The organism is Erythrobacter sp. RANMB8, from assembly GCF_056848235.1.
In genome coordinates this window covers 1-51,359 of sequence record NZ_JBREHG010000018.1, presented here as the reverse complement: position 1 = coordinate 51,359, position 51,359 = coordinate 1, and the positions used below count along the sequence as shown (strand labels likewise).

Below are 51,359 nucleotides of genomic sequence, written 5' to 3'. Positions count from 1 at the left end.
AGGTGATCGAACCCAGCAGCGAGTGGGTGCTCAGCTTGGTTTCAAGCGAACGACCGAGCGGATCGACGAGGCCGATGTCCGGCACGTTGAAGTAACGATACTTCAGGCCGACGTCCCACGAATCGCTCAGCGGTGCACGGATGCCCGCCAGCAGCTGCCAGGCGAGGCCGGTGTCCGAATCGTTCCAGACGCCCGGGCCGTTGGCGTTGACGCGGCCGTCCATGTCCACGCGGGCCACACCGATACCACCGCCGGCGAAGGCCTGCAGGCCATCATCCGAACCGAAATCGAACAGGCCGTTCAGCATGAAGCTGAGGGCGTTGACTTCGCCCAGTGCTTCGCGGGTGCCGGTGAAGGTCGAGAAGCCGCCCGGAACGTTCGGGGTCGGATTGAGGGCGAGGCCCTGGTTGCCGGCCTGCACGTCCTGAAGGTCAGCAGCGCGGTAGCTGGTTTCGGCTTCGAGGCGGAACGCGCCGAAATCGTAACCAACCGTCGCACCGAAGTCATAATCGGTGTCGTAGTTGGCTGCGGCGTTGGCGTTCACACCATTGACGTCGAGATTCTGGTCTTCGACGATCATGACGCCGCCATCACCCTGAATGTACCACTGGCCTTCACGGGCCATGGCGGGCGTGGTCAGCGCGGTCGAAGCCATCGCCATTCCGATGACGAGTTTGCGCATTCTAGTATTCCCCTTTGTATTGGACTTGAGGCACCGGTCGTCTCTATCTTTTCCACATGCCCGAGGCAAGCTAACAATGCCCCGCCGGTGTTGCAAGAATGCCGCTATGACAGCGATGTGTTAAAAATTGCAACGCAGACTCATCGTGCGGCGGATCCCCGCTCCGCCGTCCTTGTCAGGCAGGCGGTGCAACGATGCCCATTTCGCGAAGCACTTCGAGCAGAGATGAAAGGGCTGCGCGGGCCTCGATATCGACAACGGTTCCCCCGACCGGTGCCGGAACAGGGGCCGAGGTCTGCCAGCCGTCCCGGAACAGCAGGCTCTGGCCGGAGGCGAGATCGAACAGGCGCATTCCTTCGCGCGGGGGCACCAGGTGCCATGCGCCGGCGACCTGTACCGCGATGCGATCATGCGCACCCATTCGGCGCCCGTGCGGGTCTTGCCGAACCCGCGACCCGCCATGATCATCCAGATGCGCCAGTCACCCGGCGGCGGCAGCTGGGCAGGGCGGGCGGTGTATTCCCAGACGTAGCGGAATGTGTTCCTTTCCTCTGCCGTCATCCGGCGGACGAGCCGGGCCTGCGCCTTGGGGTCGGAGAGCAGCCAGCGGAACGGCTCGCCCATCAGGCGGTGTGTCCGGCCGGTTTGGCTCTGGCCATGCTGCGCCGGATTTCCTCGATCTTGCGGTCGATCGATGCGCGCACTTCGGCCGGGCTGACATCGCGTTCGCGGCTCTGCACATTCGATGCCGTGTCGCGGTGGGCGGCGAGCAGGCGGATCGCATTGGCAAAGTCGAACTTGTCGCCATCGGCGGTCTTGAAATCGCCTTCGCGCAGGCGCCGGACGACCTCCATTTCGAGGTGGAGATAGCCATCGGCAAGCGCGGCCTGCCACTGGCGGGCAAAGGCGGCATCGGTGCGCCGCACGCTGTAGGCGCGGCTGATGCTGATGCCGGCCTTTTCGGCCGAGCGGGTGACGTTCGAACTGATCGCGAGCGCATCGATGAAGCGCGTGCGCCAGTGGCGATCGGTCGGGTGCGGTTTCCCGGCGCTGGTTCGCGCAGGGTCGGGCTTTGCCATCGGCAGTACTCCCTTGGCGAACAGCAAAAAGGCGGCGCTTCCGATGGGGAAGGCCGCCAGCTGGCGAATCGCTATTTCTCGACTATGCCCTCTGATAACCAGAGAGCGTCACGATGTCAAGAAAAATAACCGTATTGGTTAAAATGACAAGGTGCAGATCCCGTCCTGCGCCCTATACGAAACCGGCCCCCTGCGCATTGCACAGGGGGCCGGTCTGTCAGTCGCAATGAGGCCTGTCAGGCGGTCAGATAATGCCGATCGCCTTGCCAGCGCGTTCGAACATGCCGAGGATCGTCTGCACCTGTTCGGCGGAATGTTCCGCGCACAGCGAGCAGCGCAGCAGGGTCATGCCGGCGGGCGTTGCGGGCGGACGGGCGAGGTTGACGTAGAGGCCTTCCTTCAGCAGCGCCTCCCACATCATCGCGCCGCGTTCCAGATCGGGCATGATCACCGCGATGATCGCGCTCTGCGGGGTTTCCGTGCCGAGCTTGAAGCCAAGATCGCGCAGGCCCTGGTGCAGCGTGCGGCTGTTCTCCCACAGGTGCGCGCGCTTGTTCCCGCCATGCATCAGCTTGCGGATCGAGGTGGCAGAGCTCGCCATCACGCTCGGCGGCAGGGCGGCAGTGAAGACATAGGGGCGGCACACCAGCCGGAGCACTTCGAACTTCGGATGGTTCGAGACGCAGAAGCCGCCCACCGTCCCGACGCTCTTGGAGAAGGTGCCGATGATGAAATCGACATCGTCCAGCACGCCCTGCTCTTCGGCGACGCCGCGGCCATGTTCGCCGATAAAGCCCATCGAATGCGCTTCATCCACGAGCACCATCGCGCCGTTTTCCTTGGCGATGCGCACCATTTCCTTGAGCGGGGCGACATCGCCCATCATCGAATAGACGCCTTCGAGCACCACCAGCTTGCCCGCGCCTTCGGGGATGCGCTTCAGGCGCTTTTCCAGCGCTGCGACATCATTGTGCTTGAACGGAACGACTTCCGCGTTGCCCATCGCGCAGCCGTCCCAGATCGAGGCGTGGCTGTCGATGTCGAGGATGATGTAATCGCCCTTGCCCGCCAGCGTCGAGATGATCCCGAGATTGGCCTGGTAGCCGGTCGAGAAGACCATGGCGTGGTCCATGGCGTAGAAATCGCGCAGCGCCGCCTCGACATCGCGGTGATCGCGGAACGTGCCGTTCAGGACGCGGCTGCCGGTGGTGCCTGCGCCGAAATCCTCCATGGCCTGCTTGCCTGCGGCGATGACATCATCGTCGAAGGTCATGCCCATATAGTTGTAGGTGCCGAGCAGGATCGTGTCGCGCCCGTTGCAGATCGCCCGCGTCGGCGAGAGCACCTGCTCCATCACAAGATTGAACGGGTCTTCCACGCCTGCGGCAAGCAGCTGCTCGCGGGTCTGGATGATCGGATCGAACTTCGCCAGCAGATCGACCGGCTGCGTCATGGTGTCAGTCATAGCGCTCGCCATTATCAGCTATCCTGCAGCTTGTGCACTGCCGCGACGAGCTGGCCCCAGTTTTCGATCTCGGCCTGCTGGTTCATCGAAATGATGATGTCGAATTCGTCCTCGATCGCGGCGACGAAATCCATCACCGTGAGGCTGTCGAATTCAAGGTCGCCGGCAAAGGTGGTGGCGTCCTCGATCGCGATGCCCTTCTTGTTGAAGGGTTCGACCAGAGTGCGGATGCGGGCGTCGACGTCTGCGGGGGTCATGGCGGGCGGTGCTTTCGGCGGTTGGTTGTTTGGCGGCTCTTGCCACGGTAATACGGCCGCAAAGCGGCGGTTGATGCAGCTTGTCAAGGTTTGGGCGTCCCGCGGGCGCGAATTGGGGGTGCGGTGTGAGCGGAAACGAGCCGGACAAGGCACCCCTTTCGCCCCAGAGCGTCCACCTGATCCGCACCGCGCAATCGAACACGCTGGCGCTGTCGCAGATGGCCGATGGCAAGGCCAACATCCTGATCGGCGCGACCTTCGTGGTGTTCTCGCTGGTGATCACCCAGGCTTTTTCCGATGATGTGCAGTGGTCGGTGATCTGCCTGGCGGTCACATCCTTCCTCTCGGCGATCTGCGCGGTGCTGGCGATCACCCCGCCGATGCGCGCCAAGGCGGTGCCGGAAGGGCAGTTCAACCCGCTATTCTTCAGCCATTTCTCCACCATCAGCGAAGACGAGTGGACCGACGGGATGCTGGAAAGACTGCGCACCGACGAAGCGCTCTACCGCGTGATGCTGCGCGATCTCTACCAGAACGGGCAGGTGCTTCACCACCGCAAATACCGCTATCTGGCGCTGGCCTACCGGATGTTCCTCGGCGGACTGGCGCTGACGCTGGCGGTCTACCTGTTCGAGAACATCGCCTAGGCGGGCAGCAACTCCCTGACCGCGGACATGAACGGGCTGATCGACACCGGTTTCGACAGATACCCGGCAGCGCCTGCTGCACGGATGCGTTCCTCGTCGCCCTTGGCGGCGAAGGCGGTTACCGCCAGCACCGGAATCGCGCTCAGCGCCCGGTCGCGCTTGGCCGCCTCGATCAGGTCGACCCCCGACACGCCGCCCAGCTGGATATCCATGATGATCAGATCGGGAGAGGTCGCCCGCGCCGTTTCCAGCACCTTGTCGCCCTCGGCCACCGGCTCGACCTCGAAACCGTTGGCGCGCAGCACATCGCAGAACAATTTCCGGTTGAGGTCATTATCCTCGACAACCATGATCCGCTTTGTCACACCGCGCCCCGTTAGCTGCCCGCGCTTTAACTAGACCGACCCGAAGGACACGGCAATCCCGCTTCGCCCCGCCCCCGATCCTGTCAACCCGCAGACGCTGGCGCTGGCGGCGCTCGGCTGGGTGCTGGAATGCGAGGATCGCGCTGCCCGCTATCTTGAATTGACCGGGCTTGATCCCGATAGCCTGCGCGCAGGGCTGGGCGATCCGCTGATCCTCGCCTCCGCGCTCGAATTTCTCGCCAACCACGAACCCGACCTGATCCGTGCCGCCGAAGCGCTGGCTGTGACGCCTGAGGAACTGGTCGCCGCCAAGGATCTTTTGCAAGCATGACCCGCCCGCTGATTATCTCCGATTGCGACGAAGTGCTGCTGCACATGGTCGCCCCCTTCAAGGACTGGCTGGAAGCCTCGCAGGGCGTCAGCTTCCACCTCGAAGGCCACAATTTCGCCGAGGCAATGCGCTGGAAGGACAGCGGCGAGCTGCTGGAACCGGCTGATATCTGGAAGATGCTGCGCCATTTCTTCGATAACGAGATGGATTCGCAAAAGCCGATTGCAGGCGCGGTGGAGGGGATCAACACGCTGGCCGAGAAAGCCGATGTGGTGATCCTCACCAACCTTGTCGATCACCACCGCGATGCGCGGGCAGAGCAGCTCGCGAAGGTCGGCATCAATGCCCGCGTCTTTACCAATCAGGGCCCCAAGGGCCCGGCGCTGAAGGCGATCATCGACGAATATGCGCCCACCCGCGCCCTGTTCATCGACGATCTCGCCCAGCACCATGCCTCGGTTGCCGAGATCACGCCGCATGTCACGCGGCTGCACCTGTGCGGCGAACCGATGATCGCCCACGCCATCGATTGCGCCCACAAGGCAGGCCACGCCCATTCGCGGATCGACCGCTGGGACGAGGCCCTGCCGTGGCTGCTGGAACAACTGGAGAATTGATGATGAGCTACACCGCACGCCTCGCCGAACTCGGCATCACCCTGCCCAAGGCCGCAGCGCCGGTCGCCAGCTATGTCCCCGTCGTGGTGCATGGCGGGTTCGCCCATGTTTCGGGCCAGCTGCCGTTTGTTGACGGGCAGGTGGTGAAGGGCCGGCTGGGCGAGGATGTTTCGGTTGCCGAAGGCCAGGCCGCGGCCCGCGCCTGCGCGCTGATGATCATTGCCCAGCTCGACGCAGCGGGTCTGCTCGACAAGGTGGAGCGGATCGTGAAGCTCGGCGCCTTTATCAACTGCACCGGCGATTTCACCGATCAGCCCGAAGTCGCCAACGGCGCCTCGGATCTGATGGAGCAGGTGTTCGGGCAAGCCGGCAAGCACGCCCGCGCCGCTGTCGGCGTGCCCGCCCTGCCGCGCGGCGCGGCGGTGGAAGTGGATGCGGTGATCGCGCTCAAGGCATGAACGGGCGGCGCGCTCCGGACTGGCTGACCGGGTGGGAATATGCCCACCGCGGGCTGCATCATCCGGGCGTGCCGGAAAACTCGCGGGCCGCAGCCGCAGGCGCGATTGCGGCGGGCATGGGGATCGAATGCGATATCCAGATGGCCCGCGACAATGTCCCGCTGGTGTTCCACGACTGGGAGCTTGACCGGCTGACGGCGGAGCGCGGCAAGGTTGCCCTGCGTCCTGCCGAAGACCTGTGCCGTATTCCGTTGATGGCAACGGGCGAAACCATCTGGCGGCTTGCCGACCTGCTGCAACTGGTCGCAGGCCGGGTGCCGTTGCTGGTGGAGGTGAAGGCCCAGCCGCATCTTGGCGTGGCCGAAGGCTGCATCGCGATTGCCAGGGCGCTGGCGGGCTATGCCGGGCCGCTGGCGGTGATGAGCTTCGATCTGCGCGTGGGCGAATGGTTCGCCAAACACGCGCCCGATGTGGTGCGCGGGCTGGTGATCACCGACACGCTCGATCACGGATACAGGGGCGCGTGGCGCTTGCCCCACGCGCTGGAGCGGGCGGCACCCGATTTCCTCGCCAGCGATGTGCGCGACATACCCAATGCTGTCACCGGCCTGTGGCGCGAAAGCGGGCGGCCGCTGCTGACATGGACGGTCCGCTCGCCCGAAACCCGCGAACGCGGGCTCGCCCATGCCGATGCGCTGATTGCCGAGGGAGCAGGGCTGGCGTGAGCGACGCCGAACTCACCGTCCGCATCGCGCCCTCGGTCGGCAGCTTTGCCTGCGGGGAATGGAACGCGCTGGGCGGGAATGACAATCCCTTCGTCTCCCACGAATTTCTCACTGCGATGGAGGACTCGGGTTCGGTCGGCCCCGGCACCGGCTGGGAACCTGCGCCGATTGCGATCACCGATGATGCCGGGCGGCTGCTCGCCGCGCTGCCATCTTACGCCAAGGGCCACAGCCAGGGCGAATATGTGTTCGATCACAGCTGGGCCGATGCATGGCACCGCGCAGGCGGGCGCTATTACCCGAAGCTCCAGATCGCCGCGCCCTTCACGCCTGCCACCGGCCCGCGCCTGCTGCTGTCCGATCCGGCGCTGGCCCCGCATCTGCTGAAGGGGGCCGAGGCGGTGTGCCTGCAAAACAAGATGTCGAGCGCCCACGCGACCTTCATCGCGCCCGAACAATTGCCGCTGTTCGAGGCCGGCGGCTGGATGCCGCGCGCTGACATCCAGTTCCACTGGTTCAACCGCGATTACAACAGCTTCGAGGATTTCCTCGGCGCGCTGTCATCGCGCAAGCGCAAGGACCTGAGGAAGGAACGCGCCGCCGCAATCGAAGGTCTGACCATCCGCCACCTCACCGGCAGCGAGATCCGCGAGGAGCATTGGGACGCCTTCTGGGTGTTCTATCAGGATACCGGCGCAAGGAAGTGGGGCAGCCCCTACCTGACGCGTGAGGCCTTCAGCCTGCTGGGCCAGCGGATGGGAGATCGGATCGTGCTGATCCTCGCCTGTGACGGGGATCAGGCGATTGCCGGGGCGCTGAACTTTGTCGGCAAGGATGCGCTCTACGGACGCTACTGGGGCTGCACCCGCGAGGTGCGCTTCCTGCATTTCGAGCTGTGTTACTATCAGGCGATCGACATCGCGATCGCGCGGGGTCTAAGCCGGGTCGAGGCGGGCGCGCAGGGCGGGCACAAGCTGGCCCGCGGGTATGAACCGGTGCAGACATGGTCGGCGCACTGGATCGCCGATCCCGGCTTCAGCAGCGCGGTCGCCGATTTTCTCGAACGCGAGCGGGCAGGCGTGGCGAGCGACCAGCTCTACCTCGGCAGCCGGACGCCGTTCCGGAAAGACTGATCAGGCCGCGCGCTGGCGACCCTCGGCGAGCCACTGGCGCGCACGGCGCTGGGCTTCGGCGATTTCGCGGGCGGTCATCTCGTCGGACACATCGGCACGGCAATGGGCCGCTTCCTCGTGACCGCGCAGCGCGGCAAGGTTGAACCACATATGCGCTTCAATGAGATCGCAGGGCGCGCCGTTGCTGCCGGTCGAGAAGGCGACGCCCAGATCGAAGCAGGCCTCGGCTTGACCCTCGCTTGCTGCCGCCAGCCACCGGCTGAGGGCGGTGTCGGCCTGTGTTTCACGTGAAACATTTCCGCTGATCGGAATGATTTTCATGTTGCAAGTCCCCGTGCTTCCCCGATCGCCCCCTGGCGACCGTCCCGGCAACAGAAGTCGGCTAACATGGTCAAAAATTGGTTAACGGCCCGCGCGATTTCTGTTGCGGCCGGCCTTGCCCCCACCTCATTCCCAAAGGCGCTTGTGCGCTTTCGGGCCCTTCCCTATAGGGCGCGCATTGCTTCACCTTGCTGGGACCAAGTGAGCCAATGGAAAAATTCAGGGCGTCAGGACGCGAAGGTCTTCCCAGCGGCTCACGGGATGAGAGAGCTTGATGCCTACAGCCGCGTCTGACGAAATCGACGTCCTCGAAAAGGCCAAGCGCCTGCTTGCTCCGGATTATGTCCCGAGCGAGGACGAGGAATACATGAACGACCGCCAGCAGGCCTATTTCAGGATGCTGCTGATCGAATGGAAACGGTCGATCCATTCCGCCGCCGGGCAGACGCTGCAATCGCTGCAGGACGGGCCGATCCGCGAAGCCGATCTGACCGACCGCGCCTCCAGCGAAACCGACTGGGGCATCGAACTGCGCACCCGCGACCGGCAGCGCAAGCTGATCTCGAAAATCGACGCCGCCCTGCGCCGGATCGATTCGGGCGAATACGGCTATTGCGAGGTCACCGGCGACCCCATCGGCCTGCGCCGCCTGATCGCCCGCCCGGTCGCGACCATGACGGTCGAGGCGCAGGAAGCCCACGAACGGCGCGAAAAGGTCTCCCGCGATGATTGATCCCTGCGCGGCGCAGAATTTCTGTGCCGTGATGGGACGCAGTCTTGATCGGCGCGGCGCGGGATGTGGAACTTTACCCACCGTTAACCGCGAATGCCGCACCAGCGGTGGCACGCGCCGGCACCACGCAATAACGCCTGCGCACCACCGATCGATTTGCAGCTGAGGAGGCAGTCCGGACATGACAGGGGTTGAAACACGCAGCGTTGCGCGTGACAGTCTGTTCCTGCTGGCCGAAATCCGCGTCGAGCAGCAAGCCGAAACCCACCGCGTGCGGGTTCGCAACCTGTCCGATGGCGGCATGATGGGCGAAGGCAACCTGCGCGTCCAGCGCGGTCACCGGCTGACCATCAGCTTGCGCAATATCGGCGAAGTCCAGGGCAGCGTGGCGTGGATCCAGGACAACCGCTTCGGTATCGCCTTCGACGAGGAAATCGATTCGCAGAAGGCGCGCCGTCCGCTTCAGGCGGGCGAGGCGGTTGCCATCAACGTGCTCGAACCCTCGCGCGCGCACCGTGCGCCGCCGCCGCCGGAACCCCGCCTGCTCCGCAAGATCTGATCGCATCCGGCGCTGACCGGGCGGTTTCAACCTGCTAGGCAGGCTGCGATGCGATTCTGGCTGCCTTTGCTTGCTGTGCTGGCGCTGACTGGCTGTGGCCCGTCGGGCGGCAACGGGCCGGTCGAGGTGGCGATCATCGGCGCGCCCGAACGCCTGTTCCAGCAAGGCATCCGCCTTCCGCCTGCGGCCCAGCACTTGCAGGCCGCCACGATCGAAGGCCTCGTCTCGCTCGATCCGGCAGGGCAGGTGGTTCCGGCGATTGCCGAACGCTGGATCGTCACCGATGACGGGATGAGTTACATCTTCCGCCTGCGCGATGGCACCTGGGCCGATGGCGACGAGATCACCGCGACCGAGGTTCGCCGCCTGCTGCGCGAACGCATTGCGCGCCTGAAAGGCACCTCGCTCAGTCTTGATCTTGCCAAGGTCCGCGATGTCCGGGCGATGACAGGGCGGGTGGTGGAAGTGCGCCTGACCTCGCCGATGCCCGATTTCCTGCGGCTGCTCGCGCAGCCCGAACTTGGCTTTGAACGGCGAGGCAGCGGGGCGGGGCCGATGGTGATGTCCCGCGACGAGGGCAGCATGGTTGCCCGCCTGTCCGCCATGCCGCCCGAAACCCGCGGGCTTCCGGCGCGCGAGGATTGGGAGGAGGTCGCCCGGCCGGTCAGCGCCCGGTCGCTGCCCGCGCGCGATGCGGTCGCCGCCTTTGCGCGGGGCGAGGTCGATCTGGTGCTCAATGGATCGCTCGCCGATTTTCCGCTGGCCGAGGCTGGCCCCCTGTCGCGCGGGACGGTTCAGGTCGATCCGGCCATCGGCCTGTTCGGGCTGGCGTTCCGGTCGGAAGAAGGGGTGCTCGCCGATCCGGCCCGGCGCGAGGCGCTGTCGATGGCGATCGACCGTTCGGCGCTGATCCAGCCCTTCGGGCTCAACGGCTGGCAGGCGAGCAGCTGGATCGTGCCGCCCCGGTTCTATGCCGCCGCGCCCTATCCCGATAACCGCTGGGACGGCCTGTCGATCGACGAGCGGCGCGAGATTGCCGCTGCGCGGATCCGGCAATGGACCGCCGGAACGGGCCGCGAGGCCGTGGTGAGCGTGTCGCTGCCACGCGGGCCGGGCAGCGATCTGTTGCTGCGGCAGTTGCGCGGGGCCTGGGCGCCGATCGGCGTCAGTGTCAAGCGCGCCGCGCCGGGGGAAAGCGCCGACCTGGAGCTGCGCGACACGCTGGCACGCTATTCCTCGCCGCGCTGGTATCTCAACCAGTTCAATTGCAGCCTGGAAGCCAGCCTGTGTTCGCCCGGTGCCGATGCACTGGTGCGCCAGTCACTGGACGAGCGCGACGCGGCGGTTCGCGAACGCCTGCTCGCCGAAGCCCATGCCGCACTGACGACGCGCGAGGCGTTCATCCCGCTTGGCGCACCGGTGCGCTGGTCGCTGGTGCGCGGATCGATCCGCAACTACCTGCCCAATCCGTGGGGGCTGCACCCCTTGTTCCCGCTGTCGCAACCCACCACATAGGGGGCATGGACAAGACCATGAACCGCCGCCCCGCTCCCACTGTCATCGGCCTCGCCCTGCCGACCGGCACCGATGCCGCATCGGTCCGTGCGCGGGTAACCGCGATGGAAAAGCTGCTGGAGCGCAGTTTCATGCTGCCCGGCATCAACACGCCGGTGGGGCTGGATGCGCTGATCGGACTGGTGCCGGTGCTGGGCGATATCGTGACGACCGCGCTGGGCGCCTATATCGTGTGGGAAGCGCGCAATCTCGGCATGTCGAAATGGACGCTGATGCGGATGGGCGCGAACGTGCTGTTCGACACCGCGATCGGCGCCGTTCCGGTGGTTGGCGATGCGGCTGACTTCCTGTTCCGGTCGAACAGCCGCAACCTCCGGATCATCCGCAAGCACCTTGACCGGCATCATCCGCAAACCCGCGTGATCGAGGGGTAGTTTCCTCGCGCGCTGCGCCGCGCTAGGAGCGCGGGCATGGCGGATAAAGTCACCTATTCGGGCTATCTCGATCTTGGTCGCATCCTTGCGGCGCAGCACCCTGCGTCGGATGCGCATGACGAATTGCTGTTCATCATCGTCCATCAGGCAAGCGAGCTGTGGCTCAAGCTGTGCCTGCACGAGCTGACCGCCGCGCGCGAGGCGATCGAGGCGGACAATCTGCGCCCTGCCTTCAAGATGCTGGCAAGGGTGGCCCGCGCCCAGTTGCAGCTGATCCAGAGCTGGGACGTGCTCTCCACCATGACTCCGCACGATTATTCGGCGATCCGCCCGCACCTGGGTGCATCAAGCGGGTTCCAGTCGGCACAGTACCGGATGATGGAATTCATGCTGGGCGGGCGCGACGGCAAGCATGTGAAGCTGCACAGGGACAATGCCGACTGGTCGGGGCGCCTTGAAGAAGAGCGCGGCCGGGCGAGCCTTTATGATGCGGCGATCGGGCTGCTGGCGCGGCGTGGTTTCGCCATCGATGCCGATGTGCTGCACCGCGATCCGGCTTCGGCCTATGCGCACAATGCCAGCGTCGAAAATGCGTGGGCGGCCATCTACCGCGATCCGCACGCACACTGGGACCTCTATGAACTCGCGGAAAAGCTGGTCGATCTCGAATATCACTTCCAGCGCTGGCGGTTCGGCCATCTGAAGACCGTGGAGCGGATCATCGGCTTCAAGCGCGGCACGGGCGGAACCCCCGGAGTGCCCTATCTCGAAGGGGTGCTGAAACAGGCGTTCTTCCCTGAACTGCTGAGCGTGAGGACTGCGATATGATCCCCGAACAACGCGCCCGCGAATTCGATGCGGCCGATCCTCTGGCGCCCTATCGTGACAGGTTCATCCTGCCCGAAGGCGTGATCTATCTGGACGGCAATTCACTGGGCGCGCTGCCCAAGGCGACGCCCGGTGCGATGCAGCGTGTGATCGCGCAGGAATGGGGCGAGGGGCTGATCCGGTCGTGGAACGCGAATGCCCTTGGGCCGGGATGGTTCGATGCCGCAAGCCGGATCGGCGGCAAGATCGCGCCGCTGATCGGTGCTGGCCCGCACGAGGTGATCGCCTGCGATTCCACCAGCGTGAACCTGTTCAAGCTGATCGCCGCCGCGCTCGACCTGCGGCCGGGGCGCAAGGTGATCCTGTCCGAACCGGGCAATTTCCCCACCGATCTCTACATGATCGCAGGGCTGGAACGGCAGGGACTTGCGACGCGCCGGCTGGTGGAGCGGGACAGGCTTGCCGGGGCGCTTGGCGATGATGTCGCGCTGCTGCTGCTGACCCATGTCCATTACAAGACCGGCGCGATGCACGACATGGCGGCCCTGACCCGCGCGGCCCATGATGCGGGCGCGCTGGTGCTGTGGGACCTGTCGCATTCGACCGGGGCAGTGCCGGTCGGGCTGAACGCGGCAGAGGCCGATTTCGCGGTTGGCTGCGGATACAAGTACCTGTGCGGCGGACCGGGGGCACCGGCCTTTGCCTTCGTGGCCGAACGGCACCATGCCGCGCTGGCGCAGCCGCTGACCGGCTGGTTCGGCCATGCCGCTCCCTTTGCCTTTTCGGACGATTATGCCCCGGCACCGGGCATCGCGCAGCTCCAGTGCGGCACCCCGCCCGTGCTGGGTCTTGCCGCGCTCGAAATCGGGGTCGATCTGATCGCCGAGATCGGGGTCGGGCGGCTTCATGCCAAGTCGCAGGCGCTGTCGGAGTTCTTTCTGGATTGCCTCACGGCGCAGGGCGTGCAGATCGATCTGGTCAGCCCGCCCGAAAGCATGGCGAGGGGCAGCCAGCTGTCGTTTTGCCACGCGCATGCCTACGCGATCTGTCAGGCGCTGATTGCCCGCGGCGTGATCGGCGATTTCCGCGATCCCGATGTGCTGCGGCTGGGGTTTGCCCCGGCCTATCTCAGCTTTGCCGATATGGCCGCTGCGGCGCGTCACTTGGCCGAGGTGCTGGCAAGCGGCGAATGGCAGCGGCCTGAATTCAACCGGCGCGCCGCCGTTACCTAGGCCTCAAGCTCGACATCCCAGTACAACCAGTCGCGCCAGGTTTCGTGGAGGTAGCCGGGCGGGAACAGCTTGCCGTGTTGCTGCAACTGCCAGCTGGTCGGCCGGATCGGGGCGCGGTGGACCGGCATGCCCGCCTGCTTCGGCGTGCGCCCGCCCTTTTTCATGTTGCACGGCGCGCAGGCGGTGATGATGTTCTCCCACGTCGTCCGCCCGCCCAGCCGGCGCGGGGTGACGTGGTCGAAGGTCAGATGCTCGCGGCTGCCGCAATACTGGCACTGGAAGCGGTCGCGCAGGAACACGTTGAAGCGGGTGAAGGCGGGAAATTCGCTCTGCTTCACATATTGCCTGAGTGCGATCACGCTCGGGATCTTCATGTCGAAGCTGGGCGAGTGCACCGCGCGGTCATAGCTGGCGACAATGTCCACCCGGTCGAGGAACACCGCCTTGATCGCGGTCTGCCACGGCCACAGGCTGAGCGGGTAATAGGACAGCGGGGTGTAATCGGCGTTGAGCACCAGCGCGGGGCAGGCCGAAAGGTTGCGCGTCGGGTCTTCATCGACGCCGCGAAACCGGGCTGCTTTCTCGATCAGTTCGGCATTGAACACGTTGAGCGTTCCTCCCTGATTGACGTGCATCCTGACGTTGCAAACCAAAGAGTCAAACCCGTGACAGGGTGGCTATCCACAGGCACAGCCAGTGGATAGGCTGTGGATAGCGCAAGAATATGTCCTGTGGCATGGCGCAAGGATGCCCGCCGACACCCCTCTTGTGACCCGTTTCGCACCGAGCCCCAATGGCCACCTGCATCTCGGCCACGCGCTGTCGGCGATTGTGGCGCATGATCTGGCGAAGGCAGGTGAGGGGCGTTTCCTGCTGCGGATCGAGGATATCGACGGGCCGCGTTCCCGCCCCGAACTCGCCGACGAATTCCGCCGCGATCTGGAATGGCTGGGGCTGGAGTGGGACGAGGTGCCCGCGCAATCGACCCGCCTCGACAGCTACGCCGCCGCGGCAGAGGCGCTGAAGGCGCGGGGTCTGCTTTATCCCTGCACCTGCACCCGCTCCGAAATCGAGGCGGCGGGCGCGCGGCACGGCTCTGACCCCGGCTCGGTGGCCGGGGCAGGTGGCCTGATCTACCCCGGCACCTGCAAACGCACCCCGCCCGATCCGTCGCGCCCGGCGGCATGGCGGCTGGATGCCGAAAGGGCGCTCGCCGAAACCGGCCCGCTTGCGTGGGAGGACGCGCTGGCCGGGCCGCAGGCGGTTGACCTTGCGGCCCTTGGCGATGTGGTGCTGGTGAGGAAGGACTTGCCCGCGAGCTATCACCTTGCCGTCACGCTCGATGATGCAGCGGACGGCGTGACGCTGGTGACGCGGGGCGCGGATCTGTTTGCCGCGAGCCATGTCCACCGCACGATTCAAGCCCTGCTCGGCCTGCCGGTGCCGGTCTGGCATCACCACCCGCTGCTGCTGGGCGACGATGGCGAAAAGCTCGCCAAACGCCGCGGTTCGCCTGCGCTGGCGGAGCGGCGGCTGGCGGGGGAGGACGGACGAATGCTTGCACAACAACTCCGGTTGCAACATTTGTCACTTGGAACCTGAGCGCCGCGCGTCCATTTAGGCCAGCATGAACTACATCCTCGTCCCCGTCCTGCTTGTCCTCATGGGACTGGTGGCCTTTTCGCTGATCCGCGGGATCATCGCCTTTCTCAAGACGACCAAGATCGATCTTGAAACCGGCAAGAGCGAAACCGCCACCGATATGCAGCTGCTCCAGAACAAGGCGATGTTCGCCCGCATCAAGTATCAGGCGCTGGCGATTGTCGTGGTGGCGATCATTCTGGCGGCCTCGCGCTGAGGCCTGATGGTCAAGCTCAACAGGATCTACACCCGCACGGGTGATGATGGCACCACGGGCCTCGTGGACGGCTCGCGCTGCCCCAAGCATTCGGCGCGGATTGCCGCGATGGGCAAGGTGGACGAGGCGAACAGCGCCATCGGCCTCGCCGCGGTCAAGATGACCGGCGCGCCCGGGGCCGAGATTACCCGCATCCAGAACGACCTGTTCGATCTTGGCGCAGACCTTGCGACGCCGGGAGAGGATTTCACCCCGTCCGAAATGGTGCTGCGGATCGTGCCTTCGCAGGTCGCATGGCTGGAACAGCGGATCGATGCTCATAACGAGAAGCTGGCGCCGCTCACCAGCTTCATTCTGCCGGGCGGGTCGGAACTCGCCGCCCGGCTCCACATCGCCCGCGCCACGACCCGCGCCGCCGAACGCGCAATGGTCGCGCTGGCAGCGCAGGATGCGGTCAATCCGGCGGCGCTGGCCTATATGAACCGGCTGTCCGATTACCTGTTTGTGCTGGCCCGCGTGGTTAACGACAACGGGCAGATGGACGTGAAGTGGGTGCCCGGCGCAAATCGCTAGCCAGCGGTCATCTTCCCCGTTAGGGCGGCGTTCTTGCTGCACTTGCGAAGGAATACCCTATGCGCAACATCGCCGTTATCGGCGCCGGTCAGATGGGAACCGGCATCGCCCAGACTGTCGCCGCCCATGGCATGAATGTCATGCTGGCCGATATCGACCTGCCCCGTGCCGAGGCCGGCAAGGCCAATGTCGAAAAGGCGCTGGTCAAGCTGATGGGGCGCGGCAAGATCGAAGCTGCCGAAGCCGAGGCGCTGCTTGCGCGCATCACGCCGGTGGCCGATTATGCGCCCTTCGCCGAAGCCGATCTGATCATCGAGGCCGCGACCGAGCGCGAGGAGATCAAGAACGCGATCTTCGAAAATGCCGGTAAGGTGCTCAATTCGGCGGCGATCATGGCGTCGAACACCTCGTCGATCCCGATCACCCGCATGGCCAACCACTCGCCTGATGCAGGCCGCTTCATCGGCTTGCACTTCTTCAATCCGGTGCCGGTCATGGGCCTGATCGAGGTTATCCCTGGCCTTGCGACCGCGCAGGACACCACCGACCGCGTGACCGCCTTTGCCAGGGGGCTGGGCAAGGAAGTGGTTCTCTCGCAGGACGAGCCGGGCTTTGTCGTCAACCGCATCCTGCTGCCGATGATCAACGAGGCGGTGTTCGTGCTCGGCCAGTCGACCGCGGGGATCGAGGATATCGACAAGGGTTGCCGCTTGGGCCTCAATCACCCGATGGGCCCGTTGCAGCTGGCGGACTTTGTGGGTCTCGACACCTGCCTCGACATCATCAAGGTGCTCTACAAGACCACCCGCGACAGCAAGTATCGCCCTGCGCCGCTGCTGGTGAAATATGTCGAGGCCGGCTGGCTCGGCCGCAAGACCGGGCGCGGCTTCTACGATTATTCGGGCGAAGTGCCGGTGCCGACGCGCTGAAGCGTGCGGCTCAGCGCGGCTCGATCACCATCTGGCGGGATGTGATCACCGGCGGCGGGGGCGGGGCATAGCCTACCTGCGGCTCGCCATTGGGGCCAACCGGGATGCCCTCGTTGTCGGCCACCACCGGCTGCGGGCCGGGAATGATCGCCGCGATCGATCCCGTCGGGCCCTTTGCGACCGGCGCTGGCGCAGCGCTGCCGGGCGCGTACTCGCCGAAAACCTCATTGTTGCTGCCCCAGCCCGCATCGGGTGCAGGGGGCGCATCGCCCACGCTGTGCGTTTCCGCAAACTGGCGCGCATCCTCGACAATCGTCTCGCGCTCGTCCGAAAAGCGGTCCACCGCCTTGTTGAGCACGCCCTTGTCGTCCGGCGAGCCGACCATCGCCACGGCGCCGAAAATCGTCATGCCCGCAAAGACGAGCGCGGCCTTGCTGTTCTGGAAGACGGATTTGTACATGGCGCTGGCATAGGCCGCGCGCAGTTAAACCTTGGTTGATGTCAGGCTTTGGCGCGGGGCAGGGCGCGCTTCCATTCATAGAGCAGATCGAGCGCCTCGCGCGGGGTCAGCGCGTCGAGATCGGCGGCACGCAGCGCCTCGGCGAGTTGCTGTTCCGGCGTCGCCTGCGGTGCGGGCCTCAATGCCGCGAACAGCGGCAGGTCGCCCAGCCCGGCAGCAATCCCGCCGGTTGCCTCGCGGGTGGCTTCGAGCTTTTCGAGCACGGCTTTCGCCCGGTCCACGACATCGCCCGGCACCCCGGCGAGGCGGGCCACGGCAAGACCATAGGAACGATCGGCAGGGCCATCGGCCAGTTCGTGCAGCAGCACCAGATCGCCCTGCCATTCCCGCGCCCGCACGTGGTGCAGCGACAGCGCCTCGCAGGTTTCGGCCAGCCGGGCGAGTTCGTGGTAATGGGTCGCGAACAGGCAGCGGCAGGCGATGCGCGAATGCACCGCTTCAGCCACGGCCCAGGCCAGCGCGAGGCCATCATAGGTCGATGTGCCGCGCCCCACTTCATCAAGGATCACGAAACTGCGGCTGGTCGCCTGCGCGAGGATCGCCGCGGTTTCGACCATCTCCACCATGAAGGTCGAACGCCCCCGCGCCAGATTGTCCGCCGCGCCGACCCGGCTGAACAGGCGGTCGACGAGGCCGATCCGCGCCGCGGTCGCTGGCACGAAGCACCCCGCCTGTGCCAGCAGCACGATCAGGGCATTCTGGCGCAGGAAGGTCGATTTGCCGCCCATGTTCGGCCCGCCGATCAGCCACAGGCGGTTGTGCTGCGCCAGCACGCAGTCATTCGCCACGAAGCGTTCGCCCGCCTTCGCCAGCGCGGCTTCGACCACGGGATGCCGTCCGCCGGTGATGGCGAGGCCTGCGTCTTCCGCAATCTCGGGCCGGCACCAGTCCCCTTCCGCAGCGCGCTCGGCATTGGCGGCGGCAACGTCGATCCGGGCAAGTGCGGCAGCGGTCGCGGCGATGGCTTCACGGGCGGCGGTGACCGCGGCGACCAGTTCTTCGAAATGGGCTTCCTCGGCGGCGAGCGCATGGCCGCCTGCTTCGGCAATGCGGGCGGCTTCCTCGTGCAGGGTCAGCGAGTTGAATCGCACCGCGCCCGCCATCGTCTGGCGGTGGGTGAAGCCGCTGTCCGGCGCCATCAGCGCGTCGGCATGGCGGGCGGGCACCTCGATGAAATAGCCGAGCACGCCATTGTGGCGGATCTTGAGCGCGGCAATGCCGGTCTCGTCGCGATAGCGGGCCTCCATCGCCGCAATCGCCCGCCGCGCATCGCCCGAAAGCTTGCGCAGTTCATCGAGCGCGGCGTCATAGCCATCGGCGATGAAGCCGCCATTGCTGCGCTCGGTCGGCGGAGACGGCACAAGCGCACGGCCCAGCCAGTCGCTCAGCGCGCCATGCCCGGTCAGCTTCACCAGCAGCGCATCGAGCAGCACCGGTCGGTCGGGCGCACCCGCCAGCCACTGGTGCAGCCGCATCGCTTCGGACAGGCCGTCGCGCAGCTGGCCCAGATCGCGCGGAGAGCCTCTGCCAGCCACCACCCGGCCCAGCGCCCGTCCGAGATCGGGAATGGCGCGCAGGGCATCGCGCAACTGTGCGCGTTCGATCGGACGATCCAGCCAGAACTGCACCAGCGCCAGCCGTTCCTCGATCCGCGTCGCATCGAGCAGCGGGGCGGACAGGTCTTCGGCCAGCAACCGCGATCCGGCACCCGTCACGCAGCGATCCACCGCGCCGATCAGGCTGCCGGCGCGACCGCCGGTGGTGGCCTCGAGGATTTCGAGGCTCGCCCGCGTCGCCTCGTCCATCGCCATGCCGCTGCGGCTCTCGCGCAGGACCGGCGGCAGCAGCAGCGGCAGCGATCCGCGCCCGACATGGTCGAGATAGGCGATCAGCCCGCCCGCCGCCGCCAGCATGGCGCGGGTGAAGGCGCCAAAGGCATCGAGCGTCGCGACCGCGTGGAGCGCCTTCAGCCGCTCGGCCCCGGCATCGCTCGCGAAAGTGGTGCGCGGGCGGATAATCGCTTCCCCGGCGCCGTGCTGCCAGTCTTCGGGCACCACCACCTCGCTGGGCGAGAGCCGCGCCAGCGCCGCGCCGAGCTGGTCCGCTGCACATTCCTCCAGCACCATTGCGCCGGTCGAAACGTCGCAGGCGGCAATCCCGATGGTGCCGCGCAGCTCTGCCAGTGCCACCAGCACATTGGCGCGGCGTGGTTCCAGCAGGGCTTCCTCGGTCAGGGTGCCTGCGGTTACCAGCCGCACGATCGCACGGCCCACCAGCACCTTGGACGAAGGCGTGCCTTCGCGCTTGGCCCGCGCCTTGGCTTCATCGGGCGTTTCCACCTGTTCGGCAATCGCCACGCGGCATCCGGCGCGGATCAGCCGGGCGAGGTAGCTTTCCGCCGAATGCACCGGCACCCCGCACATCGGGATCGGCGCGCCATCATGTTCGCCCCGCGTGGTCAGCGCGATATCGAGGATTTGCGCCGCGCGCCGGGCATCTTCGAAGAACAGTTCGAAAAAATCGCCCATGCGGTAGAACAGCAGCGCATCGCCCGCTTCTTCCCGCAGACGCAGGTATTGCGCCATCATCGGGGTGGGCTTGGAATCGGAAAGCGCGGCCATGCCGTCGGGCCTAGCCACGCCGGCGACGATTCGGAATGTCTGCCCTTACGGCTTTCCCCGAAGTTGCGTCATTTCCGCCCTATCGCAGCGGCGCGCTCCCCGCTAAGCGCGTGAACGTTCACGCCAAGCGCACAAAAAGAGGGATCTGGCACCATGGCCGACGAGAACGCCACGCCGAACAAAGGCGGTTTCACCACCCGTGAGGCATTGTTCTATCACGAGACGATCCGCCCGGGTAAGCTCGAGATCGTCGCGACCAAGCCGATGACCTCGCAGCGCGACCTCAGCCTTGCCTATTCGCCCGGTGTCGCCGCGCCGGTCGAGGCGATTGCCGCCGATCCTGCGCTGGCCGCCCGCTACACCGCCAAGGCGAACCTTGTGGCGGTGATTTCCAACGGCACCGCGATCCTCGGTCTCGGCAATCTCGGCGCGCTGGCTTCCAAGCCGGTGATGGAAGGCAAGGCGGTGCTGTTCAAGCGCTTCGCCGATGTGGATTCGATCGACATCGAACTCGCCACCGAAGACCCCGAAGCCTTCATCAACGCGGTCGCCCTGATGGAGCCGACCTTCGGCGGCATCAACCTTGAAGACATCAAGGCCCCCGAATGCTTCATCATCGAAGCCGCCTTGCGCGAACGGATGAAGATTCCGGTGATGCATGATGACCAGCACGGCACCGCGATCATCACCGCCGCCGGCCTGCTCAACGCCTGCCACCTTACCGGCCGCGACATTCGCGATGTGAAGGTGGTGGTCAACGGCGCGGGCGCGGCGGCAATTGCCTGCACCGCGCTGATCAAGGCGATGGGCGTGCGCCACGACAACGTGATCCTGTGCGACCGTTCCGGCCCGATCACGCCGGGCCGCGAAGGCATGGACCAGTGGAAGAGCGCCCACGCGGTGCAAACCTCTGCCACCAGCCTCGAAGAAGCACTGGTGGGCGCGGACATCTTCCTTGGCCTGTCGGCAGCGGGCGCATTGAAGCCCGACTGGGTCAAGCGCATGGCCGACAAGCCGATCATTTTCGCCATGGCCAATCCTGTGCCGGAAATCATGCCGGACGAAGCCAAGGCCGTGCGCCCCGATGCGATCATCGCCACCGGGCGCAGCGACTTCCCCAACCAGGTCAACAATGTCCTCGGCTTCCCCTTCATCTTCCGCGGCGCGCTGGATGTGCAGGCGACCACGATCAACGAGGAAATGAAGGTCGCCGCCGCGCAGGCGATCGCCGAGCTGGCACGCCAGCAGGTGCCCGAAGAAGTGGCGAGCGCCTATGGCAAGAACCACAAGTTCGGCACCGATTACATCATCCCCGCGCCCTTCGACCCGCGCCTGATCGAGGTGGTATCCTCGGCGGTGGCCAAGGCGGCGATGGATTCGGGCGTGGCCCGCGCGCGGATCGACGATTTCGAGGCCTATCGCCTGCAACTGCGCAGCCGCCTCAACCCGACCACCTCGGTGCTGTCGGGCGTGTACGAAGTCGCCAAGGCCAATCCCAAGCGGATGGTGTTTGCCGAAGCCGAAGAGGAAGTGGTGCTGCGGGCCGCGATCCAGTTCCGCGATTTCGGCTATGGCACACCGATTCTGGTCGGCCGCACCAAGGCGGTGCTCGACAAGCTGCACCAGCTTTCGGTCAGCGATCCCGGCAGCTTCGAAATCCAGAACTCGGCCGATAGCGAACACGTGCCGGCGATGGTGGATTACCTCTACAAGCGGCTCCAGCGGCGCGGCTTTACCGAGCGCGACGTGCGCCGCATGGTCAATCAGGACCGCAACGTCTTCGCCTCGCTGCTGGTCGCACTGGGCCACGGCGACGGGATGATCACCGGCATGACCCGCACCTTCGCCCAGACCGTGCGCGAGGTGAATCTGGTGCTCGATCCCAAGGAAGGCGCGCTGCCGTTCGGCATCCACATGATGATCGGCAAGAACCACACCACCTTCCTTGCCGATACCACCATCAACGAGAGGCCGAACGCCGCTGAACTGGCGCATATCGCCAAGGAGACCGCCGCGGTTGCGCGCCGCATGGGGCATGAACCGCGCGTCGCGTTCCTCAGCTATTCGACCTTCGGCAACCCTTCGGGCCAGTGGCTGGGCAGCATCCGCGAGGCGGTGGCGATCCTCGACCGCGAGGAGCCGGGCTTCGAGTACGAAGGCGAAATGGCGCCCGATGCCGCGCTCAATCCCAAGGTGATGGCGCTCTATCCCTTCAGCCGCCTTTCGGGTCCGGCCAATGTGCTGATCATGCCGGGGCTGCAATCGGCGAACCTGTCGGCCAAGCTGCTGCGGGAACTGGGCAGCAATGCCACCATCGGCCCGATGCTGATCGGGATGGAAAAGCCGGTGCAGATCGTGCCGATGACTGCGGCGGTGCCTGATGTGCTGACACTGGCGGTGCTGGCAGGCGCGGGGGTGGTGGGTTAGGTCGCTCCAGACCGGGCCCAGACCCCCGTTAGGCCCCGCCTAGGCAGGGCGGATGCGATGTTTCACGTGAAACATTGCCGCATAGAGCGGTTTCCGTCCATTCTGACCCACCCCGATTGCCCTGAGCGGCTGTGTGGGGAGGAGCTGCCCGAAGGCCGGGCTGGTTGCCCGGACGAGGGCGGCGACGCTGCCACGCGGCCGCTCAGGGCAATCGGGGTGGGCCCCTTTTGGCCCACTGCGGCGTCGGCGAAGCTGGAGATATCGACATATCCCTGCGCTTCGCCTTCTTGCAGAGGGCCAAAATCGGCTCCGTCGGGGTAGATCAGAATGGGCGGAAACCGCTCTAGCGCCGCCTGAAGCGGAAGTACCACACCTCGTGGCCGTAGACGGTGCGGGCCTTGTGTTCGTAGCGGGTTTCCGGCCAGCCTGACGGGCGCACCTGCCAGTTCTCCGGCTTTTCGACCACCCACTCGAACAGGTCGGTGTGGCGCTGCATCACCATCAGCGCGTGGCGCAGATAGACCGCGTGATCGGTGCCGAAGCGGAATTCGCCGCCGGGTTTCAGCTTGCTCGCGATCAGCTTCACCGGCCCGTCATTCATCATCCGCCGCTTGGCATGGCGGGCCTTGGGCCAGGGATCGGGGTGGAGCAGGTAGAGCATCGTCAGTGCGCCATCGGGGATGCGCTGGAGCACCTCCAGCGCGTCGCCATGGTGCAGGCGGACATTGGCAAGGCGCTGGTCCTCGATATGGGTCAGCGCCTGCGCAACCCCGTTTACGAAGGGCTCCGCCCCGATGAAGCCGTGATCGGGCAGCAGATCGGCGCGATAGGCCAGATGCTCGCCCCCGCCGAAACCGATCTCGAAATGCAGCGGGCGCGAATCCCCGAACAGGATCTCGGAGGTGACAGGGCCGTCCGCCGGTACGCTGATCTGCGGCAGCAGGTTGTCGACCAGCGATTGCTGGTGCTTGCGCAATTTCTTGCCGACGCTGCGGCCATAAAGCCGCGCAATGGTGGTCGGATCGCCTTCCTTGAACGCTGTCATGGCGCGCCCATAGAAAAACGCCCGAGGCATGACCACCCCGGGCGTCCGATTTCGATGATCAAAGCTGGCTCGGCGCGGAGCGCCGCAAGGCCGACCGGCCGCCCGCAGCTGCTCGATCCCGAAAGGATCGAAACGCAGCGAGGACGCAGCCGCGGAGGCGGCTGCGAAAAGCAGGTTACGCCGCTTCGACTTCCTCGCTCTCGTCGCGCAGCACGTAGCCGCGGCCCCAGACGGTCTCGATGTAGTTCTCGCCGCCGCACGCGAGGCTCAACTTCTTGCGCAGCTTGCAGATGAACACGTCGATGATCTTGAGTTCGGGCTCGTCCATCCCGCCGTAAAGGTGGTTGAGGAACATTTCCTTGGTCAGCGTGGTGCCCTTGCGGAGCGAAAGCAGCTCCAGCATCGCATATTCCTTGCCGGTCAGGTGCACGCGGGCGCCATCGACTTCGACCGTTTTCGCGTCGAGGTTCACGGCCAGCTTGCCGGTGCGGATGACCGACTGCGAATGGCCCTTGGAACGGCGCACAACCGCATAGATGCGGGCGACCAGTTCTTCGCGATGGAACGGCTTGGTGACGTAATCGTCAGCGCCGAAGCCGAAGGAGCGGATCTTGGAATCCATTTCGCTGATGCCCGAAAGGATCAGCACCGGCGTCTGCACCTTGGCGACGCGCAGCTTCTTGAGGACGTCGTAACCATGCATGTCGGGCAGGTTCAGGTCGAGCAGGATGATGTCGTAATCATACAGCTTGCCGAGGTCCAAACCTTCCTCGCCGAGGTCGGTCGAATAGACGTTGAAGCCTTCGGTGGTGAGCATCAGCTCGATCGCCTTGGCGGTGGTCGGTTCGTCTTCGATCAGCAGAACGCGCATTGCAGTCCCCTAACTTGCCCCTGGTAACCCCCGCTTAGGAGAGGTTTCCGACTGTTAACCACGCCACTTCTCACCAAAAAAGGTTAATAAGAAGTTTAGAGCGTTAACTTTTTGGAGTGAGTCTTTCGAGTCACACTCCGAAAGCCGCACATTTACGGGGTTATGCGTCCGGTTCCGGCCTGTCGCCCTCGGAAGAACCCTAACGCACGCCTGCGAGTTTCTTAGCCCTGCGCCGCTCGGCGCTCGATCCGAGCCCGATCGCTTCGCGGTATTTGGCGACGGTGCGCCGGGCGAGATCGAAGCCTTCCTTCTGGAGCATTTCGGCAAGCTGCTGGTCGGACAGGATGTTCTTCGCGGTCTCGGCGTCGATCAGCGCCTTGATGCGCGCCTTGATCGCGGCGGACGATGCACCCTCGCCATCGGCAGAGGCCACGCCGCTGGTGAAGAAGTATTTGAGCTCGAATGTCCCGCGCGCGCAGGCGAGGTACTTGTTGCTGGTGACGCGGCTGACCGTGCTTTCGTGCATCTCGATCTGCTCGGCCACCTCGCGCAGGGTGAGCGGGCGCAGTTCGGAAACCCCGCGGCGGAAGAAGCCGTCCTGCTGCTTCACGATCTCGGCTGCGGTCCTGAGAATCGTCTTCTGCCGCTGGTCGAGCGCACGGATCAGCCAGTGCGCATCCGCCAGCTTCTCCTTGAGCCAGCTCTGCGATTCGCGGCTGGTCGCACCGGCATTGAGTTCCACGAAATATCCGCGGTTAACGATCAGCTTGGGCAGGGTGTCTTCGTTGAGCGCTATGTCCCAGCCGCCTGCCGCGTTCCCGGTGACGAGAATATCGGGCACCACCGTGCTGCTTTCGGATGGCGCAAAGGCGAGGCCGGGGCGCGGGTTGTAGCTGCGCAATTCGCGCAGCATGTCGGCGAAATCCTCGTCATCGACGCGGCACAGGCGCTTCAATCGCTCCACCTCGCCGCGTGCGACCAGATCGAGATTGTCGATCAGCGCTTTCATGCACGGGTCATAGCGGTCGGCCTCGCGCGCCTGGATGGCGATGCATTCGGCCAGATTGCGTGCACCGACGCCCGAAGGATCGAGCGATTGCACCAGCCTGAGGGCCGCCTTGGCATCGAACACATCGACCCCGAGATCATCCGCCACCTCTTCGAGCGGGGTGGTGAGGTAGCCTGCCTCATCCAGCATGCCGATGATGTGACGGGCAATGGCAAGGGTGGAAGGATCGGCCCCCGAAGCCCCCAATTGGCCTTCGAGATGCTCTGCCAGCGTCACTTCTGCGGCGCGCAGCTGCTCCCAATCGGGCATGTCATCGAAATCGCCGGAGCCTCCCGCACCCGCCGCGCCCCATTCGGCATCGCGCATCGAAGGCGCCGCACCGTCGCCGGTATCCCAGTCACGGTCGACCGAGGCGAGATCGAGCGGGGCATCGCCTTCGCCGCCGCCGGCCAGCATCAGCTGGTCAGCCGTGGCATCCTCGCCCGCCGGTGCCGGAAGCTCGATGCGCTCCGGCTCGGCGCCGTTGTCAGCCGGGCCACCGGTGTCGAGCAGCGGATTGGCCTCCAGCGCCTCGGCGATGAAGGTCTCGATTTCGAGATTGGAGGCCGCCAGCAGCTTGATCGCCTGCTGCAATTGCGGCGTCATCACCAGCGATTGCGACTGCCGTAAATCGAGGCGGGGGCCTAATGCCATGCCTGCGTGCGCCCTAGAGCGTGAAGCTCTCGCCGAGATAGAGCCGCCGCACGTTTTCGTCGGCGACGAGTTCCTGCGGACTGCCGGCGAACAGCACCTGCCCGCCATAGATGATGCAGGCGCGGTCGACGATATCGAGTGTCTCGCGCACGTTGTGATCGGTGATCAGCACCCCGATGCCGCGCTGCTTGAGGTCCTTCACCAGATCGCGGATATCGCTGATCGACAGCGGGTCGATACCCGCGAAGGGCTCGTCGAGCAGCATGATCGAAGGCTTGGCCGCCAGCGCACGCGCAATCTCGCAGCGCCGCCGCTCGCCCCCCGAAAGCGCCATTGCCGGGCTTTCGCGCAGGCGGGTCAGGCCGAATTCCTCGAGCAGGCGCTCCAGCTCGCTGGCGCGGGTGGCGGCATCGGGCTCGACCATTTCGAGCACGCAGGCGATGTTCTGTTCCACCGTCATGCCGCGGAAGATGCTGGTTTCCTGCGGCAGGTAGCCCAGGCCCAGGATCGCACGGCGATACATCGGCAGCTTGGTCACATCCTCGCCATCCATCAGGATGCGGCCCGAATCGGGCTTCACCAGACCCATGATCGAATAGAAGCAGGTGGTCTTGCCCGCGCCATTGGGGCCGAGCAGGCCGAGCACCTCGCCCTTGGCCACATGCAGCGAGATATCGGTGAGCACGGCCCGCTTTTCATAGCTCTTGGCGATCGAGATCACTTCCAGACCGCTGCCGAGCGGCTGTTGGGCGTCGGGCGCGCTGGCCGGCTGGGGAAGGGCGGTCGTGGTCATTGCGGATCAGTCTTTAGCAGTCCTGATGCCACAGAAAAGGGGCGCGCCGCGTTTGGCAGGATTTTTGCTTAGACCGGCCGGCATTGAGGCGAGCGGATGGCAGTGCGCTGCAAAGCTCCCGCCTTTACCGCAGCTTGCAGGGCGGATCTTGCAGTGGGCGCAACAAAATGACGAATTTCCGCCCCTTCTTGCAACCATGCGGCGGCTTTGCGATAAGATGTCACAAAATCGAAACCGTTGGGGAGCGGCGCAAATGGGGAAAGCCACAGACAGTCACGTCAGCCGGATTGTCAGCTCAGGCCGGACGCGGGACTGGCGCAAGGCAATGAGCGACCATGTCGCCTATGGCCTGCTGGTCTATACCGGGTTGCAGATTTTCATGACGGTGAAGGCGCTGGCGGAAGGCACTTCCGGACTGCTGCCCTATCTGGCGCTGGTGGTGCTGGTGGCGGGGATCATCCCCGTATGGCGCTGGTTCGAAAAACGCTGGGCCGATCTGAACGACGCGCAGGCCGCCGACCCGGCTTTCGCCCCCGCATTCCGCCGCGATGTCATGGCCCTGTGGTCGCTGGCGATCGGTCTGCCGTTTGGCCTGACCGTGATCTTCAAGGTGATCCTGAGCCTGTTCTGACCGGCGGGCGACCCGGAGGCCGCCCGCGCGATGCAGTCGCTTACTTCGACGCTTCGTAACGCTCGATCGCCTCGATGGTGATCTGGCGCGCTTCTGCGGCTGTGCCCCAGCTGCCGACGCGCACCCACTTTTCGGCTTCCAGATCCTTGTAGTGGGTGAAGAAGTGCTCGATCTGCTGGAAGATGATCGAAGGCAGGTCGCTCGTCTCGATCACGTCCGCGTAATAGGGAAAGGTCTCGTTCACCGGCACGCAGACCAGCTTTTCATCGCCGCCCTGTTCATCTTCGAGGTTGAGCACGCCGATCGGGCGGGCCCGCACGACGCAGCCCGGAATGAAGGGCGAGCGCGAGATCACCAGCGCATCCAGCGGATCGCCATCGGGCGAAAGGGTGTGCGGCACGAAGCCGTAATTGGCCGGATAGCGCATCGGCGTGTGGAGGATGCGGTCGACGAACAGCGCGCCGCTTTCCTTGTCGAATTCGTACTTCACCGGCTCGCCCCCGGTCGGCACTTCGATGATGACGTTGAGATCGTCGGGCGGGTTCACCCCGGTGGGGATCTTGTCGATGCGCATGATTGTTCTCTTTTGTGGTCTGCGTGTGAGAGGTAACGCGCCGCCCTTTAATCGGTGCCGCAGGATTGCGAAAGACCCCGCGTGGCCTTAACTGCGCGCCCCATGAGCAAGAAAACCCCGCAGGCCATTCGCGGCACCCAGGACATCTTCGGCGCCGATGCCGAAGCCTTCGCCTTCGTGGTCGAAACCTTCGAGCGCGTGCGGCGGCTGTATCGCTTCCGCCGGGTGGAAATGCCGGTGTTCGAAAAGACCGAGGTGTTCGCCCGCAGCCTTGGCGAGACGACCGATGTGGTGTCGAAGGAGATGTATTCCTTCGACGACCGCGGCGGCGAGAGCCTGACCCTGCGCCCGGAGTTCACGGCGGGCATCGTGCGGGCGTTTCTCACCAACGGCTGGCAGCAATATGCGCCGCTGAAGGTCGCGACCCACGGGCCCCTGTTCCGCTATGAGCGCCCCCAGAAGGGCCGCTACCGCCAGTTCCACCAGATCGACGCCGAGGTGATCGGCGCGAGCGAGCCGCAGGCCGATGTCGAGCTGCTGGCGATGGCGGACCAGCTCTTGAAGGAACTGGGCATCCACGATGTCACCCTGCACCTCAACACGCTGGGCGATGCCGCAAGCCGTGAGGCGTGGCGGGCGGCTTTGATCGATTACTTCCGGGCGGTGAAGGATCAGCTGTCGGAAGAATCGCAGGAGCGGCTGGAGAAGAACCCGCTGCGGATTCTCGATTCGAAGGACCCGAGGGACAAGCCGTTCCTCGCCGATGCACCCAAGATCGACGCGTTTCTGTCTGAGGAAGCCAGCGCCTTCTTCGCCGCCGTCACCAGCGGGCTGGATGCGGCAGGCGTGAAGTGGGTGCGGGCCGAAAGCCTTGTGCGCGGGCTCGATTACTACCGCCACACGGCGTTCGAGTTCATCCCCGACGAGGGCAGTGCTTCGGCGGCGGCTTTGGGGAGCCAGAGCACGGTGCTGGGCGGCGGGCGCTATGACGGGCTGATGGAATCGCTGGGCGGCGCAGCAACTCCTGCGGTCGGTTGGGCTGCGGGGATCGAGCGGCTGGCGATGCTGGTGGGGGCGCGGGAGGAGGAGCCGGCCGATCTGATAATCGTCGTCGAGGATGATGCGCGGGTTGCAGAGGCGATTGGCCTGATTGGCGATGTTCGAAAGCAGGGGTTTTCTGCCGAACTGATCGCCTCCGGATCGTTGAGAAAGCGCTATGACAAAGCGGTGAAGCGGGCGTCGAAGGTTATCCTCTCACTGAAACCCGATATGGCGCACAGCGTTACTGGCGGTCACCCCGAAGCGGAAGTTTTGGGCGCACTGCGCCCGTACTATTAGCGACTCTTCGTCACCCTGAACTTGTTTCAGGGTCCATCGTGCCGCCTCTAATGCGGCTCAAAACGGCAGAATGGATGCTGAAACGAGTTCAGCATGACGAGTAAGAGAAGAACCCCATGCAAATCCCCCCCGAACGCCTTGACCAGATCGCGCACCGCTTTGCGGAGCTGGAAGCGCGCATGGCGTCTGGCACGCTTGAGGGCGAGGCCTTCGTGCGCGCCTCGCGCGACTATGCCGAGCTTGAACCCGTGGCCAAGGCTGCCGGGCTGGTGGCGGCGATGCGCGAGGAGGTTCTGGCGCTCGAAGCCATGCGCGAGGACCCCGAATTCCGCTCCATGGCGCAAGAGGAACTCGCCAAGATCCGCGAGGAACTGCCCGAACTCGAACGCCAGCTCGCCATCGCGCTGCTGCCGCGCGACGCGGCCGACGCCAAGCCCGCGATGCTCGAAATCCGCGCCGGCACCGGGGGCGACGAGGCCGCGCTGTTCGCCGCCGATCTCTACCGCATGTACGAACGCTACGCCGCCGAGCAGGGCTGGAAGGTCGAGCCGGTCAGCGTCAACGCCTCCGACATCGGCGGCTACAAGGAAGTGATCGCCAACGTCACCGGCACCGGGGTGTTCGCCAAGCTGAAGTTCGAAAGCGGCGTCCACCGCGTCCAGCGCGTGCCCGTGACCGAAAGCGGCGGGCGTATCCACACCTCGGCCGCGACGGTCGCAGTGCTGCCCGAGCCAGACGAGGTCGACGTCAATATCGAGGAGAAAGACCTCAAGATCGACGTCTATCGCGCATCGGGCGCTGGGGGTCAGCACGTCAACACCACCGATTCGGCTGTGCGAATCACCCACCTGCCGACCGGCACCGTCGTCACCTGTCAGGACGGGCGCAGCCAGCACAAGAACCGCGAGAAGGCGATGCAGGTGCTGCGCACGCGGCTCTACGATGCCCAGCGCGAGGCCACGCAGGGTGCCGAGGCCGAGGCGAGGAAGGCGATGGTCGGCTCCGGCGATCGCAGCGAGCGCATCCGCACCTACAATTTCCCGCAAGGGCGCGTCACCGATCACCGTATCGGCCTGACCCTGCACAAGCTGGAAGAGGTGCTCGCCGGGCCGGGCCTCGCCGAACTGATCGATGCCCTGATCGCCGAGGACGAAGCCAAGCGGCTGGCGGCGTTGAGTGAGTGATGGGGGCCGAGTGACCGCAGGCGAAGCCATCCGTGCTGCCGCCGAGGCTCTCGCGCCGGTCAGCGATACTGCAAGGCTGGATGCCGAATTGCTCATGGCTCACCTGTTCGGCGTCACCCGTTCCGAACTGCTGCTTCGCCATATGCGCGATCCGGAGCCTGCGGGCTTTGCCGCGCTGGTCGAGCGGCGCGCTCTGCACGAGCCGGTAGCCTATATTACAGGGCGGCAGGAGTTTTACGGCCTGCCCTTCATCGTAACCCCGGCAACGCTGATTCCGCGGGCCGACAGCGAAACGCTGGTCGAGGCGGCGCTGGCGGCCAAGCCCGATGCTGCCCGCGTGCTCGATCTTGGCACGGGATCTGGTGCATTGTTGCTGGCCGTCCTTGCCTATCTGCGCGAGGCGGAAGGCGTGGGAATTGACCGCTCGGCCGCGGCGATTGCGGTGGCGCAGCGCAATGCCGAGCAGCTGGGACTGCGCCCGCAGGCGCATTTTCGTGAAGGCGACTGGCACAAGCCGGAGTGGGCGGATGGTCTGGGCACTTTCGACCTGATCCTGTGCAACCCTCCCTATGTCGAAGCAGACGCCGCGCTGGACGTGCAGGTTCGCGACTTCGAACCTGCCACAGCGCTGTTTGCCGGCCCCGAGGGGCTCGACGATTATCAGGTCCTGATCCCGCAGCTGGGAGGCCTGCTTGCGCCCGGCGGCCTTGTGGTTTTCGAGATCGGACACCGGCAGGGCGATGCCGTGACAGCGATGGCGACAGCGGCCGGGTTCAGCACCGAATTGCGCCGCGACCTCGGCGGGCGGCCCCGCGCCCTGGTGTTGCGGTGAGCAAAATCGTTGCGGGGCTTGGCAAAGGGCTTTGGCATCGCTACCTCCCGAATCAGGCCGGATGATTTGCGAAGGGCGCAAATCGCTGGGCCAAGCTCCTGAACTTAGCTGATACGGCCGTCAGGGCACGTCCCCGGCCATGGCAGCGCGGAGCGCGCCGCAGGCATTGGCAAGCCCGATGCTGCTGCGCTGGAACAAGGGGTCTGTTGACCGCGTTTATTGCGCCAGGTCGCTGATTAAGGAACACTTTCCTTGAATAACAACAACCGGAACAACCGTCGCCGCGGGCGCGGTAACCGCAATCAGGGCGGCAACGGCAGTCAGCTCAACCGGATCGACAGCCGGGCGCGGGGCAATGCTCCGCAGATGCTCGACAAGTACAAGAAGCTTGCGCAGGACGCCCAGCACAATGGCGACCGCGTGCAGATGGAATACTATCTGCAATTTGCTGACCACTATTTCCGGGTGATCGCTGATAACAAGGCGCGTCAGGACGAACAGCGCGGTTCCGGTGGCCAGGGGCGCCGTGACGAACGCGAACAGGCCGAAGATTACGGCGACGACGATCTCGATTTCGACCGTGGCCGTCGCAGCGAGCAGTCAAGCCGCTCGCGCTATGACCAGCAGGACAATGCACCGCGTGCCGACCTTGAGGAAGGCGAAGCCGGGCAGGAAGGCGAATCCTTCCTTCCTTCCGACCGTGACGACGATCGTGCAGAGCCACAGCCGCGCCAGAACAATGCCCGTCGCCAGCAGCGCAAGCCACGTGACGGTGAGCGCACCGAACGTCCGGAACGCGCCGAGCGCAGCGAGAAGCGCGCCGAAAAGCCCGCCCGGACCCGCAAGCCGCGCAAGTCTGCCGATGATGGCGTGCAGCAAGGTATCGACAGTTCGATTCTCCCGCCCTCGATCCGCGGCGATGATGCGGGCGGAGACAGCGGCGCTCTCGAAACCGTCGAGTAAGCTGCATGTGGGAGCGGCTGGCGGCGGGCCCCGCGCTGGCGCAGCGCTATCCTGCGCTGGCTGCTGTCGCGCTTGGCCTCGTCGCGGCCTGCGCCTATCCGCCGCTGCACCTGTGGCCGCTTGGCCTTGCCGCGCTGGCGGGGTTTGTCTGGCTGATCCACACCACTGACAGCTGGCGCGGCGCTCTATGGCGCGGCTGGGTGTTCGGCTGGGCGCATCTGACGCTCGCCAATAACTGGATCGCGACCGCTTTTACCCATCAGGCCAAGATGCCCGAAGCGCTGGGCTGGGCGGCGGTGCCGCTGCTGTGCATCTACCTCGCGTGGTATCCGGCCCTTGCCGCGCTGGCCGCGCATTCGCTGGCGCGGAAGCGTCCGCGGTGGGCCTTCGGGCTGGTGCTGGCGGGTGCGTGGATCGTCACCGAGTGGCTGCGCGGCTGGGTGTTCACCGGCTACCCCTGGCCGCCATTGGGGCTGATGCTGCTGGGCCCGTGGGACCGCATGGGCTGGGCTGGCCTGTTGCCGTGGACGGGAACCTATGCCCTGTCGGGCGTTGCCCTGCTGCTGGCGAGCTTGGTGCTGTGGGCAGCGTTGGCGCGGCGAAAGGTGCTCGCCATTGCGGGTCTCGCCATCATCGTGGCGGGGATGGTTCTGCCCCTGCACGGACGTCCGATCAAACCGCCCCTGAAAGGCATCAACTACACCCTCGTCCAGCCGCACATTCCGCAATCCGAAATCAACGACGGATCGAAATTCGAGGAGCAGTTCGCCCGGATTGCTGCGCTGACCAGCGCGGGGCGCAACGGGTCGCGGGTGGTGCTGTGGCCCGAAAGCGCGATCCCCGATTACCTTGAGGACGGCTACCCCGAACGCTTCTACCAGCAGATGACCGCAGGGGCTGACCCTGTCTTCGCCCGCAAGCGGATCGGCAGGGTGATCGGCCCGCAATCGACCTTGTTGACGGGTGTGGTCAACCTCGACATCGGCACTCGCGCCGATGGTTCGCGGGGGGCACTCAGCGCCCGCAATTCGGTGATCGCGATGAACGGTGAGGGCGCGATCACCGCGACCTATGCCAAGGCACACCTTGTTCCTTACGGCGAATATCTGCCGATGCGGCCGCTGCTGGAGCCGCTCGGCCTGTCGCGATTGGTCGCCGGCACCATCGATTACGAACCCGGCCCCGGCCCGCGCACGATCGACCTTGGCGAACATGGCAAGGCAGGCATCCAGATCTGTTACGAGATCGTCTTTTCCGGCCATGTGGTCGATCCCGCCAACCGCCCGGATTACATCTTCAACCCGTCCAACGATGGCTGGTTCGGTCGCTGGGGCCCGCCGCAGCATCTGGCACAGGCGCGGATGCGCGCGGCCGAGGAAGGCCTGCCGGTGCTGCGTTCGACCACCACCGGGATCAGCGCCGTTATCCACGCCAATGGTGTGGTCGACGAGACGATCGCGATGGGCAAGGCTGACGCGATCGAAGGCATTGTGCCGCACGCGCTGCCGCCGACGCTGTTTGCGCAGTGGGGCCACACCCTGACGCTGGCATGGGCTGCACTGTTCATCGTGCTGGGTCTGGCTTTGCCGAGAGTGCTTGCACTGCTCCCCGCGCGCCGCTAGGGCGGAGGCGAGCAGTCGGACATAAAGGTTTCCTTATATCTCTATAAGGTTCCGCAGCCGGCGCAATTCCGCACTTTCACACCCCCGGGGGAATTCATGCGCACCAGTTACCTCTTCACCTCCGAAAGCGTTTCCGAAGGCCACCCCGACAAGGTTTCGGACCAGATTTCCGATGCCATCGTCGACCTGTTCCTGTCGAAAGACCCCGAAGCGCGCATCGCCTGCGAAACCCTGACCACCACCCAGCTGGTGGTGCTGGCGGGCGAAATCCGCTGCAAGGGCGTGTTCGAGAATGGCGAATGGGCTCCCGGCGCCAAGGAAGAGATCGAGCAGGTCGTCCGCAACACCGTGAAGCGCATCGGCTATGAACAGGACGGCTTCCACTGGGAGAAGCTGGAGTTCATCAACCGCCTGCATGGCCAGTCCGCCCACATCGCGCAGGGCGTCGATGCCAAGGAAAACAAGGACGAAGGCGCGGGCGATCAGGGCATCATGTTCGGTTACGCCACCGACGAGACCCCCGGCTACATGCCCGCCACGCTCTATTACAGCCACAAGATCCTCGAGCGCATGGCAGCGGACCGCCACTCGGGCGCAGCGCCTTTCCTTGAGCCTGACGCCAAGAGTCAGGTGACGCTGCGTTACGAAGGCTCGCTGCCAGTGGCCGCGACTGCCATCGTCGTCTCGACCCAGCACAAGGCCGGTTACGACGAGAACGATCCCGCCAAGCAGGCCGAGCTGGAAGCCTATGTGAAGAAGGTCGTGGCAGACGTGATCCCCCCGGTTCTCCTGCGCGAGACCGAGTATTTCATCAACCCCACCGGCAGCTTCGAAATTGGCGGCCCCGATGGCGATGCTGGCCTCACCGGCCGCAAGATCATCGTCGACACCTATGGCGGCGCGGCTCCGCATGGCGGCGGCGCGTTCAGCGGCAAGGACCCGACCAAGGTTGACCGCTCGGCTGCCTACATCACCCGCTACCTTGCCAAGAACGTGGTCGCTGCGGGCCTTGCCACGCGCTGCACCATCCAGATCGCCTATGCGATTGGCGTGTCAAAGCCGCTGTCGCTTTATGTCGATACGCACGAAACCGGCACTGTGGGCGATGACAAGATCGAGCAGGCGATCCTCGGTATCGCCAAGCTGGGCGGTCTGACCCCGCGCTCGATCCGCACGCACCTTGGCCTCAACAAGCCGATCTACCAGCCGACCGCAGCCTATGGCCACTTCGGCCGCAAGGCGGAAGGCGACTTCTTCCCGTGGGAACGGCTCGATCTGGTCGATGATCTCAAGGCCGCGCTGGCCTGATTGATGGCGCGAGGCGCCGGGCCGGTTCAACGGTTCAGCGCCTCGCGCCACCGGCCCCAGCTGGTGCCGGTGACAAGGCCTGCAAAGGCACCGGGCAAGGCGAAGAACAGGATTTCCGCCCCGATCTCTCCGCCCATCATCGCAACCACCATGACTGGCACCAGCGCGCCAAGCGCCAGCCCGGCAAGCGCATAGGTGCCACCATCCTCGCGCTGTCGCTCGCTGAGAAAAAAGGTCAGCGGCAGGCCAAACAGCACCGCCGATCCCAGCACCATCGCGCCTGACAGGGCAAGCGGCCAGACGAGCAGGATCGCGATGTCGCCAAGGCTGCCATCGTCCTTGAATTCGATTGCCATCGGCACGAACAGCACCGCCAGATAGGGCGCAGCCCCTGCCAGCGTGCCCCAGCCGACGGCGCGGGCGAAGGCGGTCAGTCCGTTGATCATCGCTCTTTCCTTCCGATACGGGGGAGCGGGCGGCACGGTCGCCGCCCGCCATCCGTGATTACGCCTCGTTCGCGATTGGCCGGGCATTGGCGGCCCATTGCTCCTCGCGGAACCACGCGCCGACCTTACGGCCGAACTTGGCGATCGCATTCATGTTGAAGAAGTGCATCGCGCCCAGCACCAGCACCGCGACCCCGACCTTGCCCGAAAGGTAGCGGATCGCTTCCGGCAGGCTTTCAGGCGGCTTGCCGAATTGCAGCGCCAGCAGGATGAAGCCGAGGTTGACCAGATAGAAGCCGACCACCAGCAGATGATTGGTCGAACGGGCCAGCACCTCGTCATGGCCGAAGCAGTCGATCAGAAACACCTCGCCATTCGAAGAAAGGGTGCGCGCCACCCAGATGGTCAGCGCGATGCTGATGGCAAGATAGGCGAGATAGCTCAGGGATTCATGCATCGATACCTCCTGTTGTTTCTGTAAAAACCGAAAGAAAAGGGCAAGCGGACAGGGCGTGCGGGTGTTCTCCTTTGTCAGTTGCGGGATTTGCCGGGGATCAGGCGGGCGACCTTGCCGCCCAGCTTCATCAGCGTGACCAGCGTCGATTTGGGCAGGCCGCGCACATCGTCATACCAGTGCGCCAGCGTGCCGATGAATTCGTGCATCCGTCCGATGCGCTCGGCGACATGGGGCGGCACGTCGCTGCGCCCCTCCATATCGGCGCTCAGCTGGCGCAGCGCGGCGATGGTCGGGTCGATCTCGCGCTTCTTGCGCTCGGTGACGATCCTGACGAGCATTTCCCACAGGTCGGTCTCGGCCACAAAATGGTCGCGCCGGTCGCCTTCGACATGGGTGCGACGGACGATGCCGTAGGATTGCAGTTCCTTGACGCCGGTCGACACGTTCGAGCGGGCGAGGCCAAGTGTTTCGCAGATCTCCTCCGCATGGAGCGGGCGATCGCTGAGATAGAGCAGCGCGTGGATCTGCGCGACCGAGCGGTTGACCCCCCAATGCGTGCCCATTTCCCCCCAGTGGAGGATGAAGGATCGCGCTTCGGGAATATCAAAGACTCGCATGTCACCATTCATTTCTGTAAAAACAGAAATAACTGATGGCGACGTTAGGTCAAGCGATTTTCTTGCGGACGTCTGGCGGCCTCTGCCTAGCCGTGTTCGCCGTGGATCGGCGAGGGGCGGTCCAGCGCTAGGTCGGCATCGGAAAAGGTGAAGGGGCTGCGCACCCCGGCCATCCCGCCAAGTTCCACCCGCATCCCGCGTGCGATTACCTGCGGATCGGCAAAAACCTCGTCCAGCCGGTTGATCGGGCCTGCAGGAACGCCGGCGGCGTGGCAGGCATCGAGCAGGGCCTGCTTGGTCCAGCCAGCCGCCGCCTCGGCGATTTCCGCGTCAAGCGCGCGGGCGTTGGCGGTGCGATCGCCGTTGGTGACAAAGCGCGGATCATCGCACAGTTCGCTGCGCCCCAGCACCGCCATCAGCTTGTGAAACAAGCCGTCATTGGCAGGCGCCAGGATCACGTGCCCGTCGCTCACCGCGAACACTCCATAGGGCGCGACCTGCGCGTGGGCGTTGCCCATCCGCGGCGGGTTGTGCCCGGTGGTGAAGAAATAGGTCGCCTGATTGGCAAGCAGGCCGACCGAACAATCGAGCAGGCTCATATCGACCTGCTGCCCTTTGCCCGTGCGCGCCCGCATCAGCAGCGCCGCCTGAACGCCGTTGGCAGCCCAGACCCCTGTGGCGAGGTCGCTGATCGAAATGCCCATCTTGACCGGATGCCCCTCCGGCTCGCCGGTCAGCGACATGAGGCCGCTCATGCCCTGCGCGACGAAATCATATCCCGCCTCGTGGGCGCGCGGGCCGGTCTGCCCGAAGCCGGTGATCGAGCAATAGACAAGGCCGGGGTTTCCGGCCGAAAGGCTGGCATAATCGAGGCCGAATTTGGCGAGGCTGCCGGTCTTGAAGTTCTCGATCACCACATCCGCATCGGCGCACAGGGCCTCGACCCGTGCCAGATCCTCCGCCTTGCCAAAATCCGCGATGATCGAGCGTTTGCCACGATTGCAGGCGTGGTAATAGGCCGCCTCGCGGTGGACTGTGCCGCTCGCATCGGTGCGCTCGACCCAGGGCGGGCCCCACAGCCGCGTGCCATCGCCTTCCGGGCTTTCGACCTTGATCACATCCGCGCCGAGATCAGCCAGAATCTGCCCGCAGAATGGCCCCGCCAGCACCCGCGCGAGTTCCACCACCTTGAGACCCGCAAGCGGGGCGTTGGGGTTGCGGGGTTGGGCCAGCCACATCGCCTATTCCCCCAGGTGGCGCTTCAGGAAAGCTGTGCTGTCTGCCAGCACCGGGCCCTTGGCCCTGAACGGCACCGAGAGCGCCATGACGATTTCCTCATGGTCGAGCGGGCCGTAATTTGTCACCTCCACCGGCGCGCCAAGCTCGCGCAGCCTTGCGCCGAGGTTGTTGGCATTGCGGGGCCGCACGGTTTCGTCACCGTCCGAGGTCACCAGCAGCAGCGGCGGTGCGTCGGTCCGGGCAAAGGTGATCGGCTGGGTCTCCTCCGGGCGCGGCCACTGGCTGAACGCCGCGATCGAGCGCGGGCTGTCGAAGGGGTAGAAATCATAGGGGCCGGACAGACCGACGGCTGCCTTCACTTTCGCGGGATCGGCCCCGGCCGCAACCAGCCGTTTGCTGTCCAGCGCCAGCATCACGGCTTCGTAGGCGCCTGCCGAATGGCCCATGAAGGCCATCCGCTCCGGATCGCCCCCATATTGCGCGATGTTGTCCTGCACCCAGCGCACCGCCTGTGCGCCGTCATCGAGAAAGGCAGGGAAGTGGACGTCCGGCACCTTGCGATAGTCCGGAATGACCACAAGGAATCCCTTCCGCGCCAGCGCCCGTCCGGCAAAGGCATAGGACGTGCGGTCGCCCTTGGCCCATCCGCCGCCGTACCAGAAGATCACCACCGGCAGCTTGCCGTCTGCGGGCATGGCATTGGGTGCCCAGATGTCGAGGCTCTGGCCGTGACTGCCGAACAGCACGCCCTCGGCCGCAGGATACGTCCCTTCGCGTCCGCCCCAGGCGCGGTCGTAATAGGACAGCAGCCGCGGCGGAGAGACGAAGGCCAGAATCCCTCCTGCTAACGCCGCCAGTGCCACAACGCCAAGCGCGAGCGCACGCAGCATCACACCACGTAATGCGCGGTGGTGGTTGCGGCGATGTCGGCCTCGGTCACGCCGGGCGCCATCTCGATCAGGCGGAAGGGCGAGGCGTGATCGGGCCGCTGGAATACGGCGAGATTGGTGATCACCATGTCCACCACGCCCGCTCCGGTCAGCGGCAGAGTGCATTGCGGGATGAACTTCGGGGTCCCGTCCTTGGCGGTGTGGTCCATCACCACGATGATCTTCTTGACGCCCGCGACCAGATCCATCGCGCCGCCCATGCCCTTGATCATCTTGCCCGGGATCATCCAGTTCGCAATATCGCCGTTCTCGGCCACTTCCATCGCGCCCAGCACGGTAAGGTCAATATGCCCGCCGCGGATCATGCCGAAGCTGGTCGCGCTGTCGAAATAGGCGCTGTGCGGCAATTCGCTGATGGTCTGCTTGCCGGCATTGATCAGATCGGCGTCGACCTCGTCATCATAGGGGAACGGACCGATGCCGAGCATCCCGTTCTCGCTCTGCAAGGTCACCAGCATCCCTTCGGGAATGTGGTTGGCGACCAGCGTCGGAATGCCGATGCCGAGGTTGACGTAATATCCGTCCTTCAGCTCGCGTGCGGCGCGCGCGGCCATTTCATCGCGGGTCCAGCCCTGCGGTAGCGTGCTCATGCCTGTTATTGCCCTTTTGTGCCCAGCAGCGGTTCGATCAGGAACCAGCCGTCGCCGATCAGCGGTTCCAGCCCCACGCCTGCTTCGGGGCTGCGGAGATATCTGTAGCGTTCGTCGAAATCGGCTCGCTCGTCGCCTGCGATGGCGACGATGCAGGTGATTCCGGCGAGGTTTTCCCGGCGCTTCTGCTTGCTGTCATCGCCCCCGCGGCTGAGCGAGATGATGTCCTGCCCGCGCGGGTCGAGGCCCGACTGTTCAAGCGCGGTGCGCAGCGCGCCCGACTGGTTGACCGGCAGGTCGGTCAGCCACGCAATCTCCACACCCGCTTCGCGCAGGATCGCAAGGCCAAGCGCAAGGCCTGTCTGCTTGGCAGGGTTGGCGGGCGGAGCGAAGACCCCGCCCTTGGGATCGAGATCGATCAGCGCCACCGGCTGTTCGCCCACGGCGCAGCGCCGACGCTGGCCGTCCAGCGCCACCGGATCGCTCAGCATCGCCGAAAGCAGGTCCGCACCGCTTTTGGCACCATTGGCCGATGCCTGCCCGTAACGCACGAAGCGCGCAAAGCCCAACTGGTCGCCGGGAATGGGATTGGCCGGATCGGGATAGGGCACGGGTGCTGCAGCTTGCGGCGCCGGAGCGGGGGCGGGTGCGGGAACAGCCGCCGCGGCAACGGCCACTGGCGGCGCCGGGCGCTGGGCCGGGAGTGTGACAGGCGCGGGCTGCGGGGCTGGCACTGCTGCCGGAGCCGCGATCACCGGTGCCGGCGCGGGCGTCCGGACCGCCGTTGCCACCGGTGCAGGCGGGACCGCAATCGCCGGTGCCGTCGCCGGAACTGTCACAACGGACGGAGCGGGAGCAGGCGGCGGCGTTACTGACGCAGGGGCAGGTGCAGGGGCCGCGACGGGCGCTGCCGCGACCGTGACGGTCGGGTTTTGGACCGCGGCGGGCGGCTTTGGTGCGGGCGCTGCCGCAACTGCCGCCGGAGTGGCTTCCGGTGCCGGGCGCACATCATTCTTGCCGCCCTTGCCATCCACCCGCGTGCCGACCACGGCAGAACCTGCCAGCGCCGGAATCGCCACCGCGACGCAGCCTGACAAGGATGTCCCCGCCAATGCCAGCAAGGGCAGAATTGCAAGCCTGCGATTGATCATACCGCCTCCCTCTCACGCACGGTTCTGAACTCGATCTTCTTGTCATAGGGCGCGCCGCAGACGATGCGGTTAACATAGACGCCGGGCAAATGGATCTGGTCGGGATCAAGGCTTCCGGCCGGGACCACTTCCTCGACCTCGGCCACGCACACCTTGCCGCATGTCGCCGCCGGCAGGTTGAAGTTGCGGGAAGTCTTGCGGAAGATGATGTTGCCGGTGGTGTCCGCCTTCCACGCCTTGATGATCGAAAGGTCGGCGAAGATGCCCTGTTCAAGGATATAGGTCTGCATCACCCCGTCGCGGTCAGGGAACTGCTTGTGCTCCTTGCCCTTGGCGACTTCGGTGCCGACACCGGTGCGGGTATAGAAGCCCGGAATACCGGCACCTCCGGCGCGCATCCGTTCCGCAAGGGTGCCCTGCGGGCAGAATTCGACCTCCAGCTCGCCGGAAAGATACTGCCGTTCGAACTCCTTGTTCTCGCCGACATAGGAGCTGATCATTTTCCGCACCTGCCGCGTGCGCAGCAGCTTGCCGATGCCTTCGTTGTCGATCCCGGCATTGTTGCTGGCAAAGGTAAGGCCGGTCACGCCGCTGTCGCGGATCGCATCGAGCAGCCTTTCAGGAATGCCGCACAGACCAAAGCCACCGGCGGCGATCAGCATGTCGTTCCTGAGGATGCCTTCAAGCGCGGCGGTGGCATCGGGGTAAATCTTGCTCATTGTGATGACCTGCTCGCTCATGCATCGGGCACGCGAATGCCGTCTGCGGAATGTCACGAAGGCTGATTAGAGGCTTGCGGGCGCGCTGTCACGCCTTGCGAGTCGCCAAGGTGAATCAACTTTCATGTTGCGATGCAGCAAGCAATTTTCCGCCGAATTTTTGCCTGCATTTCGGGCATCTGCTCAAAAAATTCGCAGTTCCATGCAAGCTTTCGTATAAAAATACATCAAATCAACCCATAATTGCATATTATGCAACTCGCTATGTAGCTTTCGCACTTGCACAAAGGTTTGCACTGCTGCATATGCGAAGTGCCTTTCAGGCATCCTCTCCCAAACTTTTCAAGCCCGGCCCAGTGCCGGGCTTTTTTTCTGCCCGGCGTATTTCCGTCGCGTGCCGGGCCTTTTGCGCGCCTGCCAGCGGTCCTCCCCGGGGCTGTGCGATTGCATTCGGGTTTGCCGGTTCCTAGCTATCGGTTCGAGAGAACCAGCAAGACAGGGACTTCCCATGGCCGACGCCGAAACCGCTACGCCCAGCCGCACTGCCCGGTTGCAGGTCGCGCCTGCCCGGCAGGAGGAATCGGGGCAGGGCATCGCCCGTATGCCGCGCTCGGCCTTCCAGAAGCTCGGCATTACCGAAGGCGATGTGGTCGAGATCAAGGGCAAGCGCACCACTGCCGCGATCGCGATGGCGGCCTATCCCGAAGATGACGCGCTCGATGTGGTGCGGCTCGACGGGCTCCAGCGGGGCAATGCCGAGGCCGGATCGGGTGAGCATGTCGAGATCACCCGCGGCGAATCGCGCCCTGCCACCCGCGTCGTCTTTGCTCCGGCCCAGCGCGACATGCGGCTTCAGGGGCCGACCCAGGCGTTGAAGCGCAACTTCTTCCGCCGCCCGCTGGTGGCTGGCGATCTGGTCGCCACCACCGGCCAGCAGCCGGTGCAGAACATGCCGGCCGATGTTCGCCAGCTGTTGCGCGCGCCAGCCTATGCCCTGACCCAGATCAGGCTCACCGTCGCCTCGACCAGCCCCAAGGGCATCGTCCATATCGACGAGAACACCGAGGTCGAACTGCGCGCCGAATTCGAGGAAGCGCGCGATGCCCGGGCGGTGGTCAATTATGACGATGTCGGCGGGATGGAGGAGACCATCCGGGCCCTGCGCGAGATGGTGGAGCTGCCGCTGCGCTATCCGGAACTGTTCATCCGCCTCGGTGTGGAGCCGCCCAAGGGTGTGCTGCTCCACGGTCCGCCGGGCACCGGCAAGACCCGTCTGGCGCAGGCGGTGGCGAACGAATCCGACGCGGAATTCTTCACCATCAACGGCCCGGAAATCATGGGTTCGGGCTATGGCGAATCGGAAAAACGCCTGCGCGAAGTGTTCGAGGAGGCAAGCCGCGCTTCCCCTGCGATCATCTTCATCGACGAGATCGACTCGATCGCCCCCAAGCGCACGCAGGTGCCGGGGGAGGCGGAAAAGCGGCTTGTCGCCCAGCTGCTGACCCTGATGGACGGGCTGGAAAAGCGCGCCAATCTGGTCGTCATCGCCGCCACCAACCGGCCCGATGCGATCGACGAGGCGCTGCGCCGTCCCGGCCGGTTCGACCGCGAGATCGTGATCGGCGTGCCCGACCAGCGCGGGCGGCGCGAGATTCTGGGCATTCACACCCGCGGAATGCCGATGGATGCGACCATCGATCTGGATGAGCTCGCCCGCGTCACCCACGGCTTTGTCGGGGCGGATATCGCCGCGCTGGCCCGCGAGGCCGCGATCGAGGCGGTGCGGCGGATCATGCCGCGGCTCGACCTGGATGAGCGCACGATTCCGCCCGATGTGCTCGACGATCTGTTCGTGTGCCGCGACGATTTCCTCGCTGCATTGAAGCGCATCCAGCCCTCGGCCATGCGCGAGGTGATGGTGCAGGTGCCGAACATCGGCTGGGCCGATATCGGCGGGGTCGGCGATGCCATCGACAAGCTGAAAGAAGGGATCGAACTGCCGCTGAAGAATGCCGAGGCGTTCCGGCGGCTCGGCATCCGTCCGGCCAAGGGCTTCCTGCTCTATGGCCCGCCCGGCACCGGCAAGACCCTGCTGGCCAAGGCGGTGGCGAAGGAGGCCGAGGCCAATTTCATCTCGATGAAATCCAGCGATCTCTTGTCCAAATGGTATGGCGAGAGCGAACAGCAGATCGCCCGCCTGTTCGCCCGCGCCCGCGCCGTGGCACCCTGCGTGGTGTTCATCGACGAGATCGACAGCCTCGTTCCCGCACGCGGCAGCGGGCAGGGCGAACCGCAGGTTACCGGGCGTGTGGTCAACACAATCCTTGCCGAGATGGACGGGCTGGAGGAGCTGCAATCGGTGATCGTGATCGGCGCGACCAATCGCCCGGCGCTGGTCGATCCGGCGCTGCTGCGTCCAGGCCGGTTTGACGAGCTGGTTTATGTCGGCACCCCGGACAAGGCGGGGCGCGAGCATATCCTCGGCATTCACACCGCGAAGATGCCGCTGGCCGACGATGTCGATCTGGCCTCGCTCGCCGCGCGGGCCGAGCGGTTTACCGGCGCCGATCTCGAAGACCTCGTGCGCCGCGCCGGGCTGGGCGCGCTGCGGCGGGCGGGGGGCGATGTCACCGCAGTCGCAGCGCAGGATTTCGAGGCGGCGCTGAAAGACTCGCGTGCCACCGTCACGCCGGAGATGGAGGCTGAATACCAGAAAATGCGCGGCGAGCTGAAAAAGCGCGCTGCCGCGGTGCAGCCGATCGGCTTCCTCTCACCCGATATGCTGACCCCGACGCGGGAAAAGAAGCACGATTGAAGCCACGCCGGTGTTCGCAGAATGTTTCACGTGAAACATTGCTGCGGCACCGGCAAAAACACCCCCAAAAGGGGTCTAAACAGGGTCTAGAGGGGGTCTGGACGGACCTAGAACGGCCTAGTGTGCTGCATCCCAGCTCAGCCCGGTGCCGATTTCGACCCCCAGCGGCACGCTGAGTTCCACCGCCGGAAGCGCGGCTTCGGCCATCACCTGCCGGATGATCGGGGTGGCCGCTTCGACACGCGCTTCGGGCAGTTCGAACACCAGTTCGTCGTGGACCTGCAACAGCATCCGCACATCGTGCAGCCCCGCTTGTTCCAGCGCCGGCAGCATCCGCACCATGGCGCGTTTGATGATGTCCGCGCTGGTGCCCTGAATCGGCGCGTTGATCGCGGCGCGTTCGCTGCCCTGCCGTTCGGCCTGGTTCTTGGAATTGATCCGCGGGAACCATGTCTTGCGCCCGAACAGCGTCTCCGAATAGCCCTGCGCCCGCACGCTTTCGAGCGTTTCGTGGATATAGCGCTGGATGCCGGGGAAGCGCTGGAAATAGGTGTCGATCATCGCCTGCGCCTCGTCCGGCTCGACCTCCAGCCGCGCCGCCAGACCCCAGCGCGAAATGCCGTAGAGGATCGCGAAGTTGATCGTTTTGGCCCGGGCACGGGTATCGCGCGTCACCTCGCCGAACATCTCCCTGGCGGTGCGGGCGTGGATGTCCTCGCCGTGGGCGAAGGCTTCCTTCAGCGTATCGACCCCGGCCATATGCGCGGCCAGCCGCAGTTCGATCTGCGAATAGTCCGCCGCGAGCAGCACATTGCCCGGTTCGGGCACGAAAGCCTCGCGGATTTGCCGGCCGATGGCGGTGCGGATCGGGATGTTCTGGAGGTTCGGATCGGTCGAGGACAAGCGCCCCGTCTGCGCGCCGACCAGCGAATAGCTTGTGTGGACGCGCCCCGTTGCCGGATTGATCGCTTCCTGCAAGGCATCGGTATAGGTCGATTTGAGCTTCGCCAGCTGGCGCCATTCCAGCACCAGCCGCGCAACGCCCGCACCTTCTGCGGCGAGCTTTTCCAGCACCGAAACATCGGTGGAATATTGCCCGCTCTTGCCCTTTTTCCCGCCCTTGTAGCCCAGCTTGTCGAACAGGATTTCGCCCAGCTGCTTGGGGCTGCCGACGGTGAATTCCTGTCCGGCGGCGGCGTGGATTTCGCCTTCCAGCCGGGCGATCTCGCCTGCAAATTCCTCTGACAGCTTTGCAAGGCGGGCGCGGTCCACCCTGATGCCTTCGCGCTCCATCCGGGCGACGACGGGGATCAGCGGGCGGTCCACGCACTCGTAAACCCGCGTGCCGCCCTCGATGGCGAGCCGGGGTTTGAGGTGCGCGTGCAGCCGCCAGGTGACATCGGCATCTTCGGCCGCATAGGCGGTGGCGCGATCCAGCGCGACCTCGCCAAAGCTGATCGCCTTCTTGCCGGTGCCGCACACATCCTTGAAGGCGATGGGCGTATGGCCAAGGTGGCGCTGCGCCAGCTCGTCCATCCCGTGGCCGCCCCCCATGCCGTCCTCGCCGCGCCCCGCGTCGAGCGCGAAGCTGATCACCATGGTATCGTCGATCGGGGCGACCGCGATGCCGTGGCGGGCGAGCACGTTGAGATCATACTTGCCGTTCTGGAAGACTTTCAGAACCGCATCGTCTTCCAGCAGCGGCTTGAGCGCGGCGATGGCATCGGCGAGCGGCACCTGCTGCGGCTTCTGCGCGAACATGTCGTCGCTGCCCCCGCCGATGTTGTGATGGCCAAGCGGGATGTAGCAGGCATCATTGGGGCCAAGCGCGAGGCTGACCCCGACCAGATCGGCGCGGATCGCATCCAGCGATGTCGTCTCGGTATCCACCGCCACCAGCCGCGCCGCTGTGGCGCGCTGGACCCAGTGTTCGAGCCGTTCGAGCGTCTGCACCGTTTCATAGGCGCTGTGGTCGACCGGGGGCATGTCGGGCAGCGGCTGGCGGTTGCCTTCGGCGCTGTCCTTGCCGTTGGCGCCGGCGGTGCTGGGCTTGGGCGGGTTGAGGTCGGTCGGGCGCGAGGGGCTGCCGCGTCCGGCATCGAGCCGCCGCAGCAGCGAAGTGAAGCCGTGGGTTTCCAGGAAGGCCGCCAACGGTTCGGGCGGGACGGGGCCGAGCTTCATTGCCTCGATCGGCTGCGGCAGGTCGCAATCCTCTTTCAGCGTGACGAGGATCTTGCTGAGTTCGGCATCCTCGCGCCCTTCGATCAGGCGCTCTTTCAGCTTGGAAGGCTTCATCGCGGGCGCGGCATCGAGCGCGGCGGTGAGCGAGCCGTGTTCGGCGATCAGCTTGGATGCGGTCTTGGGGCCGATGCCGAAGATGCCCGGCACATTGTCCACCGCATCGCCCATCAGCGCCAGCACATCGCCGACCAGATCGGGGCCGACGCCGAATTTCTCCTCGACCTCCTCCAGCCAGATGCGCTGGTTCTTCATGGTGTCGAGCATGTCGATGCGGGCCGGGCCGTGGGGGCCATCGACCTCGCCGATCAGCTGCATCAGGTCCTTGTCGGAACTGACGATGGTGACGTCCCAGCCCATCGCTTGCGCGGCGCGGGCGTAGGATGCGATCAGATCGTCCGCCTCCAGCCCCGGCACTTCGATGCAGGGCAGGCTGAAGGCGCGGGTGGCGTCGCGGATCAGCGGGAATTGCGGGACGAGGTCTTCGGGCGGTTCGGGCCGGTTGGCCTTGTAATGTTCGTAGATGTCATTGCGGAAAGAGACTCCGCTGGCATCGAGAATCACGGCAAGGTGCGTCGGCCCGTCGGCCTCGTCGAGATCGGCGGCGAGCTTCCACAGCATGGTGGTATAGCCATAGACCGCGCCCACCGGCGTGCCTTCGGGATTGGTCAGCGGCGGCAGCCGGTGATAGGCCCGGAAGATGTAGGACGAGCCATCGACGAGATAGAGGTGCTGCTTTTCTGCCATGCCGCCTGCTAGCACCGGGCAGGCACGCGGGGTAGCCGGTTTGCGCAGGGTGGCGTGGCCAATTGTGGCGGGAATAAGGCAAAATTCGGGCAGGGCGCCTTAATTCGCTTGCGCTGCCCCAATCTTGCCATTATTTGAGGCCTCGAACCGGGGATCAAAGCCGGTCTCGACGCTCTCCCCTTCCGGGAGGCGTGACATTCGCTGAAGAAGGATTTCACATTATGCGCAAGATCATCCTCGCTGCCGCCATCGCCACCTCGGCTCTGGGCCTCGCCGCTTGCTCGGGCGAAACCGCCACCGAAACCGAAGAAGCTGCCGACGCCATGGCTGCTGACGCCGAAGCCAACGCCGACGCCGCTGTCGACGCTGCCGCCGAAGCCACCGACGCTGCTGCTGAAGCCACCACCGAAGCTGCTGACGCCGCTGCCGCGACCGCGACCGAAGCTGCTGACGCTGCTGCCGCGACCGCCGAAGCTGCGACCGCTGCTGCCGAGTAATCGGATGTGAACCGCGCCGCTTCAGGCGGTGCGGTCATACGCAAAGGGCGGTGCCGCAAGGCGCCGCCCTTTTTGTTTGTGCGATCCGCTGAAGACCGGCCTCAGCCGCCGGTGCCGTATGGCGCGCTGGCCCAGTTGCGCACCGGGCTTTGCTGGGCGCGCACGGCGAAACCATCATACAGCGCGCGGGCAATCGCGGCGATGCGTTCTTCGCGCGCGGCCTTGGTGCCTTGCCCCGTGACATAGATCGCCACCGCGATCACGCGGCCATCGGGGCATTCGATCAGCCCGACATCGCTCGACGTGTTGTTGAGCGATCCGGTCTTGTGGCTGACCCGCGCTTCCAGCGGGATGTGCGCCGGGATGCGGCGCTTGCCCGTCACCGTGCGGCTCATCGCGCCGAGCAGCACCTGACGGCTCTGGTCGGACAGGAACTCGCCGCGATAGATGCCTGCCAGCAGCCGCACCATCGCGCGCGGGGTGGCGGCATCGCGGGGGTCGATGTGGTGCGCGGGATTGTACTCGCCATCGTCACGCACCAGCGTCGCGATATCGCGGTTGATGCTGAAATCACTGATGCCCTTGCGGCGCATCCAGTCGTTCACGACGCCCGGCCCGCCCACGGCTGCCAGCAGCGCATCGGTCGCCGGATTGCTCGACCGCGAGATCATGATCTCGATCAGGTCGATCGCAGGCATATACTGCCCCGCCCGCACCGGCGCCTTGGCCGAAGAGAACTTCGCCGACGCCACCGGCAGCATCAGCGGAAATTCCGAGGTCAGGGAATAGCGCCCCTGTTCCACCATTTCGAGATAGGCCGCCGCGACCGCGACCTTGCTGGTGGAGGCCATCGGGAACAGCTGGTCGCCCAGCACCATCACCTCCTCGCCCGTGGCAAGGTCGATCGCGGCCACGCCGATGCGGCCCTGCGCAGGGTTGGCAAGCTCGGCAATCCGCGCCTCGAAGCTGGAGGCATAGATTGCATCAAAGCTCTGGGGTGTGCGCACCTGGGTGCCGAAGGTGCTGTCGAAGGTCGCCTGCAATTCGTCGCTGCGCGCTGCCGCGGGCGAGGAAAGCGCCGCCAGAGCAGCGGCAAATCCGGTCGCAAGGGCAAGAAAGCGGGGGCGTGCCATGGGGTGAAACTACTCCAACAGGGTTTCGGCGACCTTAACGATGGACAATAGCCACGCCCGATTCGCCGCGACAAGGCCTCATGTTGCCGCCTGCGATGAACGGAGGCGACACCGCGACAGGGGCGCTGGAAGCGGGTGATTCGCCGCTGCTCGACTGGCAATGCAGGTTCGTCGAAAGCGGTCTTGCGGGGGTGTGCGCGGGCTTGACTGCCCCGGCGATCAGGGCAGTTTACCGGTCAAGCATCCATTCAAGGGGACATCATGACCACCACTGCCTCGCTCCGCGCCACGCGCCTTGCCGCCTCCGCCCTGCTGCTGTCCGCATCCGGCATCGCCTTTGCCCAAAGCGCGCAGATCGTGCAGCCCGGCGCGCCGGGGCAGGCGAGCAAGGTGCTGACCGCCGATCAGGCGATCAAGCTGGCGCAGGCGAGCTACACGCCTGCCGATGTCACCTTCATGCAGCACATGATCGTGCACCACCAACAGGCGCTCGACATGGCGGTGCTGGTGAAGGAGCGCACCAATACCGAAGAACTGCTGGCGATCGCGGGCCGCATCGAAGCCTCGCAGGCCGATGAAATCGCCTTCATGAAAAACTGGCTGGCCGAACGCGGCGAGCCTGCCGCCGATCCCAAGCTGAAGGGCCATGACGCCCACCTGCACCACATGATGGCAGGCATGGCCTCGCCCGAGGATATGGCCGCGCTGGCCGCCGCCAAGGGCATCGATTTTGACCGCCAGTTCCTGACCCTGATGATCGCCCACCACGAAGGCGCGGTGGAGATGGTCGAAAAGCTGCTGGATGAAGACGGCACCGCCGCCGATCCGGTGCTCTACCGCTTCGTCGGCGATATCGAGAGCGAGCAGACCGGCGAGATCGAGCGGATGGACAAGCTGCTGGCCGGCCTGTCCGAAGACCCGCGCACCGGCCTTGCCGCCGGATTCGACAATGCGGGCGAAGCGATCTGGAACCTCACCAAGGTCGCCAGCCTGCGCAAGCCCGCAGGCTTCTTCAACCCCGAAAACCCTGCCGATCTGCGCCCGCCGGTCGCCCCGAAAAAGCCCAAGGAGGAGGCTAAGCCTGCCGAAGCCACCCCGGCCGCAGCCACGCCTGCCGCAGTCGCACCGGCCGCCGCCGCGACCCCCGAACGCGGCGAGGAGGAAAGCCTCACCCAGTTTGCCGAACGCTCGCCCCTGCTCGATTTCGCCAATACCGACATCGCCTTTTTCGACGATGTGATGGTCGCCGGGTCCTATCACGGGTTCAACATCTACAAGCTGGGGGCCGACGGCGTGCCCAGCCTGATGAGCAGCGTGGTGTGCCCCGGCGGGCAGGGCGATGTCTCGGTGGTCGGCAATCTGCTGGTGATGAGCGTCGAACAGACCCGCGGGCGCGTGGATTGCGGGCTGGAAGGCGCGCCGGGCAAGGTCAGCACCGAGCGGTTCCGCGGCCTGCGCATCTTCGACATTTCCGATCTTGCCCGTCCGGTGCAGGTCGGCGGGGTGCAGACTTGCCGCGGCAGCCACACCCATTCGATCGTCAGCGCCGATGCCACGCGCCTGATCGTCTACAATTCCGGCACGGCGGGCATCCGCGAGACCGAGGAACTGCCGGGCTGCATCAGCGGCCGTCCGGGCGATACCCGCACCGCGCTGTTTTCGGTCGATGTGATCGAAATTCCGGTAAAGGACCCGTCCAAGGCGCGCATCGTCAAGAGCCCGCGCGTGTTCGCCGATACCGAAACCGGCGAGATCGCGGGCCTGTGGCGCGGCGGCGATCACGGCGATGGCACGCAGCGCACCGCGCCCACCGATCACTGCCATGATATCACCGTGTTCCCGGCGCTGAAGATCGCGGCGGGGGCCTGTTCGGGCAACGGCATCCTGTTCGACATTGCCGATCCGCTGAACCCCAAGCGCATCGACGCGGTGACCGATACCGGCTTTGCCTACTGGCATTCGGCCACTTTCAACAATGATGGCACCAAGGTGATCTTCACCGACGAATGGGGCGGCGGCGGGCGTCCGCGCTGCAAGGCGTCCGATCCCAAGACCTGGGGCGCCAACGCGGTCTATGACATCGTCGATGGCAAGCTGGTGTTCCGCGCGCACTACAAGATGCCCGCACCGCAGACCGACAAGGAAAACTGCGTCGCGCACAACGGCTCGATCATTCCGGTGCCGGGCCGCGATCTGTTCGCGCAGGCGTGGTATCAGGGCGGCCTCAGCGTGATGGACTTCACCGACAGCGCCAACCCCAAGGAAATCGCCTATTTCGATCGCGGCCCGATCGATACCAAGCAGCTGGTGCTGGGCGGTTACTGGTCGACCTACTGGTACAAGGGCCACATCTACGGCACCGAAATCAGCCGCGGGATCGATGTCTTCGCGCTCCAGCCGAGCGAGTTCCTGACCGAGGCCGAAATCGCCGCCGCCAAGGCCGCCACCTATGAAGGCGGGCGCTTCAACCCGCAGACCCAGACCCGCGTGACATGGGACAAGGCGGCAATCGAAGCCGCCGAGGCCAGCCGCAAGGGCGGGTAAGAGGGCTTTGTTATAGGCCACCTTCGGTGGCGCAGATGTCCCTG

52 protein-coding genes and 1 pseudogene are annotated in these 51,359 nt (G+C 65.3%); 27 read left to right on the top strand and 26 right to left on the bottom strand.

Annotated features, from left to right (window positions below; translation table 11 throughout):
- From ACU0AG_RS15480 to ACU0AG_RS15455, 6 genes and pseudogenes are all read right to left on the bottom strand, one after another.
- On the bottom strand, window positions 1-682 hold a 682-nt coding region (locus ACU0AG_RS15480), incomplete at its 3' end, for an outer membrane protein (RefSeq protein ID WP_482783179.1).
- Window positions 683-857: 175 nt separating this feature from the next.
- Window positions 858-1,103, bottom strand: a complete 246-nt coding sequence (locus ACU0AG_RS15475) for a hypothetical protein (RefSeq protein WP_482783183.1) — start codon at window positions 1,101-1,103, stop codon at window positions 858-860.
- Window positions 1,079-1,306 (bottom strand): annotated as a pseudogene (locus ACU0AG_RS15470) (ATP-binding protein); the annotation flags it as partial. The pseudogene ACU0AG_RS15470 and the gene ACU0AG_RS15475, both read right to left, overlap by 25 nt.
- Entirely contained in the window at window positions 1,306-1,761 is a 456-nt protein-coding gene (locus ACU0AG_RS15465; protein ID WP_482783178.1) for a hypothetical protein, read from the bottom strand. The gene ACU0AG_RS15465 and the pseudogene ACU0AG_RS15470, both read right to left, overlap by 1 nt.
- A gap of 244 nt (window positions 1,762-2,005) precedes the next feature.
- A complete protein-coding gene (spt, locus tag ACU0AG_RS15460; protein ID WP_482783177.1) occupies window positions 2,006-3,238 on the bottom strand; it encodes a serine palmitoyltransferase in 1,233 nt (410 codons plus the stop codon).
- Between the two features lie 2 nt (window positions 3,239-3,240).
- Window positions 3,241-3,483, bottom strand: a complete 243-nt coding sequence (locus ACU0AG_RS15455; RefSeq protein WP_482783176.1) for an acyl carrier protein — start codon at window positions 3,481-3,483, stop codon at window positions 3,241-3,243.
- Between the two features lie 125 nt (window positions 3,484-3,608).
- Here ACU0AG_RS15455 and ACU0AG_RS15450 point away from each other — a divergent pair, with 125 nt between their 5' ends.
- A complete protein-coding gene (locus ACU0AG_RS15450) occupies window positions 3,609-4,130 on the top strand; it encodes a Pycsar system effector family protein (RefSeq protein ID WP_482783175.1) in 522 nt (173 codons plus the stop codon).
- Here the strand turns inward: ACU0AG_RS15450 and ACU0AG_RS15445 are convergent.
- The gene (locus ACU0AG_RS15445; protein ID WP_482783174.1) at window positions 4,127-4,495 is read right to left on the bottom strand and encodes a response regulator; all 369 of its coding nucleotides are present in this window, start codon (window positions 4,493-4,495) and stop codon (window positions 4,127-4,129) included. The two genes, ACU0AG_RS15450 and ACU0AG_RS15445, sit on opposite strands and share 4 nt — an antisense overlap.
- 55 nt (window positions 4,496-4,550) lie before the next feature.
- On the opposite strand from ACU0AG_RS15445, the gene ACU0AG_RS15440 reads away from it, so the two are divergent.
- Genes ACU0AG_RS15440 through ACU0AG_RS15420 form a run of 5 tightly spaced genes read left to right on the top strand, consistent with a single transcriptional unit; the run spans window position 4,551 to window position 7,759 of the window.
- Window positions 4,551-4,826, top strand: a complete 276-nt coding sequence (locus ACU0AG_RS15440; protein WP_482783182.1) for a DUF3572 family protein — start codon at window positions 4,551-4,553, stop codon at window positions 4,824-4,826.
- Entirely contained in the window at window positions 4,823-5,443 is a 621-nt protein-coding gene (locus ACU0AG_RS15435; RefSeq protein ID WP_482783173.1) for an HAD family hydrolase, read from the top strand. Before ACU0AG_RS15440 ends, ACU0AG_RS15435 begins: the two co-directional genes overlap by 4 nt.
- A gap of 2 nt (window positions 5,444-5,445) precedes the next feature.
- Window positions 5,446-5,901, top strand: coding sequence for a RidA family protein (locus ACU0AG_RS15430; protein ID WP_482783181.1), 456 nt, complete (start codon window positions 5,446-5,448; stop codon window positions 5,899-5,901).
- Window positions 5,898-6,626, top strand: a complete 729-nt coding sequence (locus tag ACU0AG_RS15425; RefSeq protein WP_482783172.1) for a glycerophosphodiester phosphodiesterase family protein — start codon at window positions 5,898-5,900, stop codon at window positions 6,624-6,626. Before ACU0AG_RS15430 ends, ACU0AG_RS15425 begins: the two co-directional genes overlap by 4 nt.
- A complete protein-coding gene (locus tag ACU0AG_RS15420; RefSeq protein ID WP_482783171.1) occupies window positions 6,623-7,759 on the top strand; it encodes a GNAT family N-acetyltransferase in 1,137 nt (378 codons plus the stop codon). Before ACU0AG_RS15425 ends, ACU0AG_RS15420 begins: the two co-directional genes overlap by 4 nt.
- Here ACU0AG_RS15420 and ACU0AG_RS15415 read toward each other — a convergent pair whose 3' ends face one another.
- Complete coding sequence (locus ACU0AG_RS15415; protein WP_482783170.1) at window positions 7,760-8,080, bottom strand: SEL1-like repeat protein; 321 nt, start codon at window positions 8,078-8,080, stop codon at window positions 7,760-7,762.
- Window positions 8,081-8,354: 274 nt separating this feature from the next.
- Between ACU0AG_RS15415 and dksA the strand changes: the two genes are divergently transcribed.
- From dksA to kynU, 6 genes are all read left to right on the top strand, one after another.
- A complete protein-coding gene (gene dksA, locus ACU0AG_RS15410) occupies window positions 8,355-8,813 on the top strand; it encodes an RNA polymerase-binding protein DksA (protein ID WP_482783169.1) in 459 nt (152 codons plus the stop codon).
- Window positions 8,814-8,994: 181 nt separating this feature from the next.
- A complete protein-coding gene (locus tag ACU0AG_RS15405; RefSeq protein ID WP_482783168.1) occupies window positions 8,995-9,372 on the top strand; it encodes a PilZ domain-containing protein in 378 nt (125 codons plus the stop codon).
- A 48-nt stretch (window positions 9,373-9,420) separates the two neighbouring features.
- Window positions 9,421-10,887, top strand: a complete 1,467-nt coding sequence (locus ACU0AG_RS15400; RefSeq protein WP_482783167.1) for an ABC transporter substrate-binding protein — start codon at window positions 9,421-9,423, stop codon at window positions 10,885-10,887.
- A gap of 5 nt (window positions 10,888-10,892) precedes the next feature.
- Window positions 10,893-11,321, top strand: a complete 429-nt coding sequence (locus ACU0AG_RS15395; RefSeq protein WP_482783166.1) for a DUF4112 domain-containing protein — start codon at window positions 10,893-10,895, stop codon at window positions 11,319-11,321.
- 36 nt (window positions 11,322-11,357) lie between these two features.
- A complete protein-coding gene (locus ACU0AG_RS15390; RefSeq protein WP_482783165.1) occupies window positions 11,358-12,149 on the top strand; it encodes a tryptophan 2,3-dioxygenase in 792 nt (263 codons plus the stop codon).
- Window positions 12,146-13,381 (top strand): kynureninase, encoded by a 1,236-nt coding sequence (gene kynU / locus ACU0AG_RS15385; protein ID WP_482783164.1) that lies wholly within the window; start codon window positions 12,146-12,148, stop codon window positions 13,379-13,381. The genes ACU0AG_RS15390 and kynU overlap by 4 nt, the downstream gene beginning before the upstream one ends.
- Here kynU and ACU0AG_RS15380 read toward each other — a convergent pair.
- Window positions 13,378-13,986 (bottom strand): HNH endonuclease, encoded by a 609-nt coding sequence (locus ACU0AG_RS15380; protein ID WP_482783180.1) that lies wholly within the window; start codon window positions 13,984-13,986, stop codon window positions 13,378-13,380. The genes kynU and ACU0AG_RS15380 overlap by 4 nt on opposite strands.
- A gap of 142 nt (window positions 13,987-14,128) precedes the next feature.
- On the opposite strand from ACU0AG_RS15380, the gene gluQRS reads away from it, so the two are divergent.
- Genes gluQRS through ACU0AG_RS15360 form a run of 4 tightly spaced genes read left to right on the top strand, consistent with a single transcriptional unit; the run spans window position 14,129 to window position 16,741 of the window.
- Window positions 14,129-14,983, top strand: a complete 855-nt coding sequence (gluQRS, locus tag ACU0AG_RS15375; RefSeq protein WP_482783163.1) for a tRNA glutamyl-Q(34) synthetase GluQRS — start codon at window positions 14,129-14,131, stop codon at window positions 14,981-14,983.
- Between the two features lie 25 nt (window positions 14,984-15,008).
- On the top strand, window positions 15,009-15,239 hold the full coding sequence (locus ACU0AG_RS15370; RefSeq protein WP_482783162.1) for a hypothetical protein: 231 nt from the start codon (window positions 15,009-15,011) through the stop codon (window positions 15,237-15,239).
- Between the two features lie 6 nt (window positions 15,240-15,245).
- On the top strand, window positions 15,246-15,812 hold the full coding sequence (locus ACU0AG_RS15365; protein ID WP_482783161.1) for a cob(I)yrinic acid a,c-diamide adenosyltransferase: 567 nt from the start codon (window positions 15,246-15,248) through the stop codon (window positions 15,810-15,812).
- Window positions 15,813-15,871: 59 nt separating this feature from the next.
- The gene (locus ACU0AG_RS15360) at window positions 15,872-16,741 is read left to right on the top strand and encodes a 3-hydroxyacyl-CoA dehydrogenase NAD-binding domain-containing protein (RefSeq protein WP_482783160.1); all 870 of its coding nucleotides are present in this window, start codon (window positions 15,872-15,874) and stop codon (window positions 16,739-16,741) included.
- Window positions 16,742-16,751: 10 nt separating this feature from the next.
- On the opposite strand, the gene ACU0AG_RS15355 is transcribed toward ACU0AG_RS15360, so the two are convergent.
- The gene (locus ACU0AG_RS15355; protein ID WP_482783159.1) at window positions 16,752-17,201 is read right to left on the bottom strand and encodes a hypothetical protein; all 450 of its coding nucleotides are present in this window, start codon (window positions 17,199-17,201) and stop codon (window positions 16,752-16,754) included.
- 41 nt (window positions 17,202-17,242) lie between these two features.
- On the bottom strand, window positions 17,243-19,882 hold the full coding sequence (mutS, locus tag ACU0AG_RS15350) for a DNA mismatch repair protein MutS (protein ID WP_482783158.1): 2,640 nt from the start codon (window positions 19,880-19,882) through the stop codon (window positions 17,243-17,245).
- A 153-nt stretch (window positions 19,883-20,035) separates the two neighbouring features.
- Between mutS and ACU0AG_RS15345 the strand changes: the two genes are divergently transcribed.
- Entirely contained in the window at window positions 20,036-22,309 is a 2,274-nt protein-coding gene (locus ACU0AG_RS15345; RefSeq protein ID WP_482783157.1) for an NADP-dependent malic enzyme, read from the top strand.
- A 343-nt stretch (window positions 22,310-22,652) separates the two neighbouring features.
- Here the strand turns inward: ACU0AG_RS15345 and trmB are convergent, their stop codons facing one another.
- The 4 genes from trmB to lptB all read right to left on the bottom strand — a co-directional run bounded on the left by trmB (window position 22,653) and on the right by lptB (window position 26,720).
- Window positions 22,653-23,354, bottom strand: a complete 702-nt coding sequence (gene trmB / locus ACU0AG_RS15340) for a tRNA (guanine(46)-N(7))-methyltransferase TrmB (protein ID WP_482783156.1) — start codon at window positions 23,352-23,354, stop codon at window positions 22,653-22,655.
- 175 nt (window positions 23,355-23,529) lie between these two features.
- The gene (gene ctrA / locus ACU0AG_RS15335) at window positions 23,530-24,225 is read right to left on the bottom strand and encodes a response regulator transcription factor CtrA (protein WP_482783155.1); all 696 of its coding nucleotides are present in this window, start codon (window positions 24,223-24,225) and stop codon (window positions 23,530-23,532) included.
- 199 nt (window positions 24,226-24,424) lie between these two features.
- Complete coding sequence (rpoN, locus tag ACU0AG_RS15330; protein WP_482783154.1) at window positions 24,425-25,927, bottom strand: RNA polymerase factor sigma-54; 1,503 nt, start codon at window positions 25,925-25,927, stop codon at window positions 24,425-24,427.
- Window positions 25,928-25,940: 13 nt separating this feature from the next.
- Window positions 25,941-26,720, bottom strand: coding sequence for an LPS export ABC transporter ATP-binding protein (gene lptB, locus ACU0AG_RS15325; protein WP_482783153.1), 780 nt, complete (start codon window positions 26,718-26,720; stop codon window positions 25,941-25,943).
- A 253-nt stretch (window positions 26,721-26,973) separates the two neighbouring features.
- Here lptB and ACU0AG_RS15320 point away from each other — a divergent pair, with 253 nt between their 5' ends.
- On the top strand, window positions 26,974-27,351 hold the full coding sequence (locus ACU0AG_RS15320; protein WP_482783152.1) for a hypothetical protein: 378 nt from the start codon (window positions 26,974-26,976) through the stop codon (window positions 27,349-27,351).
- A gap of 40 nt (window positions 27,352-27,391) precedes the next feature.
- On the opposite strand, the gene ppa is transcribed toward ACU0AG_RS15320, so the two are convergent.
- Entirely contained in the window at window positions 27,392-27,925 is a 534-nt protein-coding gene (gene ppa, locus ACU0AG_RS15315; RefSeq protein WP_482783151.1) for an inorganic diphosphatase, read from the bottom strand.
- A gap of 102 nt (window positions 27,926-28,027) precedes the next feature.
- Between ppa and hisS the strand changes: the two genes are divergently transcribed.
- From hisS to metK, 6 genes are all read left to right on the top strand, one after another.
- A complete protein-coding gene (gene hisS, locus ACU0AG_RS15310; protein ID WP_482783150.1) occupies window positions 28,028-29,263 on the top strand; it encodes a histidine--tRNA ligase in 1,236 nt (411 codons plus the stop codon).
- A gap of 116 nt (window positions 29,264-29,379) precedes the next feature.
- Entirely contained in the window at window positions 29,380-30,447 is a 1,068-nt protein-coding gene (prfA, locus tag ACU0AG_RS15305; RefSeq protein WP_482783149.1) for a peptide chain release factor 1, read from the top strand.
- 10 nt (window positions 30,448-30,457) lie between these two features.
- Entirely contained in the window at window positions 30,458-31,279 is an 822-nt protein-coding gene (gene prmC / locus ACU0AG_RS15300) for a peptide chain release factor N(5)-glutamine methyltransferase (RefSeq protein WP_482783148.1), read from the top strand.
- Window positions 31,280-31,531: 252 nt separating this feature from the next.
- On the top strand, window positions 31,532-32,242 hold the full coding sequence (locus tag ACU0AG_RS15295; protein ID WP_482783147.1) for a DUF4167 domain-containing protein: 711 nt from the start codon (window positions 31,532-31,534) through the stop codon (window positions 32,240-32,242).
- Between the two features lie 5 nt (window positions 32,243-32,247).
- Complete coding sequence (gene lnt / locus ACU0AG_RS15290; protein ID WP_482783146.1) at window positions 32,248-33,864, top strand: apolipoprotein N-acyltransferase; 1,617 nt, start codon at window positions 32,248-32,250, stop codon at window positions 33,862-33,864.
- Window positions 33,865-33,960: 96 nt separating this feature from the next.
- On the top strand, window positions 33,961-35,172 hold the full coding sequence (metK, locus tag ACU0AG_RS15285) for a methionine adenosyltransferase (RefSeq protein ID WP_482783145.1): 1,212 nt from the start codon (window positions 33,961-33,963) through the stop codon (window positions 35,170-35,172).
- A gap of 26 nt (window positions 35,173-35,198) precedes the next feature.
- Here the strand turns inward: metK and ACU0AG_RS15280 are convergent, their stop codons facing one another.
- The 8 genes from ACU0AG_RS15280 to ACU0AG_RS15245 all read right to left on the bottom strand — a co-directional run bounded on the left by ACU0AG_RS15280 (window position 35,199) and on the right by ACU0AG_RS15245 (window position 41,341).
- Window positions 35,199-35,618 carry a hypothetical protein gene (locus ACU0AG_RS15280; protein WP_482783144.1) on the bottom strand — a complete coding sequence of 140 codons (420 nt, stop codon included), beginning with the start codon at window positions 35,616-35,618 and terminating at the stop codon, window positions 35,199-35,201.
- Between the two features lie 58 nt (window positions 35,619-35,676).
- A complete protein-coding gene (locus ACU0AG_RS15275; RefSeq protein WP_482783143.1) occupies window positions 35,677-36,075 on the bottom strand; it encodes a hypothetical protein in 399 nt (132 codons plus the stop codon).
- A gap of 74 nt (window positions 36,076-36,149) precedes the next feature.
- Window positions 36,150-36,692 carry a GbsR/MarR family transcriptional regulator gene (locus tag ACU0AG_RS15270; protein WP_482783142.1) on the bottom strand — a complete coding sequence of 181 codons (543 nt, stop codon included), beginning with the start codon at window positions 36,690-36,692 and terminating at the stop codon, window positions 36,150-36,152.
- 86 nt (window positions 36,693-36,778) lie between these two features.
- Window positions 36,779-37,930, bottom strand: coding sequence for a CaiB/BaiF CoA transferase family protein (locus ACU0AG_RS15265; RefSeq protein ID WP_482783141.1), 1,152 nt, complete (start codon window positions 37,928-37,930; stop codon window positions 36,779-36,781).
- Window positions 37,931-37,933: 3 nt separating this feature from the next.
- Entirely contained in the window at window positions 37,934-38,821 is an 888-nt protein-coding gene (locus tag ACU0AG_RS15260; protein ID WP_482783140.1) for an alpha/beta hydrolase, read from the bottom strand.
- The gene (locus ACU0AG_RS15255; protein WP_482783139.1) at window positions 38,821-39,471 is read right to left on the bottom strand and encodes a 3-oxoacid CoA-transferase subunit B; all 651 of its coding nucleotides are present in this window, start codon (window positions 39,469-39,471) and stop codon (window positions 38,821-38,823) included. Before ACU0AG_RS15255 ends, ACU0AG_RS15260 begins: the two co-directional genes overlap by 1 nt.
- Window positions 39,472-39,476: 5 nt before the next feature.
- Window positions 39,477-40,622: a hypothetical protein gene (locus tag ACU0AG_RS15250; protein ID WP_482783138.1), complete on the bottom strand. Its 1,146-nt coding sequence runs from the start codon at window positions 40,620-40,622 to the stop codon at window positions 39,477-39,479.
- Complete coding sequence (locus ACU0AG_RS15245; RefSeq protein ID WP_482783137.1) at window positions 40,619-41,341, bottom strand: CoA transferase subunit A; 723 nt, start codon at window positions 41,339-41,341, stop codon at window positions 40,619-40,621. Before ACU0AG_RS15245 ends, ACU0AG_RS15250 begins: the two co-directional genes overlap by 4 nt.
- A gap of 508 nt (window positions 41,342-41,849) precedes the next feature.
- Here ACU0AG_RS15245 and ACU0AG_RS15240 point away from each other — a divergent pair.
- Complete coding sequence (locus tag ACU0AG_RS15240) at window positions 41,850-44,156, top strand: CDC48 family AAA ATPase (RefSeq protein WP_482783136.1); 2,307 nt, start codon at window positions 41,850-41,852, stop codon at window positions 44,154-44,156.
- 117 nt (window positions 44,157-44,273) lie between these two features.
- On the opposite strand, the gene polA is transcribed toward ACU0AG_RS15240, so the two are convergent.
- Window positions 44,274-47,141, bottom strand: coding sequence for a DNA polymerase I (gene polA, locus ACU0AG_RS15235; protein ID WP_482783135.1), 2,868 nt, complete (start codon window positions 47,139-47,141; stop codon window positions 44,274-44,276).
- 221 nt (window positions 47,142-47,362) lie between these two features.
- Between polA and ACU0AG_RS15230 the strand changes: the two genes are divergently transcribed.
- Window positions 47,363-47,638 (top strand): hypothetical protein, encoded by a 276-nt coding sequence (locus ACU0AG_RS15230; protein ID WP_482783134.1) that lies wholly within the window; start codon window positions 47,363-47,365, stop codon window positions 47,636-47,638.
- Between the two features lie 101 nt (window positions 47,639-47,739).
- Here the strand turns inward: ACU0AG_RS15230 and ACU0AG_RS15225 are convergent, their stop codons facing one another.
- On the bottom strand, window positions 47,740-48,771 hold the full coding sequence (locus ACU0AG_RS15225) for a serine hydrolase (RefSeq protein ID WP_482783133.1): 1,032 nt from the start codon (window positions 48,769-48,771) through the stop codon (window positions 47,740-47,742).
- A 261-nt stretch (window positions 48,772-49,032) separates the two neighbouring features.
- Here ACU0AG_RS15225 and ACU0AG_RS15220 point away from each other — a divergent pair, with 261 nt between their 5' ends.
- Window positions 49,033-51,315 carry a DUF305 domain-containing protein gene (locus tag ACU0AG_RS15220; protein ID WP_482783132.1) on the top strand — a complete coding sequence of 761 codons (2,283 nt, stop codon included), beginning with the start codon at window positions 49,033-49,035 and terminating at the stop codon, window positions 51,313-51,315.
- Window positions 51,316-51,359: the final 44 nt, after the last annotated feature.

Excerpts from the sequence above, each read along its gene's own strand:
- ACU0AG_RS15320 (WP_482783152.1), top strand. The coding sequence starts at position 26,974 with ATGGGGAAAGCCACAGACAGTCACGTCAGCCGGATTGTCAGCTCAGGC.
- lnt (WP_482783146.1), top strand. The coding sequence starts at position 32,248 with ATGTGGGAGCGGCTGGCGGCGGGCCCCGCGCTGGCGCAGCGCTATCCT.
- ACU0AG_RS15415 (WP_482783170.1), bottom strand. The coding sequence starts at position 8,080 with ATGAAAATCATTCCGATCAGCGGAAATGTTTCACGTGAAACACAGGCC.
- ACU0AG_RS15465 (WP_482783178.1), bottom strand. The coding sequence starts at position 1,761 with ATGGCAAAGCCCGACCCTGCGCGAACCAGCGCCGGGAAACCGCACCCG.
- trmB (WP_482783156.1), bottom strand. The coding sequence starts at position 23,354 with ATGACAGCGTTCAAGGAAGGCGATCCGACCACCATTGCGCGGCTTTAT.
- dksA (WP_482783169.1), top strand. The coding sequence starts at position 8,355 with ATGCCTACAGCCGCGTCTGACGAAATCGACGTCCTCGAAAAGGCCAAG.
- ACU0AG_RS15475 (WP_482783183.1), bottom strand. The coding sequence starts at position 1,103 with ATGGGTGCGCATGATCGCATCGCGGTACAGGTCGCCGGCGCATGGCAC.
- ACU0AG_RS15245 (WP_482783137.1), bottom strand. The coding sequence starts at position 41,341 with ATGAGCAAGATTTACCCCGATGCCACCGCCGCGCTTGAAGGCATCCTC.
- gluQRS (WP_482783163.1), top strand. The coding sequence starts at position 14,129 with ATGCCCGCCGACACCCCTCTTGTGACCCGTTTCGCACCGAGCCCCAAT.
- kynU (WP_482783164.1), top strand. The coding sequence starts at position 12,146 with ATGATCCCCGAACAACGCGCCCGCGAATTCGATGCGGCCGATCCTCTG.
- hisS (WP_482783150.1), top strand. The coding sequence starts at position 28,028 with ATGAGCAAGAAAACCCCGCAGGCCATTCGCGGCACCCAGGACATCTTC.
- ACU0AG_RS15225 (WP_482783133.1), bottom strand. The coding sequence starts at position 48,771 with ATGGCACGCCCCCGCTTTCTTGCCCTTGCGACCGGATTTGCCGCTGCT.
- ACU0AG_RS15435 (WP_482783173.1), top strand. The coding sequence starts at position 4,823 with ATGACCCGCCCGCTGATTATCTCCGATTGCGACGAAGTGCTGCTGCAC.
- ACU0AG_RS15220 (WP_482783132.1), top strand. The coding sequence starts at position 49,033 with ATGACCACCACTGCCTCGCTCCGCGCCACGCGCCTTGCCGCCTCCGCC.
- ppa (WP_482783151.1), bottom strand. The coding sequence starts at position 27,925 with ATGCGCATCGACAAGATCCCCACCGGGGTGAACCCGCCCGACGATCTC.
- metK (WP_482783145.1), top strand. The coding sequence starts at position 33,961 with ATGCGCACCAGTTACCTCTTCACCTCCGAAAGCGTTTCCGAAGGCCAC.
- ACU0AG_RS15405 (WP_482783168.1), top strand. The coding sequence starts at position 8,995 with ATGACAGGGGTTGAAACACGCAGCGTTGCGCGTGACAGTCTGTTCCTG.
- ACU0AG_RS15250 (WP_482783138.1), bottom strand. The coding sequence starts at position 40,622 with ATGATCAATCGCAGGCTTGCAATTCTGCCCTTGCTGGCATTGGCGGGG.
- prfA (WP_482783149.1), top strand. The coding sequence starts at position 29,380 with ATGCAAATCCCCCCCGAACGCCTTGACCAGATCGCGCACCGCTTTGCG.
- ACU0AG_RS15240 (WP_482783136.1), top strand. The coding sequence starts at position 41,850 with ATGGCCGACGCCGAAACCGCTACGCCCAGCCGCACTGCCCGGTTGCAG.
- ACU0AG_RS15270 (WP_482783142.1), bottom strand. The coding sequence starts at position 36,692 with ATGCGAGTCTTTGATATTCCCGAAGCGCGATCCTTCATCCTCCACTGG.
- ACU0AG_RS15345 (WP_482783157.1), top strand. The coding sequence starts at position 20,036 with ATGGCCGACGAGAACGCCACGCCGAACAAAGGCGGTTTCACCACCCGT.
- ACU0AG_RS15275 (WP_482783143.1), bottom strand. The coding sequence starts at position 36,075 with ATGCATGAATCCCTGAGCTATCTCGCCTATCTTGCCATCAGCATCGCG.
- ACU0AG_RS15365 (WP_482783161.1), top strand. The coding sequence starts at position 15,246 with ATGGTCAAGCTCAACAGGATCTACACCCGCACGGGTGATGATGGCACC.
- ACU0AG_RS15430 (WP_482783181.1), top strand. The coding sequence starts at position 5,446 with ATGAGCTACACCGCACGCCTCGCCGAACTCGGCATCACCCTGCCCAAG.
- ACU0AG_RS15425 (WP_482783172.1), top strand. The coding sequence starts at position 5,898 with ATGAACGGGCGGCGCGCTCCGGACTGGCTGACCGGGTGGGAATATGCC.
- polA (WP_482783135.1), bottom strand. The coding sequence starts at position 47,141 with ATGGCAGAAAAGCAGCACCTCTATCTCGTCGATGGCTCGTCCTACATC.
- ACU0AG_RS15230 (WP_482783134.1), top strand. The coding sequence starts at position 47,363 with ATGCGCAAGATCATCCTCGCTGCCGCCATCGCCACCTCGGCTCTGGGC.
- ACU0AG_RS15455 (WP_482783176.1), bottom strand. The coding sequence starts at position 3,483 with ATGACCCCCGCAGACGTCGACGCCCGCATCCGCACTCTGGTCGAACCC.
- ACU0AG_RS15260 (WP_482783140.1), bottom strand. The coding sequence starts at position 38,821 with ATGCTGCGTGCGCTCGCGCTTGGCGTTGTGGCACTGGCGGCGTTAGCA.
- ACU0AG_RS15355 (WP_482783159.1), bottom strand. The coding sequence starts at position 17,201 with ATGTACAAATCCGTCTTCCAGAACAGCAAGGCCGCGCTCGTCTTTGCG.
- ACU0AG_RS15390 (WP_482783165.1), top strand. The coding sequence starts at position 11,358 with ATGGCGGATAAAGTCACCTATTCGGGCTATCTCGATCTTGGTCGCATC.
- mutS (WP_482783158.1), bottom strand. The coding sequence starts at position 19,882 with ATGGCCGCGCTTTCCGATTCCAAGCCCACCCCGATGATGGCGCAATAC.
- ctrA (WP_482783155.1), bottom strand. The coding sequence starts at position 24,225 with ATGCGCGTTCTGCTGATCGAAGACGAACCGACCACCGCCAAGGCGATC.
- rpoN (WP_482783154.1), bottom strand. The coding sequence starts at position 25,927 with ATGGCATTAGGCCCCCGCCTCGATTTACGGCAGTCGCAATCGCTGGTG.
- lptB (WP_482783153.1), bottom strand. The coding sequence starts at position 26,720 with ATGACCACGACCGCCCTTCCCCAGCCGGCCAGCGCGCCCGACGCCCAA.
- ACU0AG_RS15370 (WP_482783162.1), top strand. The coding sequence starts at position 15,009 with ATGAACTACATCCTCGTCCCCGTCCTGCTTGTCCTCATGGGACTGGTG.
- spt (WP_482783177.1), bottom strand. The coding sequence starts at position 3,238 with ATGGCGAGCGCTATGACTGACACCATGACGCAGCCGGTCGATCTGCTG.
- ACU0AG_RS15360 (WP_482783160.1), top strand. The coding sequence starts at position 15,872 with ATGCGCAACATCGCCGTTATCGGCGCCGGTCAGATGGGAACCGGCATC.
- ACU0AG_RS15255 (WP_482783139.1), bottom strand. The coding sequence starts at position 39,471 with ATGAGCACGCTACCGCAGGGCTGGACCCGCGATGAAATGGCCGCGCGC.
- ACU0AG_RS15280 (WP_482783144.1), bottom strand. The coding sequence starts at position 35,618 with ATGATCAACGGACTGACCGCCTTCGCCCGCGCCGTCGGCTGGGGCACG.
- ACU0AG_RS15395 (WP_482783166.1), top strand. The coding sequence starts at position 10,893 with ATGGACAAGACCATGAACCGCCGCCCCGCTCCCACTGTCATCGGCCTC.
- ACU0AG_RS15400 (WP_482783167.1), top strand. The coding sequence starts at position 9,421 with ATGCGATTCTGGCTGCCTTTGCTTGCTGTGCTGGCGCTGACTGGCTGT.
- ACU0AG_RS15265 (WP_482783141.1), bottom strand. The coding sequence starts at position 37,930 with ATGTGGCTGGCCCAACCCCGCAACCCCAACGCCCCGCTTGCGGGTCTC.